We start from the raw sequence: 57671 nt of genomic DNA on the forward strand, positions 1-57671 counted from the left end.
CGCGAGCTCGAGGACCTGTTCGCCCGCGACGGCATTCCCTGGCCGCAGAATCTGGTGGAGACCAGCTCGTTCCTCGTCATCTACCAGTTGCTACACCAGACCGACATGATCGCCCTGCTCCCCAGAACCGTCATCCCAGCCACCGACACCTATCTCGCACCGCTCCCGGTGACCCTCGATCTGCCCGAATACCGCCTCGGCATCACCCTGCCCGCCGACCGGCCGGTCAACCCGGCCACCCAGGCCTTCATCGACCTCGTCGACAAGGTCACCGCGCAATTCGTCTCCGACGCCTAGTGAATCCGGTCCCCCACCGGAGCAATGCCTTCCGGGCATGGCCACCGCGCGAATACGCATTGGCGCGATGAAGGTTGCCAGCAGGATGCTCGAAGACGGAAGTTCCGCCCGTCGCGATAGGGAAAGGTGCTGATGGTGAGCCTGTTTCAACCGCGTATGACGAGTCCGGCGCCGATCCAGCAGCCCCGCGGCGATTACCCGGACGCTGTTCCGGATCGGCTCGCGGGCGGCACTCCCACCGCGTTGAAGAACGACCTGGAGGCATTGCTGGGCGCGGCGAAGGTTCATACGCGTGCGCTGGATCTGGTGCGATACGCCAGCGATTTCAGCCCATATCGATTGGTGCCTCAGGTGGTGGTGAACCCGCGGAGCCCCGAGGAAGTGGCGGCGGTACTCGACTATGCGAGACGCACCGGGCATACCGTCACCTTCCGGGCCGCGGGGACCAGCGCGAACGGTCAGGCGCTCAGCGACGACATCCTGGTCGACGTCCGCGCGGGCTGGACGGGAGCGACGGTCGAGGACGACGGCAGGCGGTTACGGGTGCGACCCGGTACCACGGTCGGGATGGCCAACGCGATACTGGCACGGCACGGCACCCGTCTGGGACCGGATCCGGCCAGCTCGGCAGCCTGCACGGTGGGCGGCGTCATCGCCGACAATTCCTCCGGTTTCGCCGCCGGGGTGACCCAGACCGCCGCCGTCACACTGCGTTCCGCCACCGTGGTCCTGCCGTCGGGAACCATCGTCGACACCGGCGCGCCCGATGCCGACGAGCGGCTGGCGGCCGCCGCGCCGGAGCTGGTCGCGGAGTTGTCGCGCATCAAGGACGAGATCCGGGCCGACGGCACCCTGTCGGCGCGGATCCGCCACAAGTTCTCGATCAAGAACACCAACGGGTATCGCCTCGACGCCTTTCTGGTCGCCGACACACCGGCGGGGATCCTGACTCGGCTGCTGGTGTGTTCGTAGGGCACCCTCGGATTCGTCGCCGAGGCGGTTTTCGACACCGTGCCGCTGCTTCCCGAGCGCGCCGCCGCCTGGCTGATGTTCGACACCGTGGACGACGCGGCGACGACGGTGCCGAAATTCATGGCGGCGGGCGCACAAGTGGCGGAATTGCTCGACGGCGAGACGCTGCGCTCGATTTCCGTTCTGCCGGAGGGGAAACCGGCGTGGTCCGAGGTCTCGGACAAGGCCGCGGCGCTGCTGGTGGAGGTCCGCGCCGCCGATTCGGCCGCCCTGGCGGCGGCATTACCGGCACTGGAAGCGGTGCTGGCCGATTGCCCGCTCACCGAGCCGGGCCGATTCACCCGCGACAAAGCGGAGATGAACGGGTGCTGGGAGATTCGCGAAGGTCTTGGCGGATTGCTCGGTTTGCAGCGGCCGGTCGGCCACAACATGATCAGCGAGGACGTGTGCGTCCCGCCCAACCGGGTCGCGGAGGCCGTCGCCGATGTGAACGACCTGCTGGCCAAGCACGGCTACCACCCATCGGTACAGGGGCACGCCTCCGCGGGCAATCTGCACTTCTGCCCGATGGTCGATTTCGGCAGCGCCGCCGGCACCGCGGAATACGCCGCGTTCATGGACGACCTCGTCGATCTCATCATCGGCAAATACGACGGCTCGCTGAAGGCCGAGCACGCCACCGGCCGCAAGATCGCTCCCTTCCTGCCCATCGAATGGGGTCCGCGGGCCACCGATCTGATGTGGCGGATCAAGGCGGCATTCGATCCAGGCGGTCTGCTCGCCCCGGATGTGGTGCTCACCCGCGACCCCCAGTTGCATCTGAAGAACCTGCAGTCGATGCCGCATGCGGAGGACACCGTCGAGCACTGCATCGAATGCGGCTTCTGCGAGCACGTCTGCCCGAGCCGCCATCTCACCGTCACGCCACGGCAGCGAATCGTGCTGCGCCGGGAGATGATTCGCCAGGGTGGTGATACGCCGATCCGGCGTGCCCTGCTCGATGAGTACGAGTACGAGGCCGTGGAAACCTGTGCGGGCGACGGCAGTTGCGCCATCGCCTGCCCGGTCGACATCGACACCGGCACGCTGATGAAGACGTATCGGCACAGCGAGCACAGCTCGCGAACGGAAAAGATCGCGCTACTGTTCGCCCGACGCTGGGCGCTCGTGGAACGCATCGCGCGCACCGCCGTGCGACTCGGGCATCTCGCCGGGTCCCGGGTGACGACGGCGATCACCGGTCTGCTGCGCCGGGTGATCAGCACCGAGTTGCTGCCCGCATGGCTGCCGCAGATGCCGCCTGCTGCGAAAGCAGCACTGCCGCAGACGGACCGGGCCACCGCGGTCGCAGTCTACTTTCCCGCCTGCATCAACCGGATCTTCGGCCGCGCCACCGGCGGCGAGCCGGGCCCGAGCCTGCCCGAAGCACTGGTCGCCGTCTCGGCCCGCGCGGGTCTGCCGGTCTAGATCCCCCACGATGTGGCCGGAAACTGTTGTGCCACCGTGTGGCACTCCAAGGGATACGTAGGCGGCAACACCTACATGGCCAACAAGATCGTCGAGAATCTCTGGGAATGGTCCGATTCCGGCCGCCTGCCCGTCGTCGTCGACGCCGCCTCCTGCACCCTCGGCCTGCTCGACGAGGTCACCGGATATCTCACCCCCGAGAATCTGCGGCGGCGAAACGCGATGACCGTCATGGATGCCACCGTCTGGGCCCGGGACCGGCTGCTGCCCGCACTGACGTTGCGGGAGAAGCTGAATCGCGTCGCGGTGCACCCCACGTGCTCCACCCGGCACCTGAAGATCGACGGCGCGCTGACCGATCTCGCCGCGGCGCTCGCGCACGAGGTCGTCGTGCCCGACACCGCGACCTGCTGCGGCTTCGCCGACGATCGCGGCTTCCTGCACCCGGAACTGACCGACTCCGCCACCCGCGACGAGGTCACCGAACTCGGCGATCGACGATTCGACGCGTACCTGTGCAACAACCGAACCTGCGAAATCGGCCTCGAGCGCGCCACCGGCGGCGGTTACGAGTCCTTCGTCTACCTGCTGGAAACCCTGACCCGCCAACAGTCCTGACCCGGCCCGCCGTGCGCGGGATGAAGCTACGCGTGAGAGAAGACCGCGACCATGACCATGACTGTCGCCGAAGCGCTATGGAACATGCTGGTCTCGGCCGGCGTCCGACGGTGCTACGGGATCGTGGGCGACTCGCTGAACCCCCTCATCGACGCCCTGCGCCGCGACGGCCGCGTGGAATTCGTGCACGACCGCCACGAGGAGGCGGGCGTGTTCGCGGCCGTCGCGGAGGCGTCGCTGACCGGGCAACCGGTCGCCGTGTGCGGCACGGCGGGGCCCGGCTCGATGCACCTGCCGTCCGGATTGATGGACGCCCGCCGCGAGTACGCGCCGATCATCGCGATCTCGGGCGACACCACGACAGCGCTGATGGACACCTGGACCGCCGAGGATCTCAACACCTACGACGCGTTCTCGGCCGTGTCGCTGTACACCGGCCGGATCGTGAACCCCGCGCAGACGCGCGCGGTCGTCCAGCGCGCCGTCCAGACCGCGGTGACCGAACCGGGGCCGGTGGTGATCGCCGTCGCCCCGGATATCGCGGTGAGCCCGGTCCCGAAAGGGAAATATGTTGCCGCGCTGAACAGTCCGCCCGTGCTGCGCCCCGCGGAGGCCGACCTGCGCGATCTGGCCGCCCGGCTGAACGCGGCGAAGAGCGTCACGATCTTCGGCGGCGACGGGTGCCGCGACGCGCACGACGAAGTGGTCGCCTTGTCCGAGCGGCTCCGCGCCCCCGTGGCCTTCACCTACCGCGGCAAGCAGTGGCTGGAATGGGACAACCCCAATGCGGTCGGCATGACCGGCCTGCTCGGCTGGGGCGGCGCGTACGAGGCCATGCACCACTGCGATCTGTGCCTGCTGCTCGGCACCGACTTCCCGTTCACCGACTTCCTCCCGGACAAGCCGGTGAAGGTGCAGATCGACCGGCACCCGGCCAATCTCGCGCGCCGCACCCCGGTGGACCTCGCATTGGTCGGCGATATCAAGGACACCGTCACCGCGCTGCTGCCCTTGGTCGGGGAGAAGACCGACGGCGCCCATCTGCACCGGGCGCTCACGGCAACGGCCAAGTGGCGCAAGCGCATGGGCCGATACGTCGATCGCGGGCCCGAGATCCGGCCGATCCGACCCGAATACCTGGTGTCGGCCATCGACGAACACGCGTCCGCCGACGCCGTTTTCACCTGCGATGTCGGTACCGCCAACATCTGGACCGCACGCTATCTGTCCGCCGGACGCCATCGGCGACTGCTCACCTCCTACAGCTGGGGGTCGATGGCCATCGGCATGCCCAAGGCCATCGGGGCCGCGCTGGCCGCCCCGGGCCGGCAGGTGATCGCCCTGTGCGGCGACGGCGGCCTGTCCATGCTCATGGGCGATCTGCTGACCATCGCCGCCCGTCGGCTGCCGGTGAAACTGTTGGTGCTCAACAACTCCCGGCTCGACTTCGTGCACATCGAAATGGAGGAGGCCGGGCTGCAACCCCATGGCACCGATTTCGACGATGTCGACTACGCCCGCATCGCCGACGCCATGGGCATCCCCGGGCAGCGGGCGGAGGATCCCGCGACCCTGAGCGCGAACGTCGCCTGGCTGCTCGAAACCCCCGGACCCGCGCTGCTGGACGTGGTGGTCGAGCAGCACGCGCTCAGCCTGCCGCCGCACGTGGGCATCGGCCTGGCCGAGGGGTTCGCGCTGAGCATGGCCAAGCAGGCCATCAACGGCAACCTCGACGAGGTCATCGACACCGTCAAGAACAACGTCCGGCTGCTTTAGGCACGAGACCATGAAAATGCTTGCGCGCCAGGCGAATCCGCTCCGCGCACGGTGGCAGTTCGACTTGGCGGCGGTCCCGCCGACCGCACCGCCGCGCGTGGCAGCCGCCGTCGGGCCGCCCCTGGCGCTGGCGGCGGCGACGGGCCGGGTCTCCCGGCACCGGCGCGCCACCCCGGCACTGGCATGCTCGTGGGATAGCCTCGGGCCGATTTCGACATTCCGGATCGGCATCGAACGGAGGTTGGCCGCGAGTGATCGGTCGTCGCGTCACGACGGTACTGGCCTGTGCCGTCTGGGCCATGGCATCGGTGGCCGGCACTTCGCCACGGGCGCATGCCGAGAACGACCCGATCGTCACGTCGCGCAATCTGCTCGGCGCCGCCGTCGCACCGGACGGCTCGGTCATCGTCTCCGCGGAACTGCTGCCCGACGATCGGACCATTGTGCTCGCCGTCCGCTCGACGGCCATGAGCAAGGACATCACCGTGGTCGTGCAGCGGCCGGCGGACGCCCCGGCGCCCCGGCGCCCCGGCCGACGCTGTATCTGCTCAATGGCGCGGGCGGCGGCGAGGACACCGCCACCTGGAAGCACAACACCGACGCGCTGGCATTCCTGGCCACCAAGAACGTGAACGTCGTTCAGGTGATCGGCGGCGCGTGGAGCTATTACACCGATTGGCGCGCACCGGATCCCGTGCTCGGGGTGAACAAGTGGAAGACCTTCTTCACCGAGGAGCTTCCGCCGCTGCTCGATACCGCCCTGGGCGCCAATGGAATCAACGCCATCGCGGGGCTCTCGACCTCGGGCACGTCGGTGCTGGCCTTGCCGATCGCCAAGCCCGGACTGTATCGCGCGGTCGCGGCGTACAGCGGCTGCGCCCAGATCAGCGATCCGGCCGGATACGCCTTCGTCAATCTGGCCGTGCACGATTGGGGCGGCGGAAACACCGTGAACATGTACGGCCCGCAAGATGATCCGATGTGGGCGGCCAACGACCCCTACGTCCACGCCGATCAGTTGCGCGGGCTGGAGTTGTTCATCTCCAGCGGCACCGGGATACCCGGCAAGTACGACGCCCTGGACGGGCCGTACGCCTTGCCGGGCATCGGCGGGCTACTCAATCAGATCGCGGTCGGCGGCGTCATCGAGGCGGCCGTGGACTGGTGCAGCCACAATCTACGAGCCCGGCTGGATCAGCTCGGCATCCCCGCCACCTATGACTTCCCGCCCGCGGGCACGCACTCCTGGGGTTACTGGCAGGACGCGCTGCACCAGTCGTGGCCGGTCCTGGCCAAGGGTCTCGAACTGGCCGACTGATCTCAATACCACCACCACCAGGGACCGGTGGTGGCGTCCGCCGCCGCGGTGCTGCCCGCCCCCGCGGCCATGCTGCCGGTACCGGCCGCGACACTGCCGGGATCGCCGGTGACGATGCCGCTGCCGGTCACCGCGCTGCCCACCGCCGCGCTACCGGCTCCCGCCGCGGCGCTGCCCGCGCCCGCGCCCGCGATGCCGACCAGAGCGGCCGCGGCGGCGGCGCCCACCGCCGCCAGCGCGACCTGGGTCGGATCGGGCGGCGGCGGAGGAGGCGGAGTAGCGGCGTCGGGCGCCGGGGCGGGGGACGCCGGAGCGTCCACGGCCTGGCCGAGTCCGAGTGATGTTCCCGGTGGCGGCGGCGGGACCGCCGCGTTCGCCGCCGCGGCGGATCCGAGGATCGCCGCGATGCTCACCGCCGCGACCACTCCGGCCGCCGCCATCCTTCTGCGTACGGCGATCGACCACACAGCTCCGGTCATTTCGACACTTCCTCTCTGTCAGGTCAGCGCCGGCTTCACGACCTATGCCGGTTCCGCACTCCATGGTTGGCGGGTCGGCCACCGCGACCAATGCGTATCGGTGTCCGAGATATACGGGAACGGGCATAGCACTCCGTATTCGGGCGAAAGGCCGGACCGGCATCACCGAACGATGTGGCCTGGTTCACACCACAGGTAGGTCAGGAAGGCCGAGGCAATTGGGCGGTCACGAAGTTCGCGACCGCCGCCGCGACCGGTTCCGCCGCACCGTCACGCGAGGCGCCGGTCACCACGTCCTGGTGGGTGTAGCCGCGGGCGCAGACCGTGTCGGCGGGCAGCAGGCCGAGTCGCGGATAGAGATCCATTTGCAGGCTCGCGTCGCCGATGACGGTGAGCGTCGGCTTGGCGCGCACTTGCGACTCGTAGCGCAGATCGCCGAAATCGGCCGCGCTGGAACGATCTCCGCCGAACGCACCGGCCAGGTCGAGGAAGAAGCGGGTGCTGTAGCAGGGGTTCACGTAGCCGAGCGACCCGCTGACCAGTGACAGCTGACGGGCCAGATCCCCGATGTCCACGCGCCCGCCGGGCCGCCAGCCGTAGAGGCGATCCGGATCGACGGGCGCGCCGCGTTGCGCGGTGCCGAGCAGTCCGGCCAGCGGGCCGTGCTCCCGGCTGGGCAGCGGAAAGGTCTTGGGCGCGGTCGGACCGTCGAATTCGCCGATGCCGGTCTGCAGAATACTGATATTGGCGCTGCTGTCGCCCAACAGCGCGCCGAGGAAGGCGTCGCCGGTCAGCATTTCGGGGTACGAGGCGGCGTACAGCGGGCGGGCGGCGGGGTTCGACGAGCCGTTGGCGATCATTCGCCGGTGCAGATCGGTCTCCTGCGGTCCCGCGCCGAGCCCGGCGATGGGCAGCAGGGTCACCGCCTTCGAACCGATGCCCGGCACGCCCGCGAAGGTCGTCGGCAGCGTTCCCGCGCGCATGGCCGCGACCGCCTCGAGGTAACCGCGGCTGTGCACCGCGTCGGCGGCGATCTGGAAGACCGGATTCGCGCCCAGGCCGAGCCAGTCGGTATTGATCAGGCCGTCGAGCCCGAAGAAGCCCGCGCACAGCGTGTGCCCCGGGGTGCCGCCGAAATCCCACGCGCCGAAGGCCGCCGTCGCCAGCGCACCGTCGGCGTGACCTCCGCAGAGCACTCGGCTGGAACGGAATTCGGCGGAAGGCAGCTGCGTGGTGAGCACCGTGTATTCGTCGTGCGCCATCTGGCGCAGGCCGATGTCGGCCAGGAAGTTCCCCGGCCGGAATCCGGCGAAGCGTTTGCCGTCGATCTCCGCGCCGCCGTAGTAGTAGTCGAACGCCCGCCCGGCGTCACCGGTTTGCAGGCCGGTGTTGTCGAATGCGCAGCCGCTGCGTTGCGGCAGCGACCACCACTCGGCCCGCTTCCCACGATTTCGCAAGTCCCCCAGGGTGGTACGTGCGATCCGGTCCATCGAGAACGCGCCCATGAACGCCGCGGGCTGCGCCACCAGCACGGCATCGGCCCGCTGCGGGTCGGCCGGGCCGTCCGCGAGCCGGTAGCGCAGGTATTCGATATCGTCGCAGGCGGCCGGACGCGGCCCCGCCGATTCCGGCAGCGGATCATGCAACCGCACGCGACTCGTCTCGATCCCGTCGGACACCGACAGCACCGCGGCGGCAGTCTCGGCCCGGGCGGGCGCGCACCCCGCGCCGCCGACGACGAGCGCGCCGATGAGCAACGCTGGCAAGAACTTTCGCTCCATGGTCTCCTCGAACCGGACGGGCTATCGGTTGGGCCGACCGGCGGAGAGCGGCGTGTCCAGCACGAAGTCGGTGATGTTCGCGACCGTGCATTCCGGTGCGCCGCTGGCGGTCCGTTGCGCCGGGCTGAGCACATCGGTGTGGGTGTAGCCGTAGCACCAGGCGATATCGGTGCGCGGCGTGGACGGGCGCATCACATCGGCCAGCTGCAATTGATAGCGGACATTGCTGTCGGTGCCCAGCACCCACAACGCGGGTTTGGCCTGCGCCTCCCGCTCGAACCGGAGCGCGGCCAGATCACCGCTGCGCGTTCCGGTCAGGGCCAGCGCGGTGTCGGTGAGGAATTTGACCGCGTATCCCTGCTCGATCGCGCCGTAGGCGTAGGGACTGGCCAATTGCCGTGCCCAGTCGTGGATGTCGACCGACTCCAGCTCCGGCGAGGTGTAGGGCAGTCCGGCGACGTCGTCGTAGTCGCGCCAGGTGTAGAGAGAGTCGTGGTCGGTCGGCCCGACCCGGTTGTGCACGCCGAAGAACGACACCAGCGGCCGCACCGGCGTGAGCTGCGCCCACCAGTCCGGAGTCGGGTGCGTCTTGTGCGTCACCGGCCCTTCCAGACCGCCGACGCTGGCCTGCAACAGGGCGATCGGACTGGTGTTGTTGTCCACCAGCACACCGAACAGCGCCTCATTGGTGAATCGGAACGACCACAGCTGGTTCTGCCCGGTGACGAAGTCGAGGGCGTCGTTGGACCAGTTGCGCAGGATCAGTTCCAGCGTCGGGTCGCGCGGAATCAGCCGTAGCACATCGGATTCCGCATCGGGCTGCTGATACGCCGCCTGCGCCGCGATGGCCACCAGGGTGGCGAATTCCGCTGTGCCGCCGAATGATCCGAAGTTGAGCGAACTCGGGAAGACGCCGGAGGTCACGATCGGGTTCAGCACGGCCTGCTGGACGCCGCCGAACGCCTCCAGCGCGAACGACAGGGCCGGATCCTCGGAAATCCCCGCCACATCGGCCTTGTCCACCGTATCCAGGCCGATGAACGCCTTACACTGGTCCAGGCCGCGCCCCCCGTCACCGAAATCCCAGGCGGCGAAGTCGCCCACGGCGAGGCCGCCGTGGGAATGCCCGCCGCAATAGACTTTCTCGGCGCGGAAGTTCGCGTCCGGCAACTCGCGGGTCAGCAGGGTGTACTGGTCGCGCACGTTCTCCCGCAGGCCCCAGTCCTTCAGGAAACTCAGCTGAGTGTAGGCCGGCCAGCCCGCGAACCTGCGGCCGCCGATCTCCGCACCGCGATAGTAGTAGTCGATCGCCCGGTGGTAATCGCCTGTCCACCAGCCTTCTTCGATGCCGGTCATATCGGCGACGCAGGACGGCCGCCGATCGTAGGACCACCATTCCGCGAGCGTGCCGCGCTCCCGCAGCGCCCGCAGTTCGGCGCGGGCGATCCCGTCCATCGACACGGCGCCGGCGTTCGCGCCCGGCTGCATGACGAATACCCGGTCGGCCTGCTGCGGATCCGCGGGCGCGTCGGCGAATCGGTAACGCAGATAGGTGATTTCGTCGCAGGCCGCCGGTCGCGGGCCCATCGAGGCGGGCAGCGGATCGTCCAGACGCACCTCGCTCACCACGATGCCGTCGTCCCGCTCCAGCACGACCTCGGTCCGCCCGGAATCCGATTCCGCACGAGCAGGCCACTGCAGCGACGCCAGCACCCCCATCGCCGCCAGCATCGCCAGAATTCCTCGCCGCACCTTCGCCGCCACTCCTGCTGTCCGGGACAGATAACGGCTCCACGCTAGATCTCCCGATGCGGCGCTTCGCGCCAATTCATGGACACCTCACGCCAACGGCGACGGCGGTGGCGCCCTGATCGCGACCCCAGCGTGAGCGATACCTTCCGGGCATGGCCGCCGCAGAAATACGCATTGGCGTATTGACGGTTGCTAGCGGGATGCTCTTACACAGAAATTCACCACCTGTGGACGCGACACCCACCGCGAACAAGTTCGCTGATTGATAGCTCATTGACATGGAGTTGTCCTATTGTTGTCTCCGTTCAGTGGCTGTCAGCGCTTCACCAGGATCCATCGTCGATCAAAGGAGAAGGTACTCCCCATGAAACGCACTCCGCACTTCGCGGCCGCGGCCTGCGCCGTCGCCACAGCTGTCGCCCCGCTCGTGTTCTTCGCGCCGTCGGCCGCCGCGGACTCGGCAACCTGCAGCGGCGGGCAACTGCACTTCGCCACCTCGCCCATCGGCATGAACTCCGCGCCGGTGAACGGAACCTTCAACGGCACCGTCGACGGCTGCGGCGTCAAGACCTTCCACGGCGACTTCACCGGCACCGCCAGCTGCTGGGACACCCAGGTGAATATCAATGGCGTCCTCACCTGGGACGACGGGCAGACCAGCACCGTCTCCGGCCCCTGGCACGTCCCCGGCGGCATGGCACCGCCCCCGGTCACCAACACTGTCCCCATCACGGACGGCAGGGGTGCGGGCGGATCGGTCACCGTGAGCGAGGCGGGCATCGACGCCGGCGCGGTCGCCGGGCCCTGTATGGCGGGATCGGCCCGCGACCTCTCCATCCAGATCACCAGCCTCCAAGTCAACTGAACCGGCTGTCCCGTGGGGCCCGCGCCATTCGGCACGGGCCCCACGGGCTTTCGCCCGGACTCTCGTGGCCGCCGACCGGATACGATTGCTCGATGTGTGCCGACGCAACGAGCAATGAACTCGCAGTGAGCTGGGCCGCCGGCCCGTATGCCACCATCCCGCTGATCGAAGAAATGTACGAGGCGGCCCGGACACCGATTCCTGAACTGCGATCGCATGCGCCCGAGCTGGGAACGGTGGCCGCTCGGCGCGCCGGGCAACTCGTCGGTTGGGCCACCGTATATCCCGCAACACCCGGTCCGGCGATCGTGCAGCACCTCTACCTCCCTCGCGAAATACACCGTCTCACACAAGGTTTCTACGACGACGAGCCCCCGACCGCCGAGGAGCGCGAACTCGTAGTCGCGCTCTACCGCCGCGCCGCCGAGCACGCCCGCGCCGCCGGCCTGCGAGCGCTCGAGTGGGGCGATGCCGATCAGGGCCCCGGCCACGACGCCACGATGACGCTGGGAGCGCGCGCCGTAGAGGTCGAGAAGGCGTCCGCCCTGGGCCTGTCATGGCGCGAACACGTCCGCTACCGCCTCGACCTGTAAGCCCCATTTCGGGCGGGCGACAGCACCGGACAAGATCTTGATCGAATACGTCAGTGGTTCACCGACCGGTGTCCGGGCGGTATCACGGCGGCTAGGTTGACGCGGTATGGCCATTTCGACAGGCACCCGACGGCATGTTTCGGCCGCGCGTGGGCTGCTCCCCGCATTGATGGTCACGGTGGGCGTCGCCGGACTGGGCGTGATGCCGACGAGTGCGCGGGCCGACGAGCCGGGGCGGGTCGAGGTGCCGGTAGAGACGCGCGGCGATATCTCGGTCAGTGCGGTCACCTGGGATGCGCCGCTGCCGGAGGGGACCGCGGCGCATCCGGCCGCCTGCGATACGTTGTCGTTCCTGCGGTTCCGGTTCACCGACGGTCCGGCGGATGCGGCCGAGGCCGACGCGGTGATCAGTGCGCAGCCGGGCAATATCGGCGGCCCCAGTTCGCTGAGCACGCTGGCGATCTCGACGCTGCGCAAACTGCGGGACGCCGGGGAGACCGCGGAATACTGGTCGATGGCCAGGCGGCCGGTGTGCATGGAGGACCGCAGCGCGATGGACGCCGCCAACCGGGCCCAGGACTACCACGTGGCGCTGGACTACTACTTCGGCGGCAAACCCGTTGACGGTCGGTCATTTTCGGGCTGGGCGGATAACTCCCGGCAGCGCTGGCTGGGTGATTACGGATTGCGGCAGACCATCGAGGACTGGCATTTCATCAACAGCCGCGAGATGCCCTCTGCCGCCGACCGCAAGGCCAAGATGTTCATCTCCGGGCATTCGCTGGGCGGGCCGCTGTCCGCCGATTACGGGCAGTGGGACTTCCCCGACGGCCCGGGATTCCTGCAGACCGCGGGCGTCATCGGCGTGGACGGCCCGATTCGATCCGATCCCTTCCTGACCAATCAGCTCGGGCTGCGCGGGCTCGCCGATGCGTACGCCATGATCGGCATGCCGCTCGCGAACGCGGCGTTCCAATCCGGAATCGCACCGGAATCAACACAGTTCGGCGTGGCCAACACCGGTGACCTGTTCAACCTGATCGCGATCGCGGGCATCGCGGCGCGCTATCAGCCCGACGCGGAAAGCGATATCCCCCGCGCCATTCCACGCACACCGTTCTGGGATCTGTTGCTGGGCACGCTCTTTCCCGGCGGACCCGACTTCCGGGACTGGCGGCTGACGAACGCGGCCGTGCTGGGCGCGCTCATCGGCAGGAACTCCATGCCCTCGAACGGCGTGCAGGCGGGCTTCGGCATCTTCGACGGCCCCTTGGTGGAAAAGCGCGTGATCATCCCGCCGGAACTCACCCAACTACCCGTCATAGGAACCTTTTTCGGCGTGGTGTCCGCGCACCGGCTGGTCCGCCCCGCCGACCCGACCGGCCGCCTCAACGGCTGGCTGAACTACGACCAACTCCACCTCGCAGACAACGGCGGCGCACCCTACACCACACCCGAAGAGCAGGTCGCCGACACCGCCGACGTCGCCGCCGATATCGGCGCGGCACCGCTCGGCTACACCACCGCCTACGACTCGAACCGCCAGCTGACCGACATGGTCTTCGCCGGAACCGGTTACCGCGGCGGCGATCTCGCCGCACTGCGCTACACCGACTACCTCGACCACCTGCCCAACACCACCATCATCGGCGACATCTGGCGCCCCTACCAGAACCTCGGCCCGTCACTGGGCCTGCCCTGGCTGCAATTCGGCCAGCCCGCCTCCGCGCTCTACGCCGAGCACTACAGCCACTTGGACATGATCGCCGGCGCGGAACGCCAGAACAACGGACTACCGGAGCCGGTCAGCCGCACCTCCGCCGATTTCGTCCTCGGCGTCCTGGGCTGAACCCCAGTCATTCCCGCGCGACCCACCCCGTCACTCCGGCGCGACCCACCTCGTCATTCCGGCGTGCTTTTGGCCGGAATCCGTCGCCCCGGTGTGGATCCCGGCCAAAAGCATGCCGGGATGACCGAATGGGTGCTCAGCCTTCCACCGACCGAGGACCGAATGGGTGCTCAGGATTTCACCGGCCGATGGTGCGCTGGATGAATCCAGCGGTGTTCCACATGACTTGGTCGGGGGTGCCGTCGTTCTGGACGGCGGCGGCGTTGATCATGTCGGAATGGCTGTAGTGGTCGATGAGGAGGGCGTCGGGTTCGATGAAGCCGGGGATCCAGCGGAATTTGCCCCAGAGTTGGGCGCTGACCATTTGGATGCCGGGGACGCGGGTGCGGAAGTCCTCGAAGCGGATGAACCGGAAGTCGCCGGAGCGGTCGCCGGCCAGCATGAAGAGTTCGTCGGTGTACTGCTTCGCCGAGACGTACGGTTCGAGGTAGCCGAGGCGTCCGGTGCCGCAGGCGCGGGCGATTTGCGTTGCGTCACAATGTTCTTCGACCGTCGAGTCCATGGGTCGGCCGTCCGCGCTGAGATGGGGGAAGGCGAAGGGGTCGCCGATGTGGTTGTAGTTGCGCCAGGTGTAGAGGTGGGTGGTGCTGGTCGGGGTGAAGCGAGGCTGCCAGGTGAGGAAGCTGGTGGCCCAGCCGATGAGAGGAATCCCGTTGAAGTCGGGGCCGATCGGGAATTTCCGTTCGGCCAGCGGGCCGCCGTCGAGGGTGCCGAAGTTGGGGGCGGCCAGGGCGAAGGGCAGGCCCTGGCCGTCGAAGATGCTGCCCAGGACGGCCATATTGGTCATGCGGAAGTCGCGGAAGCCGGTCTGCTGGGTGAGCATGTTGACCGGGTCGCCGCCGAAGAAGATGCGGCCCAGCAGTTCCCACTTCCAGTTCCGTGGCAACTCGCGCGGGAAGATGCTCTCCTCGTCGGGCGCGAAGCGCGCGGCGAGGCCGAAGATATTGAGCATGGCCCCGATTTCGGCCGCCGGGGTGGGGACGAGGTCCTTGGGGACCAGGCCGTCGAAGATATTGGGCAGTGCGACGGTGCGCGGCAGCACGCCCAGGCGCGGCCCCTCGTTCACCGCTCCGACGGGCAACTGGCCCAGCGGGCCGTCCCAGCCCATGCGGATCGCCTCGGACAAGCCCGGAATATGGTCGGGGGCAAGGCGGATCGGAAGCGGCCCGTCGAAGCTGACGTATCCGGCGGCCTGCCCGCAGCCCGCCTCCGTGACATCGCCGCGATCGCCGAAATCCCAGGCCAGGTAGAGCGCGGTGATCTGGCCGCCGTAGGAGTGCCCGCCCACGAACAGCTTCCGCCGCCGCACCAGCGGGTCAGGGATTTCGTGACTGTTGATAAAGTGCCAGTCCTCCATGACCCGCCGCAGCCCGACATCGGCGAGCACGTTGGCTCGCTCACCGGTGAGGGTGAACCCGTCAAAGGTGCGGCCGTTCACCGGCTGGCCGCGGAAGTAGTAGTCGTAGGCGACCCGATAGTCCCGCGCGGCGACCGCGGCCTCGAATCCGGTGGCGTCCTTGGCCGTATTGTCGCGACGGTCCATCACCCAGAACTCGGCGTGGATTCCCCTGGTGGCGAGTTCGCGAACGGTGTTGCGCACCAGTGGATCCAGCGACGCCGGGCCTTCGGCGGCTCCGGCCTGGGTGGAGAGCACCGCGTCCGCCGCGGCCGGGTCGCCGGGACCGCCGGACCAGCGGTAGCGCAGGAAGCTCAGGTAGTCGCATTCGGGCGGGTGCGGCAGCGCGTCGGCGGGCATGGGCGCGTACCAGGTGACCTCGGAGACGAGGACGCCGTCATCGTTCTCCAGGATGTCCTCGGTGCGCCCGGGGGCCGGGTCGGCCGCGGCGGACCGGCCGGCGGCGAGCAGGGCTCCTGCGGCGAGGCCGCCGGCGAGCAGGGTACGGCGAGTGATGTCCACGAATCCTCCGTCAGCCGGGGTATCGCTGTCAGTTCTGCGGAGTGCAGTCGTATTCGGCTGTGCCCCAGTTGTTCTGGATGAAGTCGGCGGGCCGGTACACGGCTTGGATGAGAGTGGCGCGATCGGGGACTGTCACGCACAGGCTGGGCCCGGCGGGACCCTGCGGCGAGTACTCGGTGGCGAAGGCGCGCGAAAGCCCTTGCCGGGGTTGACGCAACGCGTCGCAGGCGGATTGATCGACATCGGCGCGGCCGTAGCAGCCGAACCAGTCCACCGCGTAGGACGTGGACAGCCACGGTGAGATCACATTGCGCGGCACGCCCGGCCAGTTGATCGAATCGCCGTGACTGCCGCCCTCGTAGGTGAGGAACATCAGCGGGCTGTCGCCCCGGCGCTCGCCCCGCAGGTAGTCGTAGAGGTCCTTGTTGCCGATCGGCCCGTCGGTGGCGTCGACAATGCCGTTCGGCGTATTCGTGACCGCGAAGGCGGCGGGAACCGGGATGTCGAAATCGGCGGTCTGGAACTGGATGGGGATATCGGCGGTGGTGTAGCTGAAGCCGGACAGCGCGACAATGGAGCTCACCTTCGGCAGCGGCTGCCCGTCGATGCCGACGCCCTTGCCCTGCCAGTAGCCGTAATTGGAGATGGCCACCGAACCGTAGGACTGCCCCCACAGATTGATGTGGTCGGTGTCCATCAGGTCGTACCAGGGGTTCTCCACATTGTCCGCGCCGTAGGCCGGGTCGTAGCGATGGAATTTGGGCACCTCGCCCTGCGCCAGATTGGCGAGCTCATCGCCGTGCACGTCCACGATCGGCGTGATCGGGGTGCGGGTCAGCCACCGCATGACGTCCTTCACGTCCCGGCAGCCGCCCGGGGTGCGGCACAGCTCGAACTTGAACTGCGGGAACCACATATCGGGCAGGCTGCCCTCGCCGACGCCATTGCCGGATTCCTCGAAGGTGATGCCGATGAACCCCTCGCGCACCGCGCTCAATGTGTACATCGACACGTCGGACTGCTTCTCGGTCGCACCGGGCGCCATCACCGTCACCGGGTAGCGCTCCCCCGATCTCTCCGCGCCTTCGGGAAGGAAGATCTTGGCGCGCAACGGGATTCCCCGATTGTTGATGATGGTGAACTTGCGCACCGTCCCGAGCTTGAACACCGCCCCGGGAGTGTCGTGGGCAACGCACGCGCCGTCCTCGGTCTCGTAGAGCACATCCCCGTTCGGTTGGATGCACGGGTATCGGAAGGTCGCCTCCTGGGCCGCCGGGTTGTCGTAGTCGTCGTCGAGCGCCGCGTCCGCCGCATTGCGCCAGAAGTTGCCGTCGTGGCTCCAGTTCGGCAGATAGTCCGGATGCGAGGGCAGGCCCAGCCCCAGCGGCGGCGTGCGCACCAGCGCGTCGAAGATCCGCTGCGCCGCGACGAGCTGCCGCTGCTGGGCATCGGGGCCGGTCCAGGTCGCCGGATCCAACAGGCTCCGGAACGGTATCCCGGCGTTGGCGAGATTCTGCACCACTCCCGCGCGCACGAAATAGTCCACCATTCCGGGTGCCCGCAGATCGTGGTCGGTGCCGCTGAGCAACTGGGCCAACTCGGCGAACGGATACGTGGGGTCCGGCGGCGCCGGTTCGGCCGCGGCCGGCGGCGCGGCGGCCGCCAGGCTCAGCAGCATGGCCGCGGCCACGATCAGCAGGGTGCGAGTACGACGCCGGACCGCGGTCACCTGTCCCCCTTCAACGAGCATCTTTGGCGAATTCACAGCGTAGATCTCGCTCGCGCGGCCGGACATGACCTGTTCGGACAGGACATTGACGATCCTCGACAGATCGCGGCAATGCGCTCACGCATCGCCCACCCGGCCTCCTACGCTTGTACCAGCAGCCGAGTTCACTTGTGAGAAGGCGGTTTCCATTGATTCGCCCCCTGACCGCCCCGCCCAGCACGCGGGTGGCGGCCGCCTGCTTCCCGGCCGCTGGAGACCAGCCCCGGACCCGCGCCGAGGCCGTGCCGGGCTTGCCGTGCACCGTCCCGCTTCCGGCCGTATGTCAAATACCCGGCAAACGACCGACGGAGTGATCGCCATTCGCGCGCTCCGATCCGCTCTCCTGCTCGCCACCGTCGCGGCGCTCGTCGCCACCGGGCCCGCGACCGCGGCTCCCCCTGCGACCGACCTCGAAGCCGCCGTGACCCAGATCCCCATCGGCGCAGTCCGTTTCGCGGAACGCTTCGCTCCCGGGCCGGATGGCGCGCTGTGGTTCACGCTGCCGCCGGCGGAGGTGGCGCGGCTGGACACCGCGACCCTGGCGATGCAGACCTTCCCGGCGGGCGGGCTGCTGCCGGGCCCGACCGGCATCACCACCGGACCCGACGGCGCGATCTGGTTCTCCACCCTGCTCGGCGGCTATCTGGGCCGCATCGATCCGGTGACCTACGACATCACCCGGGTCACGCTGCCGCATCCGTTCGCGGGCGGGCACGAGCTGGTGGTGGGATCCGATGGGGCCCTGTGGTATCCGGAGTTCGTCACCAACCGCGCCGGGCGCTACGACCCGCGCACCGGCGAACAGCGGGAATTCGACCTGCCCTACGCCTTCCCGACCGAGAATCCGATCCTGGCCGCGGGACCCGATGGCGCACTGTGGATCACCGCGCCCACACCCCCGTCGCGCATCATCAAGCTCACCACGCGGGGTGAGGTGAGCGAGGTGAACGTGCCGGTCCAAAGTGTGCCGTTCGGCTTGGCCAACGGCCCCGACGGGACCATGTGGGCCACCCTCTCGGCCGGGGATTACGGTCGCGGGCAGATCATTTCGATCGACCCGGACACGCTGCGGATCGTGCGGAAGTTCGAGATCGGCCTGGCCGACGGCCCGGCGGGCCTGACCACCGGCCCGGACTGCGCCCTGTGGTTCCCCGAGATCGTCACCGGGAAGGTCGGCCGCCTGGATCCGGCGACCGGCGACTTCACCGAATACCCGATTCGCGCCCTGGGCGGGCAGGCCCCGTTCACGGTCGGCTCCTTCCCCGCCTACGTCAATACCGGTCCGGACGTGGCGATCTGGGTGACCTCGCACCTGTTCGGCTGGATCTTCCGGATCACCCCGCCCGGCGGCGCGATACCGGGCCGCACCTGTCCCACCGTGCGGCAACCGCAGTGAAAGGCCCCTCATGATCGACCTCCTCGGCTGGTTCGCCTACCAACTCGGCCAGTTCGCGGCCCTGCCCCGGCTCATCCTCGACACAGCCTCCGCCGGTCCCGGCTGGCGGCCGGTGTGAGGCGGTGTCGATGAGCAGTTGCTCACGCCGTTCGCCGCCGGGATTCGCCTGTGCGCACACGGCGCTTCAGTCCCCGGTCGAAGGTGCCGATCACCGCGCACCACAGGGGCGCGATCGCCTTGGGTATCAGGGCGATCAGCGGACCGGTGAGGTGCTCGCGGTTGACCAGCCGCACGCCGCCGCCCGCGATGGGCTCCAGCGTCAGGCCGTGGGTGACGTCGAACAGCCCGCCCACCCGGCCGCCCCAGGCCAGTTCGCGGCCCGGTTCCACGACGCGGAAGCGGCCGAAGGGGATCGGGAACAGCGGGCCGAACCACAGCCGCGCCCCCGGGGCCAGGTCGGAGCGGACACGGAACGGGTAGATGTTCCACCGGTGCCACCGTTCCATGTCTGCCAGCACCTCCCACACCTGTTCGGCGGGGGCGTCGATGACGGTCTCGGTCGTGAAGGTGCGGGTGGGTGTCATGGGTGTCCTCCGGATCAGGGTCGGTGGTCGTTCAGGCGGTGCGCGCGGCGGCACGGCGTGCACCGCGATGGGCCAATGCCGACCACAGCGGCGCGGCGAGCCCGCCCCGCCAGGCATCGGCTTCGAAGCGAATGCCGAAGCTGTTGAGCGCCATGCAGAGCATTTCATAATTGCCGGTGAGCAAACAGATTTCGGCGATGCAGAGGGTGTCGAGTGAGGCGGTGAGCAACTTCCAGGTGGCGTCGGAGACGAAGCGCCGCTCATGGAGTTCGTCGACCGCGGTGAGCACCAGCGCCTCGGTCTCCGACCAGCCCGGCGCGGCCGGACCCTCGGGAACGCGCGCGATGTCGGCCTCGCCCAGCCCGATGAAACGGGCGGCGCGACCGTGGTGGCCCCAGTGGTATTCCGAGCCGACGTTCCAGGTGGCGCGCAGAGTGACCAGCTCGCCGAGTTCGCGGCCCAGACTCAGCGGGCCGAGACTGACCAGGAAAGGCGCGACGCTCCAGAACAGTCGCGGACTGCGCGAGAACATCTCCACTCCGTCCACGGCTCCCCCGCCGTTCAGTAGCCCGACGCCCCGGGAGAAAAGCCAGGTGCGCAGCCCTATTTCGGAGTGCGTGGGTCGTGCCAGGCGCGGCGCGCCCGGTAGCAGCCAGCCCGGGTCGTCGACGGTGCGTCCGGTGCGCAGCGGGGTGACTTCGGCATCGTCACCCAGCACGCGGTCGAAGCTGTTGCACAGCATGGCGATCAGATCGATGTGCCCGACCAGGAAGCACAGTTCGACCCGCTGGGCGGCGTCGAGATCCAATGCCGCCCAGCTGCGGTCGCTGAGGTAGCGGTCGCGATGCAGGTCCTCGACAGCTTCGATCAGCACACGCCGGCGGGCCGTGGGACGCAGCAGCGCCTCCTGCCCGTTGTCCCAACAGCCTTGCAGCGCCGCGCATCCCGCCCGATGCGCGGTATGCCGGGCGACGAGGCGGCAGTCCGCGGACGCGAGCGCGGCGTAGCGGAAGCGCCGCAGCAGTCGCCCGGAGCCGCGTCCGAACGGACTCGTGTCGCCGATGACATCACCTGTGCGCCAATACTTTCCCAGCATATGTCTCCTCGTCCAGGTCTCGCGGCACCGTGGCGTAGGCGTAGTCGTTCAGATCGAATCTGCGGGCGTCCCACCAGGCTTCGACCGCGAGCCCGGGTCGCAGGAACGGCGCGTCGCCGTGCCGGTCGAAGAAGTAGCTGTTGGCATTGCCGCAGTCGTGGTTGAAGAACACGGTGCCGCGCTGGCGGCGCTGCACCTGCGCGAAGTACCGATCGTGCGCCTCGGGGCGGACCTCCACCCGGGTCACGCCCCGGCGCTGGGCCTCCCGGATGGCACGCACGGCGTGGTGGGCCTGGTTCTCCACCATTTGGAACCAGGACCCGCCGGTGAGCGCGTAGGGGCCGAGTATGAGGAAGGCATTGGGGAAGCCGGGCACGGACGCCCCGAGGTATGCCTGGTAGCGCTGCTCGTCCCAGTAGCGGCCGAGTTCGACGCCGTCGCGGCCGTACACGTGAAACGGTGGCGTATTGCCGATTTCGAAGACCTTGAAGCCGGTCGCGAGAATCAGGACGTCGATCCGGTGCAGCCGCCCATCGGCGGTGCGGATGCCGGTCTTGGTGACCCGCTCGATCCGGTCGGTCACCAACTCGACGTTGTCGCGGGTGAAGGCCCGCCATTAGTCGTTGGAATAGGTGGGCCGCTTGCACCAGAAGCCGTACTCCGGCGTGAGCCGCTCCCGCAGCCCGGGATCGGGAACCTGCCGCTTCAGATGCTCGAGGCAGACGCGCTCCACGGCATGATTGGCCCACGGAATCCGCTTGTAGTACAACCGGATTCCCACCATGACCGTCTCGGTGACCGAGGTTTGCAGATACCGCATGGCCCGTTGGGTGGGCGGCAGGTAGCGGTACACCGCCTGCTCCGCGCCGGAGATTCGCCGGACGGGTTTCGGGACGCACCAGATGGGCGTGCGCTGAAAGACGCTCAGCTGCCGCACCTGCGGCGCGATGGCCGGAACCACCTGCACGGCGGTGGCCCCGGTGCCGGTCACCGCCACCCGCTTGCCCGTCAGATCCACCGAATGATCCCAGCGGGCGGTGTGCATGGCGACGCCGCCGAAACCGGAAAGTCCCTCGATATTGGGGGCTTTGGGCTGCGTGAGCCCGCCGGTAGCGCCGATGAGGAAGCGCGCGGTCGACTCCGCGCGCTCACCGGTGCCGCGATCCTCGATCGTGAGCCGCCACAGGTTCCGCGCTTCGTCGAAGCGCGCCTCGTGCACCTTGGTCCGCAACCGGATATGCGGCAGCACACCGTATTTAGCGGCGCAGTGATCGGCGTACGCCTTGAGTTCCGCGCCGGGCGCGTAGGTGCGCGACCAGGCGGGGTTCATCTCGAAGGAGAAGGAGTACACCGAGGAGGCGATGTCGACGGCCACGCCCGGGTAGGTGTTGTCCCGCCAGGTCCCGCCCAGATCCGCGGCCTGCTCGAGGATGACGAAATCGTGGATGCCGTTGCGCTTCAGCTCGATTCCCGCGCCGATGCCGCTGAATCCCGCACCCACCACGATGACGTCGTGATCCGGGACCGTCATGCGGTCCCCGCCTTCGCCGTCTCCGCGGCGTTCGCCACCGCGGCATGGCAGGCGCGGATGAAGGCGGAGATCTCCGGAGCCAGCCGAGCCGGATCCGAGCGCAGTTCCAGCCAGGTGCGCGCGTGGATGATCCAGGCGAGCGGCGCCTCGGCCGCCAGGGCGCGCGCGTCGGCGGGCCGGTGCACCGGATCGAAGTAGCGGTAGCCGATCACCAGCACGGGTGGGCGCAGCTGCTCGCGAATGTCCTTGGGCGGCTTGAATCCGGTGTAGATCATGCCCTGCACGGCGGCGGCGGAGGCCGCGCAGTCCTGGGCCAGCCAGTCCAGGGTCAGATCGGTCACCGATCCGGAGCCACGGGGCAGACGGCCCGCGGCGCGCGCGGTCAGCCGGGCGAGTGGACGGCCGTAGGTGAAGGCCGCCAGGACCGCTCCCGCGCACGCGGTGACGAAGAGGATGGACCGGTCCAGCACCGGCCCCTCGACGACGATGCCGTGCAGGCGTTCCGGTGCGTGCGCGGCCAGTGCCAGCGTCATGGCGGACCCGGCGGAGGTGCCGTAGACCACCGCGCGCTCCACCGCCAGTTCGTCCAGCAGCGCGACGATCTGCTCGGCGAATACGCGCATGGAATAGCTCGAATTGTCGGTGGGGCGGTCGGATTCACCGGTGCCCAAGGGGTCGAGGGTCGCCACCCGCAGCCCGGCGGCGGCCAGTTCGTCGGCCAGCGGGCCCTCCATTCGGCGACTCATCAACAGTCCCGGTATCAGGACCACGGTGTCGGGGCCCTCGCCTCGCAGGTCATAGGCCAGTCGGTGACTTCCGACGTCGAACCGACGGGTGCACGGTGGCGTCATGAGGGCTCCTCGTCGAGCGAATCCAGCACGTCAGCGATACCGGACCACTAAAGTTGACACTGTTGTATCTTGAGTTTGCCGGGCTTGCCCAACCACTGTCAACGCCCCGGGTGCGCTGGCGCTCAGGGTCAATCATGTGGCGGCCGCGGCTCTGTCCGGCCGCTCGCCCGGCTCCCTACCGTCACCGGTGAACGCCCCGACGACGCGCCCAGGTCCGTGGGGAGAACAACGGGCGCACAACTACATTCGCCGATCGCGCCCGGCGCAACGACCGGCGCTCAGGGAGGACATCATGCAGCTCAAACCCGATGTGGCAGCGCGCACCGACGCATCCGGCCACTGGCGCGCGGCGAGCGTCGAGCGCATGCCCGACCTCGGCGCGCTGCGCCGCACCGAACCCGGCACCTGGCTGATCGCACGGCTCGGCGGCTTCCTCGGCGGCGGCCGCCGCATCAAGGTCCTCGAGGCCATGGGCCGCTCCGGCGGCATGTTCTGGGGCTATGTCCCGCTCGGCTTGCGCGTGGTGCCCGGCAGCCGATTGACGCGCGTGGACTGCGAACTCGCCACCCTGCGCACCGCCTGGAACGCCGGGGCCCGCTACGAATGGCATCACCACGTGTACGCCGCGCGCTTCAGCGGCATCTCGCTCGAGACCGTCGAACGCGTCGCCAAGGGCCCGGAGGCGGCGGGCTGGACCGACGCGCAGCGCCTGCTGCTGCGCGCGGTCGACGAATTGCATTCCGAGCGCATGATTCTCGACGACACCTGGCACGGGCTGTCGCGGCATCTGAGCGCCGCCCAGGGCGTGGACCTGTGCATGCTCGTCGGCCACTACGAAATGCTGGCCATGCTTCTGAAAACCCATGGCATCGAACCCGAACCCGACATGTGGCGGCGCGGCCCCTTCCGCTGGGTGCGCGACAGCGCCAGCGGCGACGGCATCGCCCCGGCCTGGCTGCCGCGCGTCAACCGGCTCGTCACCAATCGCCTGGTGGGCCTCACCGCCGGAAAACTCCCGCCCTACACCGTCATTCACCATGTCGGCCGCAAGTCCGGCCGCGCCTTCCGTACCCCGGTGGCGGGCGTGTACCGCGACGGCCTGTTCCTCGTCCCGCTCCTCTATGGCGACCGCTCCGACTGGGTGCGCAATGTGCTGGCCGCCGATGGCGCGGAGGTCACCTACCGCGGCCGCACCCGCAAGCTCACCACCCCGCGCGTGCTGGACGCCGCCGGCGCGGCCACCCTCCCCGAACCGGCCCACCTGTTCACCCGGCTCGTCAAGATTCTCGTCGCCGAGGTCGAGTCCTGATGTCTGGCACGGGCGCACGAGGCTGGGCCCGGCCCGCGCGCAGAGTCCGTCCGCACCTGCCGTGGCGGTGGGTTCCGCCGAACACCGAGATCGCCGTCCCTGCGGCGCACCACCTCACAATGCTCGCGCCCTGGGGAACCCTCATCACCGCCGTCCACGCCACCGGGCTGACCCGGCTGCCGCTGCGCGACTGGGAACTGGTGGCGCTGCGGGCCAGCTGGAACAGCGGCGGCTGGTCGGAGTGGCAGAACCACGTGTTCTTCGCCCGGCTGCTGCGCCGCCGCGGTGCTGGCGGCGGTGGACGAATTGCACTAGAGTTCGGCCATTTCCGACACCACCCGAGCCCGGCTGGGGCGGCACCTGAGCGACCGGCAATGCGACGAGCTGCGGGTGGTCACCGGCGTCTACGAGCTCATCGCGATGACGTTCGGCACCTTCGCGCCGCCGGGCGAACTGCTGAACTTCGAACCGCGCGCTCCGAGGGCTCGCGTCGGCTCCGGGCCCACGGCGTCCGCGACCCTACAAGCCGCTGGCTCCCGACCTTCCCGACTCGCATCCCACCGACGCCACCGCGCCACCGGCGGAAGCCTCGGCCCTCCCCACGGAGACCACCACCATCGGTCGAGATGGCGCGACCGGTGCGCGTCCGGCCGCAGCTCCCGGCCCGGCCTGGCTGCCGCGGGATCCGGCCGTTCTCTCCCGGCTGGCGCGCAATCATCCCTTGGCCGCGAGGCTGTTCCAGACCGGCGCAGGCCAGCGGTCCCGGCTTCGCCTGTCCGACACCGATATCGAGCTCATCGTGCAGCGCACGGTCTGGCGTTGCGGCCCGGTCGACGAATGGCGAGCACGCGGCATGCTCGCGCCGGAGATCTCGGCCATCGTCCAGCGTCGCCCCGATGCCCCGGGTCTGGAGCCGCGTCACGCGGCCCTGCTGCGCGCGGTCGACGAGCTCGACACCGAGTTCTTCGTCGGCGACCACACGTGGGAACAGCTCATCGCCAGCTACGACATTCCGCAATTGCTCGAAATGTGTTTGCTGGTGGGCCATTACCGCGCGTTCGCCATGCTCATGGCGTAGTGAACGCCGGGGTAGCCGATGCGGATCAAGGACTTCCACTTCTTATACAACAGTGTAATATTGGACCATAGCTCAATGAGGAGTACCGATGGAACCTCCCACTCGGAGCCTGCGCGTCGGCGCGGATCGAATCACCTACGACGAACGCGGACAAGGGAATCGCAGCGTGGTGCTGCTGCCCGGACTGTTCATGCCGCGACGGATGCACGAACGACTGGCCGACGCCCTGGCCGGCGGCGGATTGCGGGTCGTGTCGATGGAACCGCTCGGATTCGGGGAAGCCGACCGGCCCGCGGGGTATTGGCACTACACCATGACCGCCTACGCGCGGCAGGTGATCGCGCTGCTGGACGCGCTCGAGCTGGAACAGACCGTGTTGCTGGGCACGTCGGCGGGGGCCAATATCGCGCTCGCGACGGCGGTGCGCGCTCCACAGCGGGTGCGCGGGCTGGTGGTCGAATCGCCGGTGCTCGAACGCGCCATGCCCGCCTGCGCCGCGCTGGCGGTGCCGGGATTGCTGCTGGGGACCTACGGGGCCCTGCTCGCGCGCGGCGCGGGGGCGCTGGCGAATCGGGTGCCGCGCACCCGCGGCGGCATTCCGGATCTGCTGCTGTCGTGGGCCGCCCAGGATCCCCGGCGCTCCGCGGAGGCGTTGCAGGGCATAATCTCCGGCGGTCCGCTGGTCCCGCGCGACGAGCGCCGCGCCATTGCCGCCCGCACGCTGGTCATCGGGCATCGGTTCGATCCGGTGCATCCCATCGCCGATGATCGGGCGCTGGCCGCCGACGTGCGCCGCGGGCGTTTCCTGGCCTCACGGTCGATTCTCGAATTGCGCCGCGCACCAGAGCGTCTCGCTCCGGCGATCACCGGATTCATCACCGACTGCTGGGGCCTCCCGGCCGCCGCACATCCGCCCGCCGCGACCGCGGCGTCCCTGTCCCGGTGACCGTTTACCGTCACCATCGTCGAAGGTCGAGTGCACCAATGACTGCTGCCACCACCCCCAGCCACCTCGGAGTCCCGCCCGCCGTTCCCGATCACGAAGTCGTCGTGATCGGGGCGGGATTCGGCGGCATCGGCGTCGGAATCAAGTTGAAGGAAGCCGGAATCCACGACTTCGTCATCCTGGAACAGGCCCGCGATATCGGCGGCACCTGGCGCGACAATACCTATCCCGGCGTCGCCGTGGATGTCAGCTCGTTCACCTATTCGTTCTCCTTCGAGATGAATCCGGACTGGTCGCGGGCCTATGCGCCGGGCGTCGAACTCAAGGCGTACGCCGACCACTGCGTCGACAAATACGGTCTGCGCCGCCACATTCGGCTCAATACCAAGATGGTGTCGGGTGAATTCGACGCGGTGAATCATCTGTGGCGGGGCACCACCGCGACCGGCGAGGTGATCACCGCCCGCTATGTGGTGGGCGCGCCCGGCGTGCTCACCCAGCCCAAGCCGCCGGACATTCCGGGGGTGGCGGATTTCGCGGGCCCGACCCTGCACACCGCGCGCTGGGATCACGGAATCGACCTCACCGGCAAACGGGTGGCGGTCATCGGAACCGGCGCGACCGCCGTGCAATTGGTGCCCTCCATCGCCGATCGGGTGGAAAGTCTCGCGGTGTATCAGCGCACGCCCATCTGGGTCGCGCCGAAACCCGATCTGAGCATCCCCGCGCCGATGCGCACCATATTCCGCACCGTGCCCGGCACACAGCAGTCGCTGCGCGCGGCCACCACGACGCTCACCGAGACGGTCATGACCCTGGGAATCGTGCACAATCGGCAGATTCCCCTGCTGGTCAAGGGCATCGAGGCGCTGTGCACGGCGCATCTGCGGCGGCAGGTGCGCGATCCGGAACTGCGCGCCAAGCTCACCCCGCACTACGGGTTCGGGTGCAAACGCCCGTCGTTCTCCAACGACTACTACCGCACCTTCACCCGCCCGCACGTGGAACTGGTCACCGACGGCATCGAGCGGATCACCGAGACCGGGATCGTCACCCGCGACGGGCGGCATCGGGAGATCGACGTGCTCATCCTGGCAACGGGATTCAAGGTCTTCGAAAAAGGCAATACCCCCGCCTATCCCATTCACGGGCTGCACGGCCGGGAATTGGGCGACTGGTGGAACGAGAACCGCTATCAGGCGTATCAAGGCACCACGATTCCCGGCTTCCCCAATCTGTTCCTCATCTCCGGGCCGTACGGATTCACCGGCGGCTCCTATTTCCAGCTCATCGAGAACCAGACCCGGCATTTCCTGCGCTGCCTGAAACGGACCCGGCGCACCGGCGCGACCTGGATCGAGGTGAAACCCGAGGCGCATCAACGCTATTTCGACTACGTCCAGCACCGCCAACCGGCCACCGTGTTCTACAACAACTGCGCCGCGTCCAACAGCTACTACTTCGACAAGCACGGCGACTCGCCGATTCTGCGGCCGTCCTCCGCGGTCGAAGCCTGGTGGGACAGCCGCACCTTCTCGCTGGACGATTACGCGTTCAAGCGACTGCACGCCGGCGCACGACGCTTGCGGTCGGTCCGGCTCGCGACGGGAGTGGGCGCATGAGCCGGGATCTGCACACGCACATCGCCATTGTCGGGGCGGGCTTCTCCGGGCTGGGGATCGCGGTCAAGCTGAAGCAGGCCGGATACCACGATTTCGTGATCGTGGAGCAGACCGGCGATGTCGGCGGCACCTGGCGCGACAACACCTATCCCGGTGTGGCGGTGGACATCACCTCGTTCAACTACTCCTTCTCCTGGGAGCAGAATCCGCACTGGTCGCGCGTCTACGCCCCGGGCCGGAAGCTCAAGGCGTACGCCGATCACCTGGTCGAGAAGTACGGACTGCGCGAGCACCTGGTGTTCGACACCAAGATCACCGGGTCGAGCTTCGACGAGGACGCGCATCTGTGGCGGTTCGACACCGCCGACGGCCGCACCGGCTCGGCGCGGTTCGCCATCTCCGCGGCGGGCGGGCTCACCCAGCCTAAACCTCCGAATATCGCTGGTCTGCACGACTTCTCGGGAAAGACCATGCACACCGCGCGCTGGGACCACGACTACGACCTCACCGGCAAGCGGGTCGCGGTCATCGGCACCGGGGCGACCTCGGTGCAATTGGTCCCGGCGATCGCCGATCGGGTCGCGCACGTGGAGGTCTTCCAGCGCACGCCGATCTGGGTGGTGCCCAAGCTCGACGCGCCGATCCCGCCCACGCTGCGGCGGGTGTTCGATCTCGTGCCGGCCTCGCAGGTGTCGGTGCGGCTGGCCACCGGCGCGGTCACCGAGGCCGTCATGGTGCTGGTCTCCACCTACGAGCGGCAATTCCCCATGCTGCGCAAGGGAATCGAGCAACTGTGCCGCGCCCATCTACGTCGGCAGGTGCCCGATCCGGCGCTGCGGGACCAGCTCACCCCACGCTACGACTTCCTGTGCAAGCGCCCGACGTTCTCCAACACCTACCTGCGATCGTTCACCCGCCCGGACGTGGATCTGGTGACCGAGCCGATAGAGCGCATCACCTAGACCGGCATCCGCACCGCCGACGGCCGCCTGCACGAGGTCGACACCTTGTTCCTGGCAACAGGATTCAAGGTCTTCGAGCTGGGCAACACCCCGCCGTTCCCCGTCCACGGCACCGGCGGCGTAGAACTCGGGAAGTTCTGGCATGAGCACCGCTACCAGGCGTACGAGGGCGTCACCGTGCCGAGGTTCCCCAATATGTTCGCCATACTCGCGCCGTATTCGCTGACCGGGCCGTCCTACTTCTCGATGATCGAGGCGTCCACCACCCACATCCTGCGGCTCATCGCCGAGACCGACCGCCGCGGCGCGAGCTGGGTGGAGATCCGTGACGAACCGCACCGCAAGTATTTCGCCGATATCCTACGCCGCCAGCGCAATACGGTCTTCCAGGCCGCAAATTGCACCGGCTCCAACAGCTACTACTTCGACCACCACGGCGACACCCCCATGATGCGCCCGGCGACCGGACCCGAAATGCTGCTGCGGGCACGCTATTTCCCGCTCGACCACTACCGCTTCGAATCCGTCGACCGGCCCGGCCTCGAGCTGGAACGCCCGAGCAGGAGAACCGCATGACCCTCGAGCTGTCCCTGTCCCCGCGCGGAGCCGAACTCCGCGAGCGCCTCGCGGCGTTCCTGGACGAGGTCTTCTATCCGGTCGAAGCCGATCTCGACGCGGAGATGGACGCGCTCGACGGACCGGAACCGTTCGGGCCGTTGATGACCGCGCTGCGCAAACAGGCCCGCGACGCCGGGCTGTGGAATCTGTTTCTGGCCGACGAATCGCTCGGTCACGGGCTGAACAATGTCGACTACGGGCATGTCTGCGAACTACTGGGCCGCAGCATGTGGGCCCCATGGTGACCAACTGCAATTTCCCCGACACCGGGAACATGGAGATCCTGCACCAGTACGCCACACCCGAACAGCGCGAACGCTGGCTGCGGCCGCTGTTCGACGGAGACATCCGCTCCTGCTTCGCGCTCACCGAACCCGAGGTCGCCAGCTCCGATCCCACCGGAATCAAGACGACCGCCGTCCGCGACGGCCACGACTGGATCATCAACGGCCACAAATGGTTCATCAGCAATGCCGTCGGCGCACAGCTGTGCATCGTCATGGCGCGCACCGATCCCGAGGCCGAACCACACCTGCGCGGCACCATGTTCCTGGTTCCCATGGACGCCACCGGTCTCGAAATCGTGCGCCGGGTACCGATTTTCGGCCACGCGGGCGGCCCCGGCCATGCGGAGCTACGCTTCCACGATGTGCGCGTCGGCGGCGACGCGGTCCTCGCTCAGCCCGGCGCGGGGTTCCTGCTCGCACAGGATCGCCTGGGCCCCGGCCGAATTCACCACTGCATGCGCTCCGTCGGATGGGCCGAACGCGCCCAGGAATACGCCGTCGACCGCGCGGGCACCCGGCCCCACCGCGACGGCGTGCTGGCGCAATCCCAGCTGGTTCGGGAGATGCTGGCGCGCAACCGCATCGACATCGACGCTGCCCGCCTGCTGGTGCTGCGAGCCGCGCATGCCATCGACACCGCCGGCAAGCACCACGCCTACCGCGAGATCTCCATCGCCAAGGTCCACGCCGCCCGCACCACGCAGAAGGTGGTGGACCGCGCCATCCAGATCTACGGCGCGCTGGGCCTGTCCGACGACGTGCCCCTGACCCGCTTCTGGACCATGAGCCGCGCGCTGCGCATAGGCGACGGCGCGGACGAGGTGCACCTGATGACCGTCGCCAAACACGAACTGCGCCGCCGGGGGTACGACCGTGCACGATAACACCGCCCCCGACCCCGACCAGGTGGCGGCGGCGCTGACCGAGGCGGGCGAACGCTTCGCCGAACGCCCGCTTCTGACCCCGCTCCCCGGCGGGGCCTCCCGCGACTCGTGGCTGGTCGCCACCGACCGCCAACGCTATGTGCTCAAACGCGATCCACTGCACGAACGCAGTCCCCTCACCTCTCGCCGACGCGAGTACCTGGCCGCCCGCTCCGCCGCCGAGGCAGGCGTCCCGGTGCCGCGCCCGGTGTGCTTCGAACCGGCGGGCGGCCGTTTCGGCAGCGCGGGCATGCTCAGCGAATTCGTCCCCGGCACCGCCAGCCCCAACCGGATCCAGACCCTCGACCCGGCCGGTTCGGCCGACTATGACCTGGTCCGGGCCATCGGCCGCGCTGCGGGCCGCCTCGCCCATGCCGCCGTTCTCACCGACCATGACCCGGCCGAATACAGCTCGGCCGCCGTTGCTTCGACCGATGTCGGCGATGCCGCTCGCGCACCCGGCACGGGACGGACCGGCCCCGACGCCACGCCCGTCATCCGCGCCGCCGCAGCCACCCTCGGGGCGACCGATTCCCGAGCCGCCGTTTCCGGGTCGACCGCGACTCCTCCGGGTCCCGCCCGGACAACCGGTTCCGGGCCTGCCCGCATGTCCCCGAGCCGAGACGCCGCCGCCGACACCGCGGCAGCGGACGTCCCGAACGTATCCCGGGCCGTCGGTGATTCCGTCGGGTCGGTGCTCGCCGAATTGGCGGGCGGGCTGGATTTTCTCGCGCCGGATCGGCCCGTGCTCGCCACCGCCTACCGGTGGCTGGAACTGAACCGGCCGACGGTGTCGCGAACCGTGCTGGTGCACGGGGACTTTCGGCTGGGCAACTTCATGGTCGGCGAGACCGGGCTGACCGGCGTGATCGACTGGGAGTTCGCCGGGCCCGGCTACCCCGGGCAGGACCTCGGGTTCTTCTGCCTGCGGCCCTGGCGGTTCGAGCGGGACACGCTGCGGGCGGGCGGCCTCGGCGAGCTCCCGCGGCTGCTGGACGGCTACGCCGAGACCGCGCCCGAACCGCTGGACGCGGCCACGGTCGCCTACTGGGAGATAGTCGGCCAACTGCGCTGGGGTCTGTACTGCCTCATGCAGGAACGGACCTACCGTCAAGGCGTACACCGGCACCTGGAGCGCTTCGCCATCGGCCGCCGCATGGCGGAGGTCGAGTGGGACCTCATGGACCTGCTCGCGGAGATGGCATGAGACGACTCGTCATCGACGCCCAAGGAAACGGCCATGAACACAACTGACGCCCTGCGCGGCCAGACGGGCGAGACGAGTCACGTCCGCGAGACCGCGGCCGCAAGGGAACTGGTGTCCGCAGCGGCGACGGAGGTGCGCGGCCTCGCCGAGCGCGCCGACGGCGTCGTGCGCAAGAGACTGCTCGTGGTCGCGCACGTTCTGGAACTCGCCGAACGGGAATTATCCTCCCCGCCGGTCGATTTCACGGATACGGCGACACTCGCCCGCGAAATACGCTCCGGTGCGCACGATCTCGACCTGGCCAGGCAGGCGGCCCGCTGGCGGGATCACGTACGCCGGGAACTCGCGGTCGCGCATCCCGGATACGACCGGACGGCGCGGCCGTGACTGCGGGAGTCGGCTCGGCGCACGCGCTCGGCCACCGCTTCGAGTACACCGAATACGGCGAAGGCGACCGGGTGGTGGTCCTGCTGCACGGCCTGCTGTTCCACCGCCGCATGGACGAGCGCCTCGCGGCCGCGCTGGCCGGCCACGGATACCGGGTGCTCTGCCTCGATCAACTCGGGCACGGCGGATCCGACCGGCCGGTGGTTCCCGCCGACTATTCGATGCCGCGCTTCGCTCGCTACGTGCTCGCGGTCCTCGATGAGCTCGGCGTCGAGGATGTCGTACTCGCGGGCCGTTCCCTGGGAGCCAACACCGCGCTCGAGGTCGCGCTGGTCGCACCCGAGCGGCTGCGCGGCCTGATCGCCGAGGGGCCGGTGCTGGAAGGAGCGCGGGCGGCCGCCATGGTCGCCTTCGGGCCGTTCCTGATCGCAAGCGTGGCTCTGGCCCCGGCGATGCGCGCGATCGCCGCGGGCGCCGCGCGAATTCCGCGGGGCGGCAACCTGATCCGGGACATGTATCTCGACGCGCTGGGCGGCGACCCGCGTGCCAAGAGCGCCCTCTTGCGGGGCCTGCTGTTCAGCCGGGGCGCTCCCCCGCCCGCGCGGCGGCGCACGATCCGGGTGCCCGCTCTGGTGGCCGGGTATCCGGGCGATCCGCTGCACCGCGATTCCGAGGTGCGCAGGCTGCTCTCCGAACTGCCCGGCAGCCGCCGACTGCGCCTGGGCTCCATGTACGAACTGCACACCGATCCCGGGCGCTCGCTCGCGACGATCCTCGAATTCCTCGACGACTGCTGGACTTCCACGCGGTCGGAGCCGGGGAGCCCCACCGTCACCAGGAGGACACCGTGACCACCCGCGACGAAACCACCCTCGCCGTCGAGGACGGCGTCGAGATCCGCCACATCCGGCTGTCCTCGCCGCTGCCCGGTGATTTCCCGGAACACCCGGCGGGACTGAACGATCTGCATTACCTGCGCTACCGATCCGCGACCGGCCCCGCCGAGGCCGCCGACGCCGACGCGATCGTCGTGGTGCACCCCGGCACCTGGGCGGGCGCGCAATCGCTGGATCGGCTGGCGCGCAACGTGGTCCTCGCGGCGGCCGGGCGCGGGCTGAGCATCGAATGGTGGTCGCTGGCACGGCGCAGCGAAGGCTCGACCGACCTCACCTGCATCCGCGCCGCCTACGCCGCCGACGGCCCGGGCCTGGCCATCGACTACTACTTCCACGGGAAACCGTTGGGCGGCAAGACCTTCGAAGGGTTTCGCGGGCGAGACCGGCAGCAGTTCCTGACCGAGCTCGGCCTGCGGAGCGTGATCGAGGATCAGCACCAAATCCTCGTGCGCGAATTGCCCGACCCCGAGATTCGCCGCACCAAGCTGTACCTGGGCGGGCATTCACTCGGCGGGCTCCTGGCGGGCGCGTACGCCGCCTGGGATTTCGACGGGGCGCCCGGCCATGAGCTGTGCGCGGGGCTGATCGCCATCGACACCCTGGTCGGCACCGATCCCCTGCGTCTGCATCACCGTCCAGGACTGCGGCGCGCGGCTGGAGCCGCGCACATCGCCGCCGTCGCCGGTCTGCGACGCGGCCTGATTCCCGCCTCCACGCCGCCCGGCGGCACCGCGATGGCGAAGATGTGGACACTGATGTACCTGCTCGGAGCCGCCGCCGCCTGCGAGCGCGATGTCGAAACCGACGTGCTGCGGCGACTTCCGCGTACGAGGGGCTGGGAGACACTGCTCCGCGCGCTCGGGGCGCGCCGCTACCGTGACCTGCTGAACCGCGATATCAGCGTGCGTGACCTGCGCTTCACCGGCGCCGCCGCCCTCGGATTCGCGGTCGGCGCACCGCATCTGCCGATCGACCCGCTCACCTCCAGCATGGGCAGTCTCGCCGGTCCCACCACGCCGCGCACCACCTTCCCCGCGCCCCGGGCCGCCCGCCGGATTCCCGGCGTCCGCCGGGCCGTGCGCGCGATACTGGGCGCGCCCACGGTCGTCCCCGCCGACCGCGACACGCTCTACCGGTGGCGGCCGGGCGGTTCCGCCGACATCGACGAACTGGCCCGCACCCTCGCGGCGGGCCCGCTGGCCACCTTCGAGTCCTATTTCCCCATGCACGTGCACTACGACCTGTGGACCGCACTCGCCGGCGCGCGCACCCGCGACCTGGCCGGGCACCGGCACGCCGCCGGGGCGGCGAAACTGCCCAGCCTGCACGTGCTCAGCGACCGGGACAGCCTGGTGCCCTTCCTGCTGCGCGTCACCCGCCTCACCCCGGACGACCCCACGCACGCCACCGGCTACCGCCACATCGACATGGTCACCGGCGCGGCCCTGCCCGGTGAACCGGTCAGCACCGCCATCGCCGAATACCTTGCAAGCCAGGTGATCCCGTCGACCGCGAAGGAAACGGCCTGAAGATCACGAACGAGGCAGTGCTCGGCCTGCTCGCGCAGCGCACACCCGGGTCCCGTCCCGGCCGCGCCGGCCATGAACCGCGGGAACCCGGACACAGCGATCGGATCGCCGAACGCACCATCCCGCTCCCCTTCTCCGTCGCCAGTCACCGCCCGACCGGAACGATCGACCGCGCCGCGCTGGGAACTCAGCCCCCTTCAGCCCCACCTCTCGGAGCGAACTGTACCGTTGGCGGCTGAAACGCTTTACGGCTCAGGAGAAGTCGGTGAGCAAGTGGTCGAGCAGGGCGACCACGCGGGGGATGTCGAAGTGCTCGGGGTCGTCGAGGATGAGGCGAGCGCCGGTCTGGATGAGGCCCTGCACTATCCGGACCAGGACATCGAGATCGACCTCGCCGGCCTCGGCGGGATGGCGCGCCAGCCACTCGCCGAAGGCCCGCCGCAGCGGTGCACGAAGTTCGTCGCGCGCCAGGGCGACTCGATCCCGCAGCGCCGGCGGGACGCCGTCGATCGGGAAGTAGACCAGCCGCCAGGTGTCCGGCATGGCACGCACCTCGCACAGGAAGCGCTCCAGTCCGGCGCGCAGGGCGGCGGCGGGATCGGCGTCGGGATCGTCGAGTCCGGCCGTAGCGCGGTCGACGGCCACCGCCATGCGGGCAGTCTCGCGGCGAATGAGCTGGTCGAGCAATTCCGCACTGCTGCCGAAGGAGTCGTAGACGACCGGGCGCGACACCCCGCCGCGCTCGGCCACCGACGCGATGCTCACCTCGCCGAACCCACCCTCCGCAACGATCCGCAGCGCGGCGTCCAGCAGCTGCTCGCGGCGGTCGGCCGGGGACAGGCGCTTCGGGTAGCGCCGCTTGGCTGTTCGGGTCCCGGACATGGCACTATCCCCGCTTTTCCGGCGCGGCCGAAACGGTGCGCCGCGCCAGCCAGCGCAGCGTCTTGGACACCGCCTCCCGGCTGTCGTCGCGATCCGGTTCCAGCACCAGCCGAGCCGCGGTCTCGCTGACCGAAAACGCGGCGTGGCTGAGCAGTTCGGCGTCCACCTCACGCTCTTGGAGGGCGGCGGCCATGGTGATCAGCGCCTTGCTGCGGGCCCGCACCTCGGCCTTGCCGCGTTCGACGCGCTCGGACGTGCCAGACGGCGCGCCCTCGGCGGGCATCAGGACGAACCGGACACTCTGCGGCATGGACAGCACCAGATCCAGATAGGCGTCGGCCAGCCGCACGGCGAATTCGGCCGGATCGGCGTCCGGTGGCAACTCGGGCATCGACGCCATCGCCATGTCCAGCACCCGCCGCTCTTCGCGGTCGACAAGGGCGGCGAAAAGCTCGTCCCGGTCACCGAATTCGGCGTACAGCGCGGGGCGGGTCAGCCCCGCAGCCCGCGCGATGGCATGCATGCTCGCCCCGGCGAACCCATCGCGCACGATGAGATCTCGTGCCGCGTCGAGGATCTGCTCGCGACGCGCCGACACCAGCTCCTCCATTTCCGCAGTGCACAGACCCGAACGGCCCGGTCGCGCCAGTCTACGCATCTGTCCGGGCCCGACCGTGCCATCGCCGCGCTTCCCGGGCCACGCCGCGCACCAGGAATCCGATCACGAAACGGCTTCCGGCCCGCACCAGGGTTTCCGGCAGCGGGAAGGGCGGCACCACTTCGTGGCGGTAGTCCATCCGGGTGCCCCCGGGCGCGGCCGATAGCTCCACCTCGCCGTGGATGTCACCGGGCAGCCCGGACACGATCCGGTAGGCGAACCGGCTCGGTGCGCGGTATTCGGTCACCTGTTCGCGCACGGCGGGAAACCGGCGCCCCAGGGTGTAGACGACCCGCACCGCACCGACACCATTGGGCGCGGGTTGTCCTTCGCATTCCAGGTCCACGGCCCGCAGCGGCGTGATGTCGGCGTAGCCACGATGATCGGTCAGCACGTCGAATACCACTTCCGATGGGGCGGCAATGATTTCGGTGATTCGGGCGATAGCCATCGAATGTCCCTTCTATACCACGGCGTGCTGCCGCGGCGAACGCGCTCCGGTATCTGTCATGGCGTAACTCCTCGCCTTCCACCCGAATATTACAGTGATGTTTTGATTCGACCGGGCCAACCCGCGCGCTTTCGTGTCTTCACCAGTGCGCCAATTCCAGCCCCTTGACGCATTCTCCGCTCGCAGGCTGACCATCTGGGCCAAAGTGCGGGCTTGGACACCATCTGGGGAAGATCGTTTGCGATGCGGTCGACGGTGCAGCGGATCGTGACAACGGCCGGGTCGGTCGAGAAGTGGCCATCGAGTCCAGTAGCGACAGCCTGAACGCAGGTTCGCATCATCCGGGGGTTGCTGTCAGCCAGCCCCCCAGGTCAGCGGGTATGAGAGCGGCAGTCGATCGTGGGTCCGCCGGAGGTCGTAGTCGCGTGGGTTGGGGGTCGCGGTGAGGCGGTTGCGGTGGTCGGCAGGCGTCCAGGGCCAGAGTTCGGGGTTTCCGTTCTGGTCGAGGTACCAGCTGGAACAGCCGCTGGTCCAGACTGTTCGGGGTAGGGCGGCGCGGAGTTCGGCGTTGTAGGCGGCGGTGGCGCGATGGGTGGGGGCGACGGTGTCGAAGAGGTTGTCGCGCCAGCGGTCGATCCAGGCGAGGATGTGCTGGGCCTGTGATTCGGCGATGGGGACGAGGGAGTAGTTGCCGACGGGGCTGTGGGGGCCGAGGAGCATGAAGAAGTTGGGGAAGCCGGGGAGGGCGACGGTGAGGTGGGCTTTCGGGCCGGTGCGCCAAGCGGTTTCGAGGGTTCGGCCTTTGGGGCCGATCAGTCGCAGGGGGCGCAGGTAGGCGTGGGCGTCGAAGCCGGTGGCCAGAACGAGGGCATCCAGGGTGTGCTGGGTGCCGTCGGCGGTGCGGATGCCGGTGGGGGTGATGCTGTCGATTCCTACCGTTTCTACGTGGACATGGTCACGACTTACGGTGCGGTAGAAGCGGTCCGAGACGATCATGCGGCGGCACAGGGGTTGATAGGAGGGTGTGAGTTTCCGGCGGAGGTGGGCATCGCCCACGGTGCGCAGGCTGGCGGTCAGGGCGGATCCGAGTAGGCTTCGTCGCCAGCCGGGTTGGATGACGGCCCGGGAGAAGAATCCCAGGGTGGCGTCGGATGCTCTGTACGCGAGCCGGTTCAGCCTCGGCCACCTGCGCTGTGCGTGTACGACGGTGCGAGGGATGCGTGGATTCGGCAGTGGCAGAATCCAATTGGCACTGCGTTGGAACAATGTCAGATGTCCGGCTGTATCGGTGAGACCGCAGATGACTTGTACGCCAATGGATCCGGTGCCGATGACGCCGACGCGTTTGCCTGTGAGGTCGATCGAGGCGTCCCAGCGGGCGGTGTGCAGCATGGGGCCCTCGAAGGTGTCCAGTCCGGGAAGGTCGGGGATTTTCGGGACTCGCAGGATTCCGGTTGCGGCGATGAGGAAGTCGCAGTGGGCGATCGCTCCGGAGGAGGTGTGTAGCTGCCACCGGTCGTGTTCGAAGCGGGCTTCGGTGATCTCGGTGCCGAACCGGATGTGGCGGCGGATATCGAATCGATCGGTCGTGCGGCGTAGGTAGTCCTGGATCTCGGGACCGGGCGCGAACAGGTGGGTCCAGTCGTTGTTGGGTGCGAAGCTGTATTGGTAGAAGTGCGCGGGGATGTCGCAGGTCAGTCCGGGATAGGTGTTGTCGCGCCAGGTGCCGCCGACCTCGTGGGCCTGCTCGTAGATGGTGATGTCGTGAATTCCGACCCGGCGCAGGGTGATCGCCATGCACAGTCCGGACATGCCTGCGCCGATGATGGCGACCGCCGACTGACGCCGGATGAGCGTGGCGCTGGTGCGGGCGAACAGGCTGAGGTATGGCTCGTCGATGTGCATGGCGACCTCCTGCGGATGGTCGGGGTGGGGTCAGGCGACGGCTGCGGTGGCTGCCGGGTCGTGGCGGAGGGCGCGGGGCAGGGCGAACAGTGCCGCGATGGCGATGCCGAAGCCTGCGGCGACGTACCACAGGGAGTAGCCGAATGCTTCCAGCATGGTGTGGCCCGCGTCGAGGCGGCCGAAGAACACCAGCGAGGAGATGCCGATGCCGAGTGCGGAACCCAGTTGGGCGACGGTGTTGAACAGGCCCGAGGCCGAGCCCGCGGATTCGTGCGGCACCGTGGACAGGGTCAGGTCGGCGAGCGGGGCGATGATGAGGCCGAAGCCGATGCCCATGAGGGTGATCGGAATCGCGTTCTGCGCCAACGTCATTCCGGTGCCGTCGTGGGCGACGAAGGCGTGGTAGAGCAGCGCGCCACCCGCGGAGATGACCCCGCCGATCTGCAGCACGGTCCGGCCGAAGCGCGGCACCAGGACCTGGGTGGACACGGCGGCGCCCACCATGAGCGCGAGCGAGAGCGGGATGCCCGACAGGCCCGCCTTCAGCGGCGACCAGCCGAGGCCCAGCTGCAGGTAGAGGGTCCAGGCGAGGAAGAAAATGCCGGAGGTGAGGCCGAAGCACAGCTGCACGGCCATTCCGGCGGAGAAGGTGCGCGCCCGGAACAGGGTCAGCGGCACGAGCGGCTGGCCGCCGCGGGTCGCGAGGCGATTCTCGTGGACCATGAACAGCGCCAGCACGGGCGCGGACGCGATGAGCATGACGATCGACCATGCGGGCCAATCGAGTTCGCGCCCCTGTGTCAGCGGCAGCATGAGCAGGAACAGCCCGGCGGTGACCAGCGCGACGCCGAGCAGATCCAGATGCGTCGCGTGCTCGGATTTCGAGTCACGCACCACGAGCGCGGCGGCGATCAGGCCGATGACGCCCAGCGGCAGGTTCACCAGAAAGATCGGCCGCCAATGCAGGTCGAACAGGTTGGCCTCGACCAGCGCCGCGCCGATGAGCGGTCCGGCGACGGTGCCGAGTCCGAGGATCGCGCCGTAGACGCCGAACACCTTGGAGCGTTCGTTCTCGGGGAAGGTGACGTGCACGACCGACAGCACCTGCGGCACCATCAGCGCCGCACTCGCGCCCTGCAGGATACGGCCGACGAGCAGCATCTCGGGCCCGGTGGCGATGCCGCAGATCAAGGACATGAGGGTGAACGCGGTGACGCCGAGCATGAAGATCTTCTTGCGGCCGAACATGTCACCGAGGCGTCCTCCGGTGATCAGGCCGAGCGCGAATGCCAGGGCGTAGCCGCCGGTGATCCACTGGATCTGTGCGGAGGTCGCGCCGATGTCGCGGACCAGGTTCGGGATCGCGATGTGGACCACGGTAACATCCACCGTGTCCATGAATGCCGCCGCCAACAGCACGGCCAGGGCCACCCATCGTCGCGGGTCGGCCTGCACACGTTCTTCGGAGATGCCGGTGATTGTCATGCACCGAAGGTAGGAGCCTATTAGGACACCGAAAGTCCTGTTAGCCAGACCGTTGCCATGTGAGCTGGATTACATCGGTCACGGGCGATCGGTGCGCACCGCGTAGTGCAGGACCGCGGCGACCTCGTCGCGCGTGGGCGGGGTGTGCGAGGCCATGCCGTGCAGGATCAGCCCGGTCATGGCGATCGTCGCCGCACGAGCCGCGACCGGCTCGAGGTAGGGGGCCAGCGTCTCGAGCGACAGTTCGGTGAACCGCTGCGCGAGCGGCCGCAGACCGGGGCGGCGAGCGGCGGCGACATACAGCTCGAATTCGAAGGTCTGCCGCTCGTGCTCCTCGCCGAAGCAGCGCATGACCGCGTCCACCAGCGACTCCACCACCTGATGCGGGGTGTCGTGGCCGTGCTCGGCGACCCAGTCGTTCAGGTATTGGGCGTATCGGTCGACCATGCGCTCGACCGCGGCGCCGATGAGGTCTTCGCGGTCGGCGAAGTAGTAGGTGGTGGAGCCCAGCGGGACCCCGGCCTCCTCGGCGGCGGCGCGATGGGTCAGTCCCTCGACGCCGCGCTTGGCGAGGACGCGTTCGGCGGCCTCGGCGATCACCTCCCGGCGTGGCTTGTCGGTGTGGCGTCGGCGCTGCGTGGTCGGCGGCATGGAGCCCTTTCGTTGTGTACAGGTGTACAGCCCAAGCGTACGTAATGGCCTCAGAGCAGCCGCACTTGACGCGGCGGCTCCGGGGGCCGGGTCGATCGTGCGGCGATGTAGTCCGACCACGCCGGGAGGCCGTGCGCCCTGGCTCGGGCGTTGACGTGGTCGGTGACGCGCCGAATGTAGTCCTCGGGCATGGCCGGCTGTCGGCCGTAGCTGTCGGTCAGCCGCCGAGCCAGCCGCGGGGGCAGGTCAGCGGCCGCCCGCCCGAGGAACCAGGGCCGCAGCGCGGCTTTGAGACGCATGACATCAGGAAAGACCACTCTCGCACCGGCTTCCACGCAGGCGTCGACGAGCGCGTCCAGCGCGTCGGGATGATCGCCGACGTGCGGGATGATCGGCGCGATGAGCACACCGGCGGGCACTCCGGCGGCGCTGAGTGTGCGAATTGTGTTGAGCCGGGCGCGCGGTGGCGACGCGGCGGGTTCGAAGGCTCGCCGGATCCGGTCGTCGAGGGCGCCGAGCGAGGTCATCACCAGTACTTGCGAGCGCTCCGCCGCGCGGGCGTACAGATCTGTATCCCGGGCCAGCAGTGCGCTTTTCGTGGTCGTGGTGAAGTTGATCCGATAGTCGGCGAGGATGCGCAGGATGTCGGGCATGAGGCGATACCGGGCTTCGGCGCGCTGGTAGCAGTCGGTGGAGGTGCCGATCATCCCCCAGTCGCCCTGCGCTCTCCCTCGCCGCAATTCGGTGCGCAGCACCTCGGCGGCATTGATTTTCACCACGATCTGGCTGCTGAAGTCCTCGGTGATGCCGAATCCGAACCGTTGATGCCCGGTGCGGGCGAAGCAGTAGGTGCACGCGTGCGCGCAGCCGCGATACGGATTCATCGTCCACGCCATGCCACCGGCGGGCGCTCCGGCCATCCGGTTGAGCATTGTCCTTGCGCGTATTTCGTGGAAGGTCATGCCCCCGAACGCGGCGACGCGGCCGCGTTCGGGGTCGTCGACATCGAAGAGCGCCACGTCACATTCCGGGATTGGAGAACAGCTCGAAGCGGTTGCCGTTCGGATCGATGATCCGCACGTACTTCAAGCCGTCGGGTGTGCCGTCGGGACCGAATTCGATGGTCGCTCCGTATTTTTCGGCCGTGTCCGCCAGCGCGGGCACGTCACCGACCAGGAAGGCGGAAATCAGGTAGTCGGCGCCGTTCGGGCGCAGGTCGTACATGCCGCCCGTAGGCCACTGCGGTCCGGTGAAGATGTTGTAGTACTGCTTGCCGTCGGCGTTGGCATCGAATTCGAAGCGCCAGCCGAAAGCTTCGGAATAGAACGCCCGGGTTGCCTCGGGGTCGTTGGTTCCGATCTCGAACCAGACCATCGATCCGCGCACCGGACGGAATTCGGCCGGAGCCACAGTGTCCGGCGCGCCAGCCAGTGTGAAGAGATTGCCCCGCGGGTCGCCCAGCTCGAAGGAATTCTCGGTCGGCGCGGAAACGAATGTCGCGCCGAACCGCCGCAGCCGCGCACAGTCGTCATCCACATCCGCTGAGGATATGGCGACGCGCAGATATTCACCGCCGGTGCGGTTTTAGACGATCGCGCCCATCGGCGATGCCGCGCCGGGCGCGAAAATCAGCAGTTCGTCGGTGCGCGGTTTCGGTTCGAAGGTCCAGCCGAGCAGCCGCCCGTAGAACTTCTCGACCGCGGCGGCATCGGGGGTGACGAATTCGAACCAGCACACCTGGCCGAACGACGATGCGTTCATGGCATTGACCTCCTCGGTCGTGGTCAGTTCGGGGTCGGGGGCTTCTGGTTGACGCCGATGACATAGCCATCGAGGTCACGGAAATAGAACATGCTCATTCCGTTGTGCTGGGTGAGCGGTTTGACGATCTCAGCGTGCTTGGAGAAATGGGCGTACACCGCGTCGAGGTCATCGACACCGAGGTAGTGCATGCCCGCGCAACCGATGGGGGTGTCGGCCAATACCGGCAGCCAATTCTTCAGATCGGCGTTGAGGTAGATCATGGCGCAGAATTCGCCCTGATAGAACATCAGATGAATGTCATCACCGGGTCCCGCGGTGCTGGAATCGAATTCGAATCCGAGGGTCTTGTAGAAGGCCATGCTCGAGGCGGTGTCCTTCACGCTGAGGCAGGGTGCGAGTGTCATTGTCGTGCTCCTTCTCTAGTGGTCGAAACCCGTTGGGGGAATTGCTATTTGTACCAGGTGACGGGTGGCGTGTGAATGCCGGGTTGCAGCAGCAGGTAGTCGCGCACATTGGTGGCCGACCCGTCGGCGGTGTGCTCCTGCAGGCTCACCCCGGCCAGGGTCAGCTCCGAGCCGTCCAGGCCGTAACTGGTGACCCAGTACTCCACCGCGGAGCTGTGCCCGCGGGTGTAGGGCGTGCCGAATCGCACGTCGTAGCGGGCGATGTGCGGGAAGATCCCGGCCAGATTCGCCACCCGCGCGGCCCGCCCGTGCACGACCTCCTGAAATGGATTCTGACCGAGGCAGTCGGCGGCGTAGCGCTGACCCATGCGGTCCAGATCCATAGCGCTCCAGGCGCTTTCGTATTCCTTGGCCCATTGGGCGGCCGTCTGGACGATATCCATCACCACTCCTTTCGAACCTGCTGTTTCGGGCTGACGCCGATGACGTAGCCGTCCGGATCACGGAAGTAGAACGCCGGTGGACCACCGGCCGCGGTGCGGGCGACCTCCTTGACCACCTCCACGTGCGGGCGAAAGCGCGCGACGGTCGCCTCGAAGTCGTCGACCCCCAGGTAGAGGGTTCCGAACTTGCCGACCGGCGTGTGCCGGTGCGGTGCGAGCCAGCCGCGCAGGTCCTGTTCCCGGGTCAGCATCAGCGCGAAGTCGCCGTCGTAGAGCAGCACCCTCGGTCCGCCCGTCGCGGGCAGCGCGGTGAAGCCCAGCCGGGTGTAGAAGGCGATCGACGCTCGCGTATCGGTCACTCCGATGGTCGGCGCGATGGCGTTCACAACCCCTCCTCTCACACTCGTCGCGATATTTGCGAACTGGTAGCTGAAATGAATGTACACATGTACTGTACAGTTATACATACTTTTTCGGCGAGGCAGGAGACATACCAGGTGAGCGTGCGAAAAGTGCCGCTGACAGCGCCTGTAATCACCGGCGACCAGCGACGTGCGCGGCTGATGAGCACGCTCATGCCTACGGTTCAGCGTCGAGCCTCGACCACCTGCGAGGTGGCTGCTGACATGGTGGCCCTGCACGCCACCGATCCGGCGTCGGTCTATCTCGCGGCGGCGGCCAGGCTGGCGCAGCCGTGCCATGCGGAGATCGAGCGGGCGCTTTACGACCGCGACCGTCTGGTGCGCATGATCGCCATGCGCGGCACACTGTTCGCCACCTCGACGGCGTCCGCGCCGATTCTGCTGGCCGCAACGAGCCGTGCCCAGGCCGCCACTCGCGCCGCAGGGCTGGCCCGAGTCCTCGAGGCATCCGGTCTCGACGCCGCCACGACGGCCACCGGCGTGGTTGGTGACATCCTGGCGCTGCTGGGTGAGCGGGGCACGGCGACCACGCGCGAGATCGCCGCCGAGATCCCCTCGCTGCAAAGGCAATTCGTGGTTTCGGTCGGAAAGTCCTACGAGTCCCGGCGCAGTCTGGCGACCGAGGTGATGTTCGCGCTCGCCGCCGACGGCGCGGTGGTGCGCGCCGAGCGCCGCGGCGAGTGGACCAGCAATCAGCATGCCTGGGCCCTCGCACCCGACCTGCCCGAGATCCCCGTGCGCGAAGCCCGCGCCACACTGGCCCGGATGTGGCTGACCGCCTTCGGGCCCGGCACGGTCGCCGATATCAAGTGGTGGACGGGATGGACGGTCACCGACACCCGACAGGCCCTGCGCGATATCGAGGCGGTCGAGGTCACCCTCGACGGTCGCCCCGGTCATGCCCTGTCGTTTCATCTCGATCCCTTCGATCCGCCGGCGCCGTCGGCGCTGCTGCTGCCCGCCCTCGACCCCGTTCCGATGGGATGGCGCGAGCGCGAGTTCTACCTCGATCCCGCACACATCCCCGCGTTGTTCGACCGCATGGGCAATATCGGCCCGACCATCTGGTGGAACGGCCGGATCGTCGGCGGCTGGGCCCAGCGTCCCGATGGCAGCCTCGCCACCCACCTGCTCTCCGACCCCGGGGCTGATGGCCGCCGCGCGATCGATATCGAAATCGACCGCCTCACCACCTATCTCGACGGCCGCCGGTTCACCCCGGCCTATCGCACCCCGCTCGAGCGTGAACTCGCCGCGAGCGTGCCACGTCCGAGAGCATCGATCTCTGCCACGTCTTCTGGAGTCAGGCGCAGCTCGAGTGCCCGATAGTTCTCGATGATCCGTTGCGGATGAACGGATTTCGGAATGACCGGGATGTCGTGGGCGAGGTGCCAGGCGAGCACGACCTGAGCCGGGGTCGCCGCGCGCCGCTCGGCGATCGCGACCAAGGTCGGATGATCGAGCGGCGGACAGCGCAACGGACTGTGCCCCTCCAGAACGATCTGGCGATCACGGTGGGCCGCAATCAGTTGCGCGTCGTACAGCACCGGATTGAAGCGGATCTGGTTGACTGCGGGCCGCTGTCCGGTCGCGGCGGTGAGCGCGTCCAACTGTTCGACACTGTGGTTGCTGACGCCCACCGACGCAGCCGCGCCGTCGGTCGCGGCTGCCAGGAATCGTTCCCAGACTCGGGCATTGTCCGCGGCATCGCTGAGCGGAAAATGCATGAGCCACAGGTCGACTCGATCCACGCCCAGCCTCCTCAGGCTCGCGGTGAGCGCCTCGAATTCCCCGCCCACCTCTCGTTGGGCGTATTTCGTGGTGAGGAACAGGCTGTCGCGGTCGATTCCGCTGTCTCGAATGGCGCGCCCGACCTGTTCTTCATTGCCGTACAGCCTGGCGGTATCGATATGCCGGTAGCCGGCGTCGAGCGCCGAGCGCACCGCGCGATAGGCGTCCTCGCCCTTGGCCTGCCAGGTGCCCAAACCCATTCGAGGCAGCGTCATTACGGGTCCTCCCTGGTGTTGTCGAGGCATGGTCACATCCGGATCTCTGCGGTAAGCCAGTCGATGGGCTGGTCACGGTGTCGCAGGAACAGGTCTTCGAGCAGGTAGTCACCGGCCAGGGCGCGCCAGCGCCCGTAGCGGTCGGTCATATCGGCGACGATCTGCTCACCCGGGGCGGTGTCAGTGCCGTAGAGCAGGTGGGCATAGAGCTTGGCGTCCCACGGCGGCACCACGTCCAGGGAGTCGTAGTGGTGGAAGGTCTGGAACAGCAGATAGCCCACCGACGCCGGGCCGATACCGTAGAGCTTCAGCAGCGCCTTACGCGCCTGGGTGCGGTCCATGGCGCGCAGGGCGTCTTCGTCGAAGCCGCCGTCGAGGACCGAGTCGGCGATGCGGACAAGGGATTTGGCGCGGTAGACGAGCTTCATCGCCCGCAGGGCGCTCTCGCCCGCTGTCGCGATATCTCGCGGCCGCCAAAACGCGTGCAGCTCTTCGCCGTCGAACCGCACCCGCGTGCCGTGGGCGTCGAAGACCGCGCTGACCATCCTGCTGATGCGTCCGGCCGTGGCCATCTGCAGCAGCGCCAGCACGCTGACCCACTCGTAGAGTGAGAAGGCGCAGCTGACCCGCATGCCGCCGATTCGCTCGAGCGGCCCGGCCAGCAGCGGGTCGTCGGCGAAGCGGCGGCGGAACCAGGACAGGTCGGGGTCGAGGTCGTAGCGCCACCGCAGCTCGTCGCCGAGTGATTGAAGCACCGGCTCGGGGAGCGCGTCCTCGGCGAACACTGTCACGCCCAGCTTGGGGTCCTCGCGGGTTCCGTTGTCGTCCAATCGAATTCCCAGCACGCGCCCGGACCATCGGATTGTCTGCCAGTGCACGCCCGGCTCGTGGTGGTTGGTGGGGTCCGGCAGCGTCGACGGCTTCGACACGGTGGCGTCGAAGTCGAACGGAGCGGGCGGACTCAGCGTGAAGTGCGCGCACGCGGTGAGCGCTGCCGGGTCACTGATGGTCGATGCCATTGCCATTGCCATTGCCATTGCCTTCGCCTTCCGAGGAGTCGATGTGCTCTGACATCACTCACGGTAGGAGGTCAATAGGTCGCTGAATGACCTATTGCGCGCCTGCCATGCGGTGCAGATCGCGGCGCACGTACTCGGCCGTGAAGGAGTTCTGCGCGGCAAGCAGTTCTGCCGGAGTGCCCTGGAAGACGATGCGTCCGCCATGTCTTCCGCCGTCGGGGCCGAGGTCGACGATGTGGTCGGCGTGCTCGATGACGTCCAGGTCGTGCTCGATCACCACCACCGTGTTGCCCGCGTCGACCAGCCGGTCGAGCAGTCTGAGCAGGGTACCGATATCCGACATGTGCAGGCCGGTGGTGGGCTCGTCGAGAATGTAGACGCCACCGGATTTGCCGAGCTCGCCCGCCAGCTTCAGCCGCTGCCGTTCGCCGCCGGACAGAGTCGAAAGCGGTTGCCCCAGAGTGAGATAGCCCAGGCCGACCTCGACCAGCGACCCGATCTTGCGGCGGATACCGCGATCGGTGAAGGACTCGACGGCCTCCTCCGCGGTCAGCGCCAGCACCTCCACGATGGTCCTGCCGTGCAGGGTGTGGGCGAGCACGTCCGGGTCGTAGCGGTCGCCGTGGCAGCGTTCGCAGACGGTGGTGACCGGGTCCATGAACGCCATGTCCGCGGTGACCTCGCCGCGCCCGCCGCACTCCTGGCAGGCGCCCTTGCTGTTGAACGAGAACAGCCCGGCCTCCGCGCCGTTCGCGTCGGCGAACGCCTTGCGGATGGCGTCCATGACCCCGAGGTGACTGACCGGCGTCGAGCGCGTCGAGCTGCCCAGTCCGGCCTGATCCACCACGATCGCCTCGGGGTACCGGGCGGCGAAGACCTCCGAGACCAAGGTCGACTTGCCCGAACCGGCTACGCCCGTGAAGACGGTCAGCACCCCGGTGGGGATGTCGACACTCACATCCCGCAGATTGTGCAGATTCGCGTGCTCGATCCGCAAATGACCGGTGGGCGTGCGGAATTCGTTCTTCACCGCACTGTGGCGGCGCAGGGCGCGGCCGGTGACGGTGTCGGCGGCGCACAACCCTACGAAATCTCCCGCGAACACCACCTCGCCGCCATGCACACCGGCGGCGGGACCCATGTCGACGATGTGGTCGGCGATGGCGATGACATCCCGGTCGTGCTCGACCACCAGCACCGTATTGCCCTTGTCCCGCAACTCCTTCAGCAGCTTGTTCATCCTGCCGACATCGCGGGGATGCAGGCCGACGCTGGGTTCGTCGAAGGTATAGGTCATTCCCGTCAGCGAGGATCCCAGGAAGCGCACCATCTTCAACCGTTGCGCCTCTCCACCGGACAGCGTGGGCGTCTCGCGGCCGAGATTCAAATAGCGCAAACCGATGTCGTCGAGCCGTCGCAGCCCGGCGATGGCCTGCTGGGCCACCGACTCACCGAGCGGGTGGTCGATCTTGCCGAGCACCTCGATCAGTTCGGCGACCTCCATGGTCGAGTAGTCGTCGATGGTGTGGCCGTTGATCTTCGCCCGCAGCGCCGCCTGATTCAGCCGCGCACCTTGGCACAGCGGGCACACCCCCTGAGTGGTGAACTGCTCCACGGCCTTTCGCGTGCGCGCCGACAGGTTCGCCGAGTCCCGGTTCAGATACAGCCGGGTGAACCGCTCGAGCAGACCCTCATAGCTCGTCCACGAGCCCGATAGCTCGAGCTTCACGCCCTCGCCCGGCCCGTACACGAGATTGCGCCACTCCTCGGCGCTGTACCCCCCTACCGGCTTGTCCAGATCGAACAGCCCGGAGGAGGCGTACATCTGCCACTGCACGGTGCCGACCGCGAACAGCGGAAACCGCAGCGCGCCCTGGTTCAGTGACCGCGACTTGTCGATCATGGAGTCCAGATCGACCGTCGTGGAACGCCCCAGCCCATCGCACTCCGGGCACGCACCCTCCGGCGTGTTGAACGAATACGCCGTCGCCATCCCCGCCGACGGCTCCCCCGCGCGCGAGAACAGCACGCGGATCACCGAATAGATGTCGGTGATCGTGCCGACCGTGGAGCGGGCATTGCCGCCGATCGGCTTCTGATCCACCACCACCGCCGTGGTCAGACCCTCGATGAGGTCGGCGTCCGGCTTCTCGTAGCGGGGCATCCGATTGCGCACGAACGTCGTGAACGTCTCGTTGAGCTGCCGCTGGGATTCCACCGCGATCGTCGCGAACACCAGCGACGACTTGCCCGAACCCGAGACGCCGGTGAACACGGTGATCGCGTCCTTGGGAATCGACAGCGAGACGTTCTTCAGATTGTGCTCGCGCGCACCGGCGATGACGATGTCAGCCATTGACGGCCTCGTCGATGCGCAGGGCCACCTCGAGGCTGTCGAGGACGGTCTCGGGGCCGAGAGTGTTGACGGCCTTGCCGTTCAGGCAATCCAGAACGTGATCGATCATCGCCGAGTACTGGTCGGCGGCCGGAACGTCGAGGCGCCGTGCGGCCTCCGCCGTGTAGAGCGTGACCGAGGAGTCGGGCTTGCCATCGAATCCCATACTGAAACCGCATTCGAGTGTGGCGTTGTCGAATATCGCGCGATAGCCGCCACGGCAGCCGTAGCTCATCGGCAGCATCGACGACGTCGAAAGACGGACCAGCGCATTCGGGTAACCCAGCACGGCATCCACGGCAGCAGCGTCGGGATTCTTGGTCGCCGTGGCGATTTCGATGTCTTCGGGCACGCCCAGCGCCCGCACGAGGGTGTCGATATCGCCGAGCATCTGATCCAGCGGAATCTGCTTCAGGCCGATCCCGAAACCCGGCCGCAACAGGGCGGTGTTCGTCTCGACCGTCAGCTGCAGCAGACGACCGTGCTCGCGCCCGGTGATCGCGTCGACGAGAACCTGGCTCGACGGCACGAACCGGTTGAACATGTCGACGAACACCTGCTTGTCACTGGCCGCGGCCGCCGCGACGACCTCGCGCGCACCGGCGAGATCGGCGGCCAGCGGCAACTCGGTCAACACATGCTTGCCCGCGTCCAGCGCCCGCAGCACATGCTCGGTGTGCATCCGCGTCGGCAGGCAGATGTCGACCAGATCGACGCTGGGATCGGCGTAGATCGAATCCAGGTCGGTGGTGAACGGATAGCCGAACCGCGCACCCATCTCCTCGGCCTTCGCCGCCGTGTGCCCGTAGATGAGCACCTCGACCTCCGGATGCGCCTTGAACCCCGCGGCATGCGCCTGCGCAATGCTCGTTCCCAGCAGAGCGACCTTCACGATGACCCCTTTCACTGTGCACTCGATGGCGTTGGCCACGACGCTACGAGCCCAATAGGTCATCGAATGACCTATTGAAGTGTCAGGATGGATGCTGTGCGTGATCCCTCAGGCCGGTTGCTGCAACTGCTGTCACTACTGCAATCCCCGCGTGAATGGACGGGTATCGAGCTTGCCGAACGTCTGCGGGTTACCCCGCGCACCATCCGCCGCGACGTCGAGCGACTGCGCGAACTCGGCTACCCGGTGCACGCCACACAGGGCAATGTCGGCGGCTACCGCCTGGTCGCCGGCACCGCCATGCCGCCGCTGGTCCTCGACGACGAGGAAGCCATCGCCATCGCCATCGGTTTGCGCACGGGCGCCACGGCAGCCGTCACCGGAATCGGGGACGCTTCTCTCCGCGCCTTGGCGAAACTCGAGCAGGTGCTGCCCAGCCGCCTCCGCAAGCGCCTCACCGATCTGTCCCGCACCGAAGTCCTCCCCGCCACCGACAGCACCGCCATCGACCCGGAGATCCTGTCGGCACTCGCCGCTTCCTCCGTCGCGAACGAGAAAGTCCGCTTCACCTACGCCAAATCCGACGACAACACCACCAAACGCCACGTCGAACCCCACCAACTGGTCGCCGCCGGCCGACGCTGGTACCTCATCGGCTACGACCTCGACCGCGGCGACTGGCGAACCTTCCGCCTCGACCGCATAACCACCGTGCACCGCACCGGCGTCCGTGTCCCGCCGCGCGATCTCCCCGGCGGACTCGACGCGGCCACCTGGCTCACCCGCTCCCTACGCCGAACCGGCACCGTCAGCGCCCGTGTCCTGATCCACCAGCCAATCGACCAGGCCGCCAACCACATCGCCGCCCGCTCCGGCATCCTCGAACCCGCCGACGACAGCACCTGCGTCCTCACCACCTACCCCGACGCACCCCAATACGTCGCATACAACATCGCAACCCTCCCCGTGCCCTACACCCTGCTCGACTCGCCGGAACTGATCCCGCTGCTACACACCATCGCCGAACGAATCATCGCGGGATACGACCCAGCCAGAACCGCCAGCGATCAGACACCGACCAGGTAGCGAACAACACAAACCTTCATGCGGCCGTTCACAGCACGAAGTCGGCTTCGGCGGCGCCCTTCGACGATGCCGAAGTGCTCCGTCTGGCAGTTCTCGCGCGCTCCACAGAATCGGACGGCGACTCGGCAACGCTAGAACAGCTGACCAGCGCCTACCGCGACGGTACTTCCACCGCATCGCAGCGCCCCAGGCCCGCGAGCATCGGGCGATGCGCGAAATCCTGGCAAATTGGAAACGTCCGGAACCATCGATACCGGGGTTCGGAGAGCGGCGATCAAGCCGAAAAGATCATCAGCCCTTGCGCTATCGAGCGATTGGTATCCAGTCAGACGGCAGGCGCGGCTTGACCGCCCGCGCCGTCGGCATGCCGCGTGCCCGCCCACCGCTCCGAAGCGCGCCGCGGGAAACCGGTCGAACTGACGAATCTGACGACATCCCATATGGGGTCTACAGGCAGGCATTGCACCGCGAAATTGATCGAGCGCAGGATGGCGTTGACTGCGTACAAGTACGCGCTCGGACAGCAACTACCACGAGAACCTACGGGTGGGTAATGGCCGGGACGACCAGCGAATGGCGCTTTCGATCCACGAGCACCGCGAAATCCATCCATTGGCAATCATGCAGCAATCTCAAGGCGTCTTGCGGGTATCTCTCAGATGAAGGAGGTTCGAAGTGCCGATCAGAAACGAAGCTCAGGCCAGCAACTTCGCAGGGCAACCTCGCGAGGCCGCGGAATGACTGCCCGTCGCAGTCCCCGCTTCGGCGAGGCACGCGAGCATCGCGTGGTTGTCGAGAGCGATCGGCGCGACCAACCGGACTTGCGCAGGCTGAGCCGAGCGGTCATCGCATTGGCCAAGGAATCGAAAGACGCTGAGGAGAACCCGTGAAGGGAACCGGTATCCCTGAGCCCGCAGTCGCGTATCTGCGCGTCTCGGACAAGAAGCAGCTGAACACCGCGATCGATATCGATCCCGACGGCAACTCGATCGCCACCCAGCGCTCAGTCGTTCAGCATCGCTCGGATTCCCTACCCGCGTCGATCGTCAAAGAGTTCGTCGAGCCCGGAGCGTCGGCGAGCACCATAGAGAAGCGACCGGTGTTCCAGGAGATGATTGCTTACCTACAGGAGAATCCGCAGATCAAGTACGTCATCGTCTACGCCCGATCCCGCGCCTTCCGCAACTACATCGACGCCGCGGTCACCAAGCGGCAGCTCGACAACATGGGCGTGAAGCTCATTTCGGCCCGAGAGGACTTCGGCGAAGGCGTCTACGCCGACATGATGGCCGCCATCACCGACATCTTCAACGACACCCAGAGCAAGCTGTCCGGCCAGGACATCAGCATCAAGCTGACGAACAAGGCCATGAACGGCGGCACGTGCGGGCGAGCCAAACTCGGGTATCTCAACGTTCGCGTGCCGTTCGAAGGCCGTCAGGTCAACACCATCAAGATTGACGAAGAGCGTGCGCCCTTGGTCGTTCAGGCGTGGGAGCTTTACGCGACAGGCGAATACGGGCTCAACGATCTCGAGGCGACGATGGCCGATCTGGGACTGACCTCACCACCGACGAGCCAGTACCCCGCCGCCCGGCCCGTGTCGGCCTCGACCCTGCACAACATGCTGCGCGACCCGTACTACATCGGCTACGTGACCTGGAAAGGGCAGATCTACCCCGGGCGCCACGAGCCACTGGTCTGCCACGACCTCTACGAGCGCGTCCAAGACGTGCTTCGGATGCGCAGCGCCAACGGAAATCGCGACCGCGTGCACAGTTACTACCTGAAGGGCTTCCTGTTCTGCTCCCGATGCCACGGAGACGGCCAGACCTCACGACTCGTCTACAGCGTGTCCACCGGTCGCGCCGGCGGCAGGTACGCGTACTTCAAATGCCGCAGAAGCAAAGTGGGACTCTGCGACCTCCCGTACCTGGCGGTCGATGCGGTCGAGGAGGCAATCGTCGAGCACTACCGCACACTGCAACTCCCGACCGCCTTCGCAACCGAGACCCGGGAACTCCTCGAAGAGATCATCGCCGACGAGCACTCCACGGTCCGCGATCGGCATGCCGGACTCAATCGTCAGCTGAAAGAACTGGACACCAAGGAGAATCGACTGATCGATCTACTTGCGGACGGCTCCATGCCACAGGCCAAAGTCCGAATGAAGCTGATCGAGATCAAGACCCAGCGCAAGCGACTCGAAGCCGCCCTCGTGAACACCTCCGAAGAGCTCACGATCGGCACAGGAGTCCTCCGGCACGCACTCGAACTGGTCTCGAACCCCTACGAGCTCTACAGCGACGCCAGCACCGACGTCCGCAGACTCCTCAACGAAACCTTCTACCAATGCTTCTTCATCGACGACCGCCCAGACACGATCGCGCCCCACATCGCGGACGAGAAACAGCCCCTCTTCGCAGACCTCCACCACGCCAGCCGCGCATGCCTGGGCACCCCATCCCAGAAAAAGCCGAAAGGGGCTTACCCCCACCCGCGAGCGAACGCTGGTTGGAATAAGCCCCTTATGGTGGTTCTAGCTGGGTTCGAACCAGCGACCCCTCGCGTGTGAGGCGAGTGCTCTCCCGCTGAGCTATAGAACCGGGAGTGCCGCTTGGAAGCGGCTGGTCGGGTTGGCGTTTCCGCCGTACCGGGTGGGAGAACCTTAGCGTGTTACCCCACCCGGATACCAAATCGGGTGTTGCGGGGCGGGGGTCAGGCGTGGTGGCGGACCACGGGCCAGTCGATGTCGGTGTCGGCGGCCTTGTTGAGGTAGTTGGTGAAGACGTTGAGGGATACGGCGGCTATGACCTCGGCGATTTCGGCGTTGGTCAGGCCGGATTCCTTGGCCTGCTTCACATCTGATTCGGCTACGCCGCCGCGGGTGCGGACGACGGTGGTGGCGAAGGTGAGGGCGGCGGCGGCTTTGGGGTCGGTGGAGTGGCCTTGGCGGTTGGATTCGATTTCGGCGGGGGTGAGTTTGGCGATGTTGGCGCCGATGTAGGTGTGTGCGGAAAGGCAGTAGTCGCAGGCGTTTTCCTCGGCTACGAGCAGGGCTATGCGTTCGCGGGTGGCGGCCGAGAGGGCGCCGCGGGACAGGGCGGAGAAGAAGGCGAGGTAGGCCTCCAGGACGGCGGGGCTGTTGACCATGACCTTGGTCATGTTCGGGGTGACGCCGAGGGCCTTCTGTACGTCGGCGAGCAGGTCGGCGGCCTTGCCGGTGGCGGTGTCGGGCTGGATCAGGGGCAGGCGGGACATGGGGAAACCTCTTCTCGGAGTTCAGGTTCGATGCGGCTGATCTAACCGTTCATCAACTGTTAGAAGGTTAGACGAGATCCGGAAATTCCCGCCTCGCGAATCTTTCTTCCGGTCGTAAGCTGGAGGCGTGGGTCGCTTACTGTTCGTCGTCGTGATCGCGGCCGCCCTGATCCTGACCGCGTGGTGGATTTCGCGTGAGTGGACCGGGAACGCGGAGCGTGTGGCCCAGGCGAAGGCCGAAGTCCGCGGCTATCTGGACCGGGTGAGCAGTGAGTTGGTCCTGCTCGCCGCCGACGACAATGCCGCTCTGGACACCTTGGCCGAGGCCGCCGATCGCATGAATACCGCGCGCACCCAACTGGCTTCGGCCACGACACTCGGGCAGGTCCGGGTGGCGCGCGAAACCGCGCGCGGCGGTCTCTACTTCATTCGCAAGGCTCGCGAAGCCATGGGCCTCGATCCCGGGCCGCCGATCCCGCGCTGACAGCGCGCCATCGGCCCTGATCGCCCCGGACTAGCCGATGGCGTTGAGGTGGTGCAGGACGGCGAGGACGCGGCGGTGATCGTCGGGTTCGGGTGGTAGGGCGAGTTTGGCGAATATCGCGCTGACGTGGGTTTCGATGGTGCGCTCGGTGAGGGCGAGGGCTCGCGCGATACCGCGGTTGGATCTGCCTTCGGCCATGATGGCGAGGACCTGGAGTTCGCGTGGTGAGAGGGTGTCGATCATGCGGCGGTCCCGGCTGGGGGTCGCGAGCAATCGGGTGATGAGGCTCGGGTCTATGGCGGTACCGCCGCCTGCGACGCGGTGCAGGGCGTCGAGGAACTGGTCGATGTGGGAGACGCGGTCCTTGAGTAGATAGCCGAGTCCGGCCGCGCCGCCCGCCAGCAGTTCTCGGGCGTGTTCGGTTTCCACGTATTGCGACAGCAGGAGCACCGCCGTGCCCGGGTAGCGGGCGCGAATCACGGTGGCGACATCGATGCCTTCGGAGGTGTGCGAGGGCGGCATGCGGATATCGATCACCGCGACGTCGGGGCGGTGCAGATCGACGATCCGCAGCAGCTCCTCCGCATCGGCCGCCTGACCGACGACCTCGAGGCCTTCCGCACCGAGGAGCAGTGCGATTCCATTGCGCAGCAGGGCGGAATCGTCGGCGAGGGCGACGGTGAGGGGCATGGTCGGTTCGGCCTCCGATCCCATTACGGTCCGGTGTCAGTGAGCGGGATGGTCGCGGTGAGGCGGGTGCCGCCGCCCGCCGGGCTCGCCACCGTGAGGCTGCCGCCGAGCGCGGTCACGCGGTCGGCGAGCCCGTCGAGTCCGCCTCCAGGGGTTCCGGTGGCGCCGCCGCAACCATTGTCGGCCACGGCGATTCGCAGCGACTCCCCGTCGTGTTCGAGACGGACTTCGGCCTCGGAGGCACCGGCGTGTTTGATGGTGTTCGCAATGGCCTCCGCGACAAGGAAATACGCGGCCGCCTCCACGGCGGCGGGAAGCCGCTCGGCCAGCGTCCCGCTGATGCGCACCGGCAGCGGCGTGCGTTCGGCCAACGATTGCAGGGCCGCGGCCAGTCCGCGCTCGGTGAGGACCGGCGGATACACGCCCCAGGCGAGCTCCCGCAATTCCGCGATCGCCGTGCCGAGCGCCACGGCGCTGTCGGTGAGCAGCGTGCGCTGGGTTTCGATGTCCTCGGCGCGATGCGCGCGCCGCAGCAGGATCGCCGCGAGGACCAGCCGTTGCTGCGCGCCGTCGTGCAGATTCCGCTCGATCCGGCGGCGTTCGGTGTCGGCGGCGGTGACGATCCGCTCGCGGGAGCGGCGCACCTCGTCCAATTGGTCGCGCAGATCGATATTCAGCCGCTCGTGCTGGAGCGCGAGAGCCGCCGTCGCACGGACCGCCGCCAGGAGTCCGGGGTCATCGGTGGCGGCATCGTGCACCAGCGCACCGATAGGCTTGCCGTCACGTTCGAGCGCGGTCGCCGCCATGGCAGCGCCGATGCCGTCCAGCTGCCGGTGTTCGCCGCGCGGATCCAAGTAGGACCCCGATTCCGGTTCATAGATCCACAATTCGAGCGTGGGGTCACGCACCGCGCGGCGGAGTGCGGCGAGGAATTCGCCAGTGAGGGGCGCCGCGCCGATCTCGACTATCGCCGTGCCGACCGCGGCACGCGCCATATGGAATCGGACGAAACCGATCGCCACCGCCACGGGCAGCAGCATGGTGGCCGGGTAGCGCAGGTGGATCACCCAGGCGGCGCTCAATCCGGGCACCTCCATCGAGCTGAGGGACGCCACCAGGCTCACCACCGCCGACACCAGGCAGCGGTGCGAAGGCAAACCGATAGGCGGGCGTGCCGGATCGCCAGCGCACGATCACCACGATCCCCAGCGCCACGTCCAGAGCCAGGCCGACCATTCCGACCGTGAACTGAATCGGCAGCGCGACCGCCGGATCATGGTGCACGAGCAGCAGATTCACCGATGTCGACGGGTGCGGCGCGGGCTCGGCGCGCGGGTCGATGAACAACCACCCGGCCGCCACCCCGACCGTGGAGACCGTCCAGTACGCGCCCACGAACCAGTACTCCCACCGGCGATGCAAGCGCCCGGTGGGAAATCCCAGGGTGAGCGGAATGATCGGCAGCAGCGGGGCATTCGTCAGCACGATCCCCACGGTGAACAGTATCGGGTTGCTCGACCGCCGCAGCCCGGCGGCCAGCCACAGCAAACTGCCCACCACGATCAGCCATCCGGCCCCGTCCGCCGGACGCGCACGGCGCACGACCAGACCCGCGACGAAGAATCCGATTCCGCACCCGAGGAACAGCGCCATTTCCCCGGCCCCGAACACCGGCGGCGTCGGGCTGCGCGCATAGACGAAGGCCGCGTGCGGCCCGAGCAGCAGGGTGCGGGCCGGATCGCGCAAGGTGGCCTGCGACCAGTCCACGCTCGCCGTCACGGCCGCCGCCAGCAGTACGGTCGCGACGGCCACACCGAAGCCCGCCCAACGGTTCATCCGCCGCTCCTCGCACCACCGCCGGATACGGCTCAGTATCCGCTACTCCGGCGCTCCGCCGAGCCCGAATTCCGTGCTGGCACGGAGAGTTCCATTGGGGCGGCACGGATGGCACGGCGTCCGGATCTCCGTAATTTCTCCATCACCCCGCAAACATTCGGAATCGATTCGCAAGGGATATTCGAGCATGAACCTGGACGGC

Annotated in this window: 53 protein-coding genes, 1 tRNA gene and 4 pseudogenes (2 of these 58 only partly in view); 26 read left to right on the forward strand and 32 right to left on the reverse strand. The window is 68.0% G+C overall.

What is annotated here, in order from left to right:
- The 6 genes and pseudogenes from NC4_RS19960 to NC4_RS19975 all read left to right on the forward strand — a co-directional run.
- A protein-coding gene (locus tag NC4_RS19960) for a LysR substrate-binding domain-containing protein (protein WP_067540559.1) crosses the window boundary here: on the forward strand, positions 1–297 show its end. 636 nt of this gene lie to the left of the window's left edge; 297 of the gene's 933 nt are visible here — the last part of the coding sequence; the start codon falls outside the window, past its left edge; the stop codon is at positions 295–297.
- 132 nt (positions 298–429) lie between these two features.
- A complete protein-coding gene (locus NC4_RS41695; RefSeq protein ID WP_218021233.1) occupies positions 430–1269 on the forward strand; it encodes an FAD-binding oxidoreductase in 840 nt (279 codons plus the stop codon).
- 39 nt (positions 1270–1308) lie between these two features.
- On the forward strand, positions 1309–2736 hold the full coding sequence (locus tag NC4_RS41700; protein ID WP_218021234.1) for an FAD-linked oxidase C-terminal domain-containing protein: 1428 nt from the start codon (positions 1309–1311) through the stop codon (positions 2734–2736).
- 36 nt (positions 2737–2772) lie between these two features.
- Positions 2773–3354 carry a heterodisulfide reductase-related iron-sulfur binding cluster gene (locus tag NC4_RS41705; RefSeq protein WP_218021235.1) on the forward strand — a complete coding sequence of 194 codons (582 nt, stop codon included), beginning with the start codon at positions 2773–2775 and terminating at the stop codon, positions 3352–3354.
- A 51-nt stretch (positions 3355–3405) separates the two neighbouring features.
- A complete protein-coding gene (locus NC4_RS19970; protein ID WP_067540562.1) occupies positions 3406–5130 on the forward strand; it encodes a thiamine pyrophosphate-dependent enzyme in 1725 nt (574 codons plus the stop codon).
- Positions 5131–5429: 299 nt separating this feature from the next.
- Positions 5430–6448 (forward strand): annotated as a pseudogene (locus NC4_RS19975) (alpha/beta hydrolase).
- A 2-nt stretch (positions 6449–6450) separates the two neighbouring features.
- On the opposite strand, the gene NC4_RS19980 reads toward NC4_RS19975, so the two are convergent.
- The 3 genes from NC4_RS19980 to NC4_RS19990 form a co-directional block, all read right to left on the reverse strand.
- Positions 6451–6927 carry a hypothetical protein gene (locus NC4_RS19980; protein ID WP_157554933.1) on the reverse strand — a complete coding sequence of 159 codons (477 nt, stop codon included), beginning with the start codon at positions 6925–6927 and terminating at the stop codon, positions 6451–6453.
- 200 nt (positions 6928–7127) lie between these two features.
- Complete coding sequence (locus NC4_RS19985) at positions 7128–8708, reverse strand: hypothetical protein (RefSeq protein WP_067540568.1); 1581 nt, start codon at positions 8706–8708, stop codon at positions 7128–7130.
- A gap of 21 nt (positions 8709–8729) precedes the next feature.
- Complete coding sequence (locus tag NC4_RS19990; protein ID WP_157554935.1) at positions 8730–10439, reverse strand: hypothetical protein; 1710 nt, start codon at positions 10437–10439, stop codon at positions 8730–8732.
- 385 nt (positions 10440–10824) lie between these two features.
- Here NC4_RS19990 and NC4_RS19995 point away from each other — a divergent pair, with 385 nt between their 5' ends.
- The 3 genes from NC4_RS19995 to NC4_RS20005 all read left to right on the forward strand — a co-directional run bounded on the left by NC4_RS19995 (position 10825) and on the right by NC4_RS20005 (position 13767).
- Complete coding sequence (locus NC4_RS19995) at positions 10825–11325, forward strand: hypothetical protein (protein WP_067540574.1); 501 nt, start codon at positions 10825–10827, stop codon at positions 11323–11325.
- A gap of 125 nt (positions 11326–11450) precedes the next feature.
- Positions 11451–11918: a hypothetical protein gene (locus NC4_RS20000; protein ID WP_067540577.1), complete on the forward strand. Its 468-nt coding sequence runs from the start codon at positions 11451–11453 to the stop codon at positions 11916–11918.
- A 106-nt stretch (positions 11919–12024) separates the two neighbouring features.
- Positions 12025–13767: a hypothetical protein gene (locus NC4_RS20005; RefSeq protein WP_157554937.1), complete on the forward strand. Its 1743-nt coding sequence runs from the start codon at positions 12025–12027 to the stop codon at positions 13765–13767.
- Between the two features lie 178 nt (positions 13768–13945).
- Here NC4_RS20005 and NC4_RS20010 read toward each other — a convergent pair whose 3' ends face one another.
- Positions 13946–15745: a hypothetical protein gene (locus tag NC4_RS20010; RefSeq protein WP_067540583.1), complete on the reverse strand. Its 1800-nt coding sequence runs from the start codon at positions 15743–15745 to the stop codon at positions 13946–13948.
- Between the two features lie 28 nt (positions 15746–15773).
- The gene (locus NC4_RS20015) at positions 15774–17474 is read right to left on the reverse strand and encodes a hypothetical protein (protein ID WP_157554939.1); all 1701 of its coding nucleotides are present in this window, start codon (positions 17472–17474) and stop codon (positions 15774–15776) included.
- 349 nt (positions 17475–17823) lie between these two features.
- Between NC4_RS20015 and NC4_RS20020 the strand changes: the two genes are divergently transcribed.
- Entirely contained in the window at positions 17824–18909 is a 1086-nt protein-coding gene (locus tag NC4_RS20020; RefSeq protein ID WP_067540588.1) for a Vgb family protein, read from the forward strand.
- A gap of 140 nt (positions 18910–19049) precedes the next feature.
- On the opposite strand, the gene NC4_RS41080 is transcribed toward NC4_RS20020, so the two are convergent.
- From NC4_RS41080 to NC4_RS20040, 4 genes and pseudogenes are all read right to left on the reverse strand, one after another.
- Positions 19050–19493, reverse strand: a complete 444-nt coding sequence (locus tag NC4_RS41080; RefSeq protein ID WP_067540591.1) for an SRPBCC domain-containing protein — start codon at positions 19491–19493, stop codon at positions 19050–19052.
- A 31-nt stretch (positions 19494–19524) separates the two neighbouring features.
- Positions 19525–20589 carry a carboxymuconolactone decarboxylase family protein gene (locus tag NC4_RS41085; protein WP_067540594.1) on the reverse strand — a complete coding sequence of 355 codons (1065 nt, stop codon included), beginning with the start codon at positions 20587–20589 and terminating at the stop codon, positions 19525–19527.
- A pseudogene (locus tag NC4_RS20035) lies at positions 20561–22120 on the reverse strand (flavin-containing monooxygenase). Before NC4_RS20035 ends, NC4_RS41085 begins: the two are co-directional and overlap by 29 nt.
- Positions 22117–22971, reverse strand: coding sequence for an alpha/beta hydrolase (locus tag NC4_RS20040; protein ID WP_084529439.1), 855 nt, complete (start codon positions 22969–22971; stop codon positions 22117–22119). The pseudogene NC4_RS20035 and the gene NC4_RS20040 overlap by 4 nt, the downstream one beginning before the upstream one ends.
- Positions 22972–23263: 292 nt before the next feature.
- Here NC4_RS20040 and NC4_RS20045 point away from each other — a divergent pair, with 292 nt between their 5' ends.
- The 11 genes and pseudogenes from NC4_RS20045 to NC4_RS20090 all read left to right on the forward strand — a co-directional run bounded on the left by NC4_RS20045 (position 23264) and on the right by NC4_RS20090 (position 34735).
- Positions 23264–24280, forward strand: coding sequence for a nitroreductase family deazaflavin-dependent oxidoreductase (locus NC4_RS20045; protein ID WP_067540600.1), 1017 nt, complete (start codon positions 23264–23266; stop codon positions 24278–24280).
- 721 nt (positions 24281–25001) lie between these two features.
- Positions 25002–25358, forward strand: coding sequence for a hypothetical protein (locus tag NC4_RS20050; protein WP_067540604.1), 357 nt, complete (start codon positions 25002–25004; stop codon positions 25356–25358).
- An 88-nt stretch (positions 25359–25446) separates the two neighbouring features.
- Positions 25447–26304 carry an alpha/beta fold hydrolase gene (locus tag NC4_RS20055; RefSeq protein ID WP_067540606.1) on the forward strand — a complete coding sequence of 286 codons (858 nt, stop codon included), beginning with the start codon at positions 25447–25449 and terminating at the stop codon, positions 26302–26304.
- Positions 26305–26342: 38 nt separating this feature from the next.
- The gene (locus tag NC4_RS20060) at positions 26343–27926 is read left to right on the forward strand and encodes a flavin-containing monooxygenase (protein ID WP_067540611.1); all 1584 of its coding nucleotides are present in this window, start codon (positions 26343–26345) and stop codon (positions 27924–27926) included.
- Positions 27923–29464: pseudogene (locus NC4_RS20065) on the forward strand (flavin-containing monooxygenase). The gene NC4_RS20060 and the pseudogene NC4_RS20065 overlap by 4 nt, the downstream one beginning before the upstream one ends.
- Positions 29461–29751, forward strand: a complete 291-nt coding sequence (locus NC4_RS41710) for an acyl-CoA dehydrogenase family protein (protein WP_218021236.1) — start codon at positions 29461–29463, stop codon at positions 29749–29751. The pseudogene NC4_RS20065 and the gene NC4_RS41710 overlap by 4 nt, the downstream one beginning before the upstream one ends.
- Positions 29745–30677: an acyl-CoA dehydrogenase family protein gene (locus NC4_RS20070; RefSeq protein ID WP_218021237.1), complete on the forward strand. Its 933-nt coding sequence runs from the start codon at positions 29745–29747 to the stop codon at positions 30675–30677. Before NC4_RS41710 ends, NC4_RS20070 begins: the two co-directional genes overlap by 7 nt.
- Complete coding sequence (locus NC4_RS20075) at positions 30667–31923, forward strand: phosphotransferase family protein (protein ID WP_067540614.1); 1257 nt, start codon at positions 30667–30669, stop codon at positions 31921–31923. Before NC4_RS20070 ends, NC4_RS20075 begins: the two co-directional genes overlap by 11 nt.
- Positions 31924–31956: 33 nt before the next feature.
- On the forward strand, positions 31957–32310 hold the full coding sequence (locus NC4_RS20080; protein WP_067540617.1) for a hypothetical protein: 354 nt from the start codon (positions 31957–31959) through the stop codon (positions 32308–32310).
- Positions 32307–33161 carry an alpha/beta fold hydrolase gene (locus tag NC4_RS20085; protein WP_084529441.1) on the forward strand — a complete coding sequence of 285 codons (855 nt, stop codon included), beginning with the start codon at positions 32307–32309 and terminating at the stop codon, positions 33159–33161. Before NC4_RS20080 ends, NC4_RS20085 begins: the two co-directional genes overlap by 4 nt.
- Positions 33158–34735, forward strand: a complete 1578-nt coding sequence (locus NC4_RS20090) for a hypothetical protein (protein WP_067540623.1) — start codon at positions 33158–33160, stop codon at positions 34733–34735. The genes NC4_RS20085 and NC4_RS20090 overlap by 4 nt, the downstream gene beginning before the upstream one ends.
- Before the next feature lie 252 nt (positions 34736–34987).
- Here the strand turns inward: NC4_RS20090 and NC4_RS20095 are convergent, their stop codons facing one another.
- From NC4_RS20095 to NC4_RS20145, 12 genes are all read right to left on the reverse strand, one after another.
- Complete coding sequence (locus tag NC4_RS20095) at positions 34988–35617, reverse strand: TetR/AcrR family transcriptional regulator (protein WP_067540627.1); 630 nt, start codon at positions 35615–35617, stop codon at positions 34988–34990.
- A 4-nt stretch (positions 35618–35621) separates the two neighbouring features.
- Positions 35622–36227: a TetR/AcrR family transcriptional regulator gene (locus tag NC4_RS20100; protein WP_067540630.1), complete on the reverse strand. Its 606-nt coding sequence runs from the start codon at positions 36225–36227 to the stop codon at positions 35622–35624.
- Positions 36228–36267: 40 nt separating this feature from the next.
- On the reverse strand, positions 36268–36726 hold the full coding sequence (locus tag NC4_RS20105) for an SRPBCC family protein (RefSeq protein WP_067540634.1): 459 nt from the start codon (positions 36724–36726) through the stop codon (positions 36268–36270).
- Positions 36727–37080: 354 nt separating this feature from the next.
- Entirely contained in the window at positions 37081–38631 is a 1551-nt protein-coding gene (locus NC4_RS20110) for a flavin-containing monooxygenase (protein WP_084529445.1), read from the reverse strand.
- 30 nt (positions 38632–38661) lie between these two features.
- Positions 38662–40116, reverse strand: coding sequence for an MFS transporter (locus tag NC4_RS20115; RefSeq protein WP_067540637.1), 1455 nt, complete (start codon positions 40114–40116; stop codon positions 38662–38664).
- Positions 40117–40194: 78 nt separating this feature from the next.
- A complete protein-coding gene (locus NC4_RS20120; RefSeq protein ID WP_067540640.1) occupies positions 40195–40767 on the reverse strand; it encodes a TetR/AcrR family transcriptional regulator in 573 nt (190 codons plus the stop codon).
- Between the two features lie 50 nt (positions 40768–40817).
- Positions 40818–41786 carry a radical SAM protein gene (locus NC4_RS20125; protein WP_067540643.1) on the reverse strand — a complete coding sequence of 323 codons (969 nt, stop codon included), beginning with the start codon at positions 41784–41786 and terminating at the stop codon, positions 40818–40820.
- A gap of 1 nt (position 41787) precedes the next feature.
- The gene (locus tag NC4_RS20130; protein ID WP_067540646.1) at positions 41788–42303 is read right to left on the reverse strand and encodes a VOC family protein; all 516 of its coding nucleotides are present in this window, start codon (positions 42301–42303) and stop codon (positions 41788–41790) included.
- 48 nt (positions 42304–42351) lie between these two features.
- Positions 42352–42528, reverse strand: a complete 177-nt coding sequence (locus NC4_RS40345; protein ID WP_157554943.1) for a VOC family protein — start codon at positions 42526–42528, stop codon at positions 42352–42354.
- A gap of 23 nt (positions 42529–42551) precedes the next feature.
- Positions 42552–42935, reverse strand: coding sequence for a VOC family protein (locus NC4_RS20135; protein ID WP_067540649.1), 384 nt, complete (start codon positions 42933–42935; stop codon positions 42552–42554).
- 44 nt (positions 42936–42979) lie between these two features.
- Positions 42980–43378: a nuclear transport factor 2 family protein gene (locus NC4_RS20140; protein ID WP_067540652.1), complete on the reverse strand. Its 399-nt coding sequence runs from the start codon at positions 43376–43378 to the stop codon at positions 42980–42982.
- On the reverse strand, positions 43378–43764 hold the full coding sequence (locus NC4_RS20145) for a VOC family protein (RefSeq protein ID WP_067540655.1): 387 nt from the start codon (positions 43762–43764) through the stop codon (positions 43378–43380). Before NC4_RS20145 ends, NC4_RS20140 begins: the two co-directional genes overlap by 1 nt.
- 228 nt (positions 43765–43992) lie before the next feature.
- Between NC4_RS20145 and NC4_RS20150 the strand changes: the two genes are divergently transcribed.
- Positions 43993–45129: a winged helix DNA-binding domain-containing protein gene (locus NC4_RS20150; protein ID WP_218021238.1), complete on the forward strand. Its 1137-nt coding sequence runs from the start codon at positions 43993–43995 to the stop codon at positions 45127–45129.
- Here NC4_RS20150 and NC4_RS20155 read toward each other — a convergent pair.
- From NC4_RS20155 to NC4_RS20170, 4 genes are all read right to left on the reverse strand, one after another.
- A complete protein-coding gene (locus NC4_RS20155; RefSeq protein WP_218021239.1) occupies positions 45024–45785 on the reverse strand; it encodes an aldo/keto reductase in 762 nt (253 codons plus the stop codon). The genes NC4_RS20150 and NC4_RS20155 overlap by 106 nt on opposite strands.
- 53 nt (positions 45786–45838) lie before the next feature.
- Positions 45839–46843, reverse strand: a complete 1005-nt coding sequence (locus tag NC4_RS20160) for a DNA-3-methyladenine glycosylase family protein (protein ID WP_157554945.1) — start codon at positions 46841–46843, stop codon at positions 45839–45841.
- Between the two features lie 73 nt (positions 46844–46916).
- Positions 46917–49181 (reverse strand): ATP-binding cassette domain-containing protein, encoded by a 2265-nt coding sequence (locus NC4_RS20165; protein ID WP_067540664.1) that lies wholly within the window; start codon positions 49179–49181, stop codon positions 46917–46919.
- Positions 49174–50112 (reverse strand): Gfo/Idh/MocA family protein, encoded by a 939-nt coding sequence (locus tag NC4_RS20170; RefSeq protein ID WP_067541043.1) that lies wholly within the window; start codon positions 50110–50112, stop codon positions 49174–49176. The genes NC4_RS20165 and NC4_RS20170 overlap by 8 nt, the downstream gene beginning before the upstream one ends.
- Positions 50113–50208: 96 nt before the next feature.
- On the opposite strand from NC4_RS20170, the gene NC4_RS20175 reads away from it, so the two are divergent.
- Together NC4_RS20175 and NC4_RS44740 are read left to right on the forward strand one after the other, a co-directional pair.
- Positions 50209–51198, forward strand: a complete 990-nt coding sequence (locus NC4_RS20175; protein ID WP_245721808.1) for a helix-turn-helix transcriptional regulator — start codon at positions 50209–50211, stop codon at positions 51196–51198.
- Between the two features lie 886 nt (positions 51199–52084).
- Positions 52085–53116: pseudogene (locus NC4_RS44740) on the forward strand (recombinase family protein); the annotation flags it as partial.
- Here the strand turns inward: NC4_RS44740 and NC4_RS42890 are convergent.
- The 4 genes from NC4_RS42890 to NC4_RS20195 form a co-directional block, all read right to left on the reverse strand.
- Positions 53033–53269, reverse strand: a complete 237-nt coding sequence (locus tag NC4_RS42890; RefSeq protein ID WP_067540670.1) for a hypothetical protein — start codon at positions 53267–53269, stop codon at positions 53033–53035. The pseudogene NC4_RS44740 and the gene NC4_RS42890 overlap by 84 nt on opposite strands.
- Positions 53270–53326: 57 nt before the next feature.
- Entirely contained in the window at positions 53327–53635 is a 309-nt protein-coding gene (locus tag NC4_RS42895; protein ID WP_245721809.1) for a hypothetical protein, read from the reverse strand.
- Positions 53636–53729: 94 nt separating this feature from the next.
- Positions 53730–53804, reverse strand: a tRNA-Val gene (locus NC4_RS20190).
- A gap of 112 nt (positions 53805–53916) precedes the next feature.
- Positions 53917–54459 carry a carboxymuconolactone decarboxylase family protein gene (locus NC4_RS20195; RefSeq protein WP_067540676.1) on the reverse strand — a complete coding sequence of 181 codons (543 nt, stop codon included), beginning with the start codon at positions 54457–54459 and terminating at the stop codon, positions 53917–53919.
- A gap of 127 nt (positions 54460–54586) precedes the next feature.
- Here NC4_RS20195 and NC4_RS20200 point away from each other — a divergent pair, with 127 nt between their 5' ends.
- The gene (locus NC4_RS20200) at positions 54587–54943 is read left to right on the forward strand and encodes a hypothetical protein (RefSeq protein WP_067540679.1); all 357 of its coding nucleotides are present in this window, start codon (positions 54587–54589) and stop codon (positions 54941–54943) included.
- A gap of 30 nt (positions 54944–54973) precedes the next feature.
- Here NC4_RS20200 and NC4_RS20205 read toward each other — a convergent pair whose 3' ends face one another.
- The 3 genes from NC4_RS20205 to NC4_RS42905 are packed head-to-tail and all read right to left on the reverse strand — an operon-like array spanning position 54974 to position 57469.
- The gene (locus NC4_RS20205) at positions 54974–55657 is read right to left on the reverse strand and encodes a response regulator transcription factor (protein ID WP_369690772.1); all 684 of its coding nucleotides are present in this window, start codon (positions 55655–55657) and stop codon (positions 54974–54976) included.
- Complete coding sequence (locus NC4_RS42900) at positions 55657–56628, reverse strand: sensor histidine kinase (protein ID WP_067540682.1); 972 nt, start codon at positions 56626–56628, stop codon at positions 55657–55659. The genes NC4_RS20205 and NC4_RS42900 overlap by 1 nt, the downstream gene beginning before the upstream one ends.
- Complete coding sequence (locus tag NC4_RS42905) at positions 56534–57469, reverse strand: hypothetical protein (protein WP_067540685.1); 936 nt, start codon at positions 57467–57469, stop codon at positions 56534–56536. Before NC4_RS42905 ends, NC4_RS42900 begins: the two co-directional genes overlap by 95 nt.
- Before the next feature lie 187 nt (positions 57470–57656).
- Between NC4_RS42905 and NC4_RS20220 the strand changes: the two genes are divergently transcribed.
- A protein-coding gene (locus tag NC4_RS20220; RefSeq protein ID WP_067540688.1) for a hypothetical protein crosses the window boundary here: on the forward strand, positions 57657–57671 show its start. It continues 312 nt past the right edge of the window; only the first 15 of its 327 coding nucleotides appear in the window; the start codon lies at positions 57657–57659; its stop codon lies off the right edge, out of view.

The sequence above is a fragment of the Nocardia crassostreae genome, assembly GCF_001613405.1.
GTDB classification, from domain to species: domain Bacteria; phylum Actinomycetota; class Actinomycetes; order Mycobacteriales; family Mycobacteriaceae; genus Nocardia; species Nocardia crassostreae.

Coding starts and splice junctions, on each gene's coding strand:
- NC4_RS41695 (WP_218021233.1), top strand. CDS start 430: ATGGTGAGCCTGTTTCAACCGCGTATGACGAGTCCGGCGCCGATCCAG.
- NC4_RS19970 (WP_067540562.1), top strand. CDS start 3,406: ATGACCATGACTGTCGCCGAAGCGCTATGGAACATGCTGGTCTCGGCC.
- NC4_RS19980 (WP_157554933.1), bottom strand. CDS start 6,927: ATGACCGGAGCTGTGTGGTCGATCGCCGTACGCAGAAGGATGGCGGCG.
- NC4_RS19985 (WP_067540568.1), bottom strand. CDS start 8,708: ATGGAGCGAAAGTTCTTGCCAGCGTTGCTCATCGGCGCGCTCGTCGTC.
- NC4_RS19990 (WP_157554935.1), bottom strand. CDS start 10,439: ATGCTGGCGGCGATGGGGGTGCTGGCGTCGCTGCAGTGGCCTGCTCGT.
- NC4_RS19995 (WP_067540574.1), top strand. CDS start 10,825: ATGAAACGCACTCCGCACTTCGCGGCCGCGGCCTGCGCCGTCGCCACA.
- NC4_RS20005 (WP_157554937.1), top strand. CDS start 12,025: ATGGCCATTTCGACAGGCACCCGACGGCATGTTTCGGCCGCGCGTGGG.
- NC4_RS41080 (WP_067540591.1), bottom strand. CDS start 19,493: ATGACACCCACCCGCACCTTCACGACCGAGACCGTCATCGACGCCCCC.
- NC4_RS41085 (WP_067540594.1), bottom strand. CDS start 20,589: ATGCTGGGAAAGTATTGGCGCACAGGTGATGTCATCGGCGACACGAGT.
- NC4_RS20040 (WP_084529439.1), bottom strand. CDS start 22,971: ATGACGCCACCGTGCACCCGTCGGTTCGACGTCGGAAGTCACCGACTG.
- NC4_RS20045 (WP_067540600.1), top strand. CDS start 23,264: ATGCAGCTCAAACCCGATGTGGCAGCGCGCACCGACGCATCCGGCCAC.
- NC4_RS20055 (WP_067540606.1), top strand. CDS start 25,447: ATGGAACCTCCCACTCGGAGCCTGCGCGTCGGCGCGGATCGAATCACC.
- NC4_RS20060 (WP_067540611.1), top strand. CDS start 26,343: ATGACTGCTGCCACCACCCCCAGCCACCTCGGAGTCCCGCCCGCCGTT.
- NC4_RS41710 (WP_218021236.1), top strand. CDS start 29,461: ATGACCCTCGAGCTGTCCCTGTCCCCGCGCGGAGCCGAACTCCGCGAG.
- NC4_RS20070 (WP_218021237.1), top strand. CDS start 29,745: ATGGTGACCAACTGCAATTTCCCCGACACCGGGAACATGGAGATCCTG.
- NC4_RS20080 (WP_067540617.1), top strand. CDS start 31,957: ATGAACACAACTGACGCCCTGCGCGGCCAGACGGGCGAGACGAGTCAC.
- NC4_RS20095 (WP_067540627.1), bottom strand. CDS start 35,617: ATGTCCGGGACCCGAACAGCCAAGCGGCGCTACCCGAAGCGCCTGTCC.
- NC4_RS20100 (WP_067540630.1), bottom strand. CDS start 36,227: ATGGAGGAGCTGGTGTCGGCGCGTCGCGAGCAGATCCTCGACGCGGCA.
- NC4_RS20105 (WP_067540634.1), bottom strand. CDS start 36,726: ATGGCTATCGCCCGAATCACCGAAATCATTGCCGCCCCATCGGAAGTG.
- NC4_RS20110 (WP_084529445.1), bottom strand. CDS start 38,631: ATGCACATCGACGAGCCATACCTCAGCCTGTTCGCCCGCACCAGCGCC.
- NC4_RS20115 (WP_067540637.1), bottom strand. CDS start 40,116: ATGACAATCACCGGCATCTCCGAAGAACGTGTGCAGGCCGACCCGCGA.
- NC4_RS20120 (WP_067540640.1), bottom strand. CDS start 40,767: ATGCCGCCGACCACGCAGCGCCGACGCCACACCGACAAGCCACGCCGG.
- NC4_RS40345 (WP_157554943.1), bottom strand. CDS start 42,528: ATGAACGCATCGTCGTTCGGCCAGGTGTGCTGGTTCGAATTCGTCACC.
- NC4_RS20135 (WP_067540649.1), bottom strand. CDS start 42,935: ATGACACTCGCACCCTGCCTCAGCGTGAAGGACACCGCCTCGAGCATG.
- NC4_RS20140 (WP_067540652.1), bottom strand. CDS start 43,378: ATGGATATCGTCCAGACGGCCGCCCAATGGGCCAAGGAATACGAAAGC.
- NC4_RS20160 (WP_157554945.1), bottom strand. CDS start 46,843: ATGGCAATGGCAATGGCAATGGCATCGACCATCAGTGACCCGGCAGCG.
- NC4_RS20165 (WP_067540664.1), bottom strand. CDS start 49,181: ATGGCTGACATCGTCATCGCCGGTGCGCGCGAGCACAATCTGAAGAAC.
- NC4_RS42890 (WP_067540670.1), bottom strand. CDS start 53,269: ATGCCGATCGCGGACCGTGGAGTGCTCGTCGGCGATGATCTCTTCGAG.
- NC4_RS20195 (WP_067540676.1), bottom strand. CDS start 54,459: ATGTCCCGCCTGCCCCTGATCCAGCCCGACACCGCCACCGGCAAGGCC.
- NC4_RS20205 (WP_369690772.1), bottom strand. CDS start 55,657: ATGGGATCGGAGGCCGAACCGACCATGCCCCTCACCGTCGCCCTCGCC.
- NC4_RS42900 (WP_067540682.1), bottom strand. CDS start 56,628: ATGGCGCGTGCCGCGGTCGGCACGGCGATAGTCGAGATCGGCGCGGCG.
- NC4_RS42905 (WP_067540685.1), bottom strand. CDS start 57,469: ATGAACCGTTGGGCGGGCTTCGGTGTGGCCGTCGCGACCGTACTGCTG.